Below are 47,238 nucleotides of genomic sequence, written 5' to 3' on the forward strand. Positions count from 1 at the left end.
CCGGTTCCGCATTCTGAACGTGATCGACGACTTCAGCCGCGAATGTTTGGCTGCCGTGGTCGACACATCGCTCTCAGGCGACCGTGTGGGTCGTGAACTGGACCGCATTGCTGAAATGCGCGGCTACCCCTGCATGGTGGTCAGCGATAACGGCACAGAACTAACTTCGAATGCGATCCTCAAGTGGCAGGAAGACCGTAAGGTTGACTGGCACTACATCGCACCGGGGAAACCCATGCAAAACGGGTTTGTGGAAAGCTTCAACGGGAGGATGCGGGATGAATGTCTGAACGAGCACCTGTTCAACAGTCTACGTCATGCCAGCCAGTTGATCGCGGCATGGCGCATCGACTTCAACCATAACCGCCCACACACAAGCCTCGCTGGCCTGACGCCAGCAGAATATGCTAACCGGTCAGAAGAGGACCAAAACCTGAACAGAGCTAACCTAAATTAGCGGACACTCAGGGGAGCAGGTCAAGCGGAAAGCAAAGCGCGGTATGCTTTAGTCGTTGGGATTGAAACGCCCGACATCGACATCGATCTGTTCACGCCTGTATCGATCCAAGCCGCCGCCCTGGTGGCAGCGGGCGTCAGCATTGAGGTCTAGTCCCCGCTGGCTAAGCGATGCGGACACCTTCCATACCGCCCGCCGTTGCCTGTCGCTGCCCGCTGATGCGTGCTGGTGCGGTTTTTCTGGTGCGGTGTTGATGTGGCGTTGATGTAAACCGCACAAGCGAAAGCCCGACTGATTAGGTCGGGCTTTAAGCGTTTGATATTGCGTTGTTTTATGGTTGCGGGAGCTCGATTTCAGAAATACTTACCTTTGTATATTACGTCAAAACCAGATCACTTTCACCAAATCAATGCTTAGCGATTGCCAGCCATCAAAGCTTTTACCGTCAAAGAGGGCGGAGAGCGGACCTTCGCCGCGGTGGCGAAGGCACCATGGGCGCTTCGCGGAAGCGGACATTCAGGCGAGAGCCAAGGCCAGAACCCGCTCGATCGACACCAGGGGCGGAGTCCGGAAGTTCGCTGCGGTCGCGAGGGCATCACGAGCCAACTGCGAGAGCGGACATTCACCCGCAGGCGAGGTCGGAACCTCAAAAGTGGAGGAAGGAATAGAAAGTAAGAAATCGCGGTGACTGCAAAGGGTTGACATTAGCCTGAGTTGTTTGTCCGCTCCGCTAAGTGATGGCCGGTCTACAGGACCAGGAAAGCCGTCTGTCCGAAATGGATTTTGAGTAAGCGGCGGCCGCGGCCCATTGATTTTTCAGTTGCGTTTGGTCGATCGCGTGAAGCTGAGGTCTGTTGGTAGCTCGTCAGGGACTACGAGACGAGGTCCCTATGCGCCGTTGGGCTGCTGCACGTAGGCCCAGGGCATCAGGATGTCGATGTCGCGGTCAAGGTGGCCGTTGGCCAATTTCGTGAACAGGTCGCGCAGATAGGCATAGGGTTCGACGCCGTTCATCTTGCAGGTGGCGATCAGGCTGGCAAAGCGCGCCCAGTTTCGTCCGCCCTCGTCGTGCCCCGCAAAAAGTGCGTTGCGACGGTTCATGGCCGGGCTGCGGATGGCGTTCTCGACGAGGTTGGAGTCGATATCGACGTGACCATCGTCCAGGAACAGGCGGAAGCCGTCCTGACGCTTCAGCATATAGGCCATGGCCTTGCCGAGATCGGACTTGCGCGAGACCCGCCCGGCCTGCGCCTGCAGCCAGGCGAAGAATTCATCGACCAATGGACGAGACAGTTCCTGACGGACGGCCCGGCGCTGATCAGGATCCGAGCCACGGATTTGGTCTTCAATCTTGTAGAGCGCGGCGATGCGCAACAGCGCCTCATCCACGATGGGCGATCCCTTCCTGGGCTTGGCTTTGATCAGTTTGCGCCGCCCATGCGCCCAGCAGAACGCCAAGCGCAAGGGATCGCCGCCCGTGCGTTTTGGCGTGGCCAGATGAGTATAAGCACCATAGGCATCAACTTGGATCGTGCCGTTGAAGCCGTGCAGTATTTCGGCGGCATATTCGCCTTTACGCCCGGGCCGATAGTGGAACACCACACCCGGTGGTGCGGTGCCACCCCATCCCCTGTCGTCTCGCAGCGCCGCCCAGAGGTAGCCCGTTTTGGTCTTGCCGCGACCCGGGTCCAGCACCGGGGCGGTGGTTTCGTCGACATAGAGCCGGGAATTTCCGACATCAGGCGCTTGCCCATGTGATCGACCACGGGCGCAATCAGCGCGCCGGTCCGACCCATCCAGTCAGCAAGAACCGAGCGGTCGATCGGCACGCCGTGACGGGCCATGACCATGGCCTGCCGGTTCAGCGGCATGTGCTCGGAATGCTTGGACACGGCAATCTGGGCCAGCAGCGCCTCGGTGGGCCAGCTGCCCTCCAGAAGATGCGCCGGGGCTTTGGCCTGCACCACACCCGCGCGCCCCTTGGGGCAGGCGTATTTAGGGCGGATCGTGACGATCACCTGATAGCGCGCCGGGATGTAATCCAGCCGGTCGACCCGATCCTCGCCGATCTTGACCATATCGCCACAGCCGCAAGGGCAAGCAATGCTGTCTGGCTCGATGACACGCTCGACGCGCGGCAGGTGTTCCGGCAAGGCGCGCGCCTTGCGCTTCTTGCGCGGCGCCTTCTTCTCGGGATCGGTCTCGCTGGCCGCGATCTTCTCCTCGACCGCGGCAATCTGTTCCTGGGTCTCGGCGATGGCGGCTTCCAGATCCTCCAGCGCCAGCTCGAGCTGCGCGGGGTCCAGCTTTTCCGATTTCGGTCCGAACTTCGCATGCCGGTATTGCCCGACCTGGCCTTCCAGCTTCTCGATCAGTGCCTTCAACTCGGTGATGAAGGCGTCCTTCTCGGCCACCACCGCCTGCTCATGCTGGCGCGCCGCACGCTCGACCGCCAGCTCGAACCGCGCGGCCTCGAACGCCTTCACAACCTCGGGCGGGAGGTCCGGAAACTGGCTGAGATCGAAGGGCTGTGACATGCGGATTCATAGCCGTTCCGGGCAGGAAAGGCCAATAAAACAACACCAAAACAGGTAAGTAAATCATCCTGCTGCAATGGGTGGGGCGACCCGTTGCGCAACGATCCGGCGCCAATCCAGACCTTCGAACAAAGCCTCGTGCTGGGCTCGCGATAGCCGCATTGTCCCGTCCTGAACTTTGGGCCAGGCAAAGCTGCCTTGTTCCAGGACTTTGTAGACCATCACGAGACCTGTTCCATCCCAGACCAAAATCTTCAGCCTGTCGCCACGTTTAGAGCGGAACACGATCGTCACCCCGGAATGCGGATCCAGCTTCAGCTCAGTCTGCACGATCAGCGCCAGCGCACGATGCCCGCAGCGGAAGTCCACCGGGCGCGTCGCGATCAGGATCGGCTGGCGCTGCCCCGCGACGATCACGGCGCACCCCGCAGCGCCTGCACCAGCGCAACCGCACGTTCCACCGCCACATCATCGGGAATGCGCAGTATCACATCGGACCCGATCTCGATCATCAACACCCCGGCGTCACCGGTCGCAGCCGCCTTCGAAGGAGATGAAACCGACTGACCCGCAGGCTCGGGCAGGATGGACAGCGGCACGAAGGCAGGCTCCGTCGCCTCCGCCTTCGGCAATCCATGAAGCGCGTCCATCAAGTGACCTGGCAGGGCCAGCCGACCTTGCCGTGCATGGCGACGCCAATCCGAAAGATGGTGCGGAAGAATGTCATAGCGCGCGGCTACATCCACCACCCGGATACCGGGCTGCAGGCTTTCGGCAACGATCCGCGCTTTCACATCATCCGGCCAATGCCGCTTGCCGCGCCGCCGAGGTTCAACAACCTCACACCGCCCCATGAACCCATCACCACCATCCGCCATGTGATACCTCCATCTGCTGACGCAGACCTTCTCGCAGGCGCGGCACGCGTCAGGAACACATCAAATCAATGGGCCGGAACCGCCGCATACGATTTTGACGGTCTTGGCGCGATAGTGGCGAAAGGTAAATGAGGCAGGATTTTAAGACCATGACCTACGACGGGAATCAGCTCAATATTGAACTCCTTTCTAAAGAATACGCGGAAGGCACAAAGCGAACAGTCTTCTTCGTGGGGGCAGGCGGCAGTGCGGAAGTCGGAATGCCGACGTGGGCTGCTCTTCGGGATGATTTGCTAAAAACAATTTCCGATGAGGTTGACTCAAGAATTGCGGATGAGGAAACGCTTGAAAGCTTTCGTGATCTTGAAGAACTTGCACAAGATAACAGTAAGTTTTGGAATTTCTTTTCTTTGGTTAGTAAGTTCTGGCCGGTTACTTATGCTGATTTTATGACTCGAAACTTTGATGATCGCGTTCCTAAAGTTGCAACTCCAAAGATTTATCAACGAATTTGGAAGATGTCGCGCTCTCGTCAGGTTTTTACTCTAAACGTAGACTCCTTGATCTCCAGAGCGTTTCGAGAGATACACGCGGATCCCAAGAATCATCAACTTCTTGAGTATGACGGGTTCAATGTTATGGATTCACTTTCATTCTTGGCTCGGGACAGTTTTTGCATCATAAACCTACATGGGACTTACCATCAGAAATCCAGATGGATCATGGATGGAGACCAACGATCCCGCCTAAACAGCGGTGAATACGGTGCGAAGTATGCCGCTTATCTGACGCGGCTTTTCTCCGAGTACAATGTAGTTTTTGTCGGGCTAAATCCAGCAGACATTGCCCTATCGCCGTTTTTATCTAAGGCAGTGGAGCTTGGTTTAGTCGGTCGACATTTTTGGATATGCCCCAACCCAGCACCTGATACGTCCCGCTGGGCGCAATCCAACGGAGTGAGGGTTGTCAGCTACTCGCCAGATAAGAACGAGGAGGGATCCGTCGTTCATTCACATGATATATGCAGTATTCTTGACCAGGTTGAAGCATATATTTCCAAAGACAAAAGAGTCTCATTGCCTCCCACATGTGCTTACGTCGACCCGACGGATTTAGGCGAACCATTGGATTTGGTTGCAAATCTATCAAGAGACAGAGCTAAGTTCACAGAAATGCTGTCTGGTGCAGTGACGTCCATCGGAGAGACGAATGGATACTCATCGAAAGAGATGGACACTTTCCTGAAAAGGTACAGTGTCCCGCTCCAAATGGCGTCTATGGTTGACGATCGGACAAGTGGATTTGATCGCGTTAGTCAATACAAGCTGATAAGTAATATCCAGTCAAGCGGCAGCTCATCCGTTTGGACTGCGCAAGATAATTCCGCAAGCAGCGACGACTACTGCGCGCTGAAGATCATGAGTAGCTCCGGGTTGAGCAATTTGACTGAACGACAGAGCTTCAGGCGCGGTGTTGAATCTCTATTTCTCTTAACGCAGGCTGGCGCGTCCGTTGCACCGAAGTATTTGAGTCACTCTGAGATTCCACTTAGCCTCGCTATGGAGCACGTTCCCGGTGGGACACTTAGGGAGTTTCGAGAGGCCAATACGAATGTCGCGGCCACGAACATGTTAGATCTATTTCTTAAAATCTGCTCGGCCGTATTGGCATGCCATCAATCAGCAGGACATGTACTCCACCGAGATGTGAAGCCAGGAAACATTTTGTTGGAAGGATGGTATCCCGGATACGAACTAAATGATGCGTTGCAGTCACGGACCAGATTGATAAATTTCGATCTTTCGTGGCACCGTTTCACATCCGGGAACACAAAGGCAATTAGCGCTGATGATATTGGATACTACGCTCCGGAGCAAAGATATTCCGCAAATTCCCTTCCTCCAAGAACAGCAGCTACTGACGTATACATGCTCGGAATGGTGCTGTACTTTTTAATTTCAGGAGAGAACCCGCCAGATGGCGGATCGCGAATTCAAGGATGGCATGGCCAAATTTCGCAGAAAGTTAAAACGAACATAAAGGATACTCTTGTTTCCAATAGGATGAGCAGGATGATCCAAGAGATGACGGAAGTTGACCCGGATCAAAGAGTTGACTTGAGTAGTGTGTGTGGCGAGCTTGAGGCAATCATAGCATGGATATCCGGGAAGGTTGACTCGATCGATGATGACTTGTTTGTTGAGAATTTGGCCGCAGCGTCTCAGCGAGATTATGTTTGGGAGCGGGCTGGTCTGTTCGCGATGGTTCAGACCCGGCAAAGCACACATTTTGAGGTTCGCTACCAGCATCGGGGGCGAAAAGCTGTATTCACATTTTATCGCCGAAAATCCGATTCGGATAATCGGGCGAATTTTGGCGATCGGATGAAGCAAAGGATCAGCGCAAGCGTGGATACCCTAAAGAATGGGGGGTGGGTTGCGCGAGCAGACGGGAACAAGGGGGTTCAAGCGGAAATTAAGGTTTCCCAGCTGCGCGATCAAAGCAACTTCGGCACAAATATATGGCCGCAGTTGTCCACGCAACTCTTGTCGGCGTTTGATTGAGGGTGTCTGCTCCGATTGCCTTCTGATGCTCATAAATGGTGAATCGGAGTTTTTCAAGACAATCTGACTCGCTCATCAGCTTGCGAGGCGCTTCCGTTTGGATTGGATCGCATAAGTAAAGTGTTGCGTCTCGAATGCCCTGCTACTTTGGCAGCAAGCTGAATGCAGTATCCCGATCTTTTTTAACAGGAGCAATTTACCCGTGAAGGATACGGGTTGCTGCCTGAACGGCCGCTTCGGTGTAACGCAACGCAGCATGGCCATCTGCCTTGAACGGCAGGTCCGGGCCGGTCGGTTCGCCCGACTCTGAGGGCAAAGCGGGCTTTCTCTGCGGCGACCATGAACGTCCCGAAGGCGCTGCCCGCGAACCTTCGTCGAAAGCCGCGCCAATGGCGGCTGGATAGCCCCTTTACAGCATGTCATGCACTTTTCTGCAGCTTGGCTTTGCCGTCGCAGCCTGGGAAGCGGACACAGCTAAGAAATGCTCCATAGCGGCCGCGCCGTTCTACAAGCCATCCTGCGTCGCAACTCGGACAAGTCGGCTGGGTCTCGCCGCAATCACCACAAACCCGATCTCCACTGACCCGAGAACGGACCGGGAGGCCGACACCACAGGCCGGACACGCGGGCATGCGACTGCCGCACACACGATCATAGATCTCGATATCCGGGATCGGCCGCAGCGTGACGTAGGGCTCCAGCCTCTAAAATGGGATACCGATGAGAAACCGCAGTAAGGAAAATGCTCCAATTGGGTTAACAGTTTCGCCAAAAAGTGTTTCGCCGACAGCTAATTCAAGCGCGACATTCTCGATACCGGCGTCGATTACCACGCCAGTTCCAAGCTCAGCGGCAATCTCTGATGTCACGGCAAAAACAACTTCCGGATCTTCTGCCATGGCTGCGGTTACATAACTCACCGAATCCGTCGCTTTCAGCTGTATCTCGGAGACACCGTCAAGACCGCCGAACACCATGATGTCTGTGACCGGGTGGTTCGTTGCATCAAACATGGCTGCCTCAATACCTTGAACTGCAAGAGCTTCAACATATTCTTGCTCGAACAGGATGCCTTTTATGTTGCTCATGTGGCCAACTGTCGAAGCCGGATCAACAGAAGCGAAATAGTCAATGATCTCGTCGTTCGATGCTGTTTCGAGGGAGTTATACCCTCGCCGCACCGCTTCGAATACATCGAGATCTACGATATTCAAGAAACGGCCCCATACCTTTGCAGAACTTTTGTGATGTCGCTAGGACTGGAAATCGAATATCGTGAAAGATCGAGCGGGGATTTGTCATTTGAATCTCTAAGACTCGGGTCGGCACCGTTTTCAAGAAGAAACTCAACAACAGCCGTATGTCTTCGCTCCGACGCCTGCATCAACGCACTGCGTTTCTTAGCAGCCAGCTGATCCACCGATGCATCTGCCTCTAGCAACGCTTTGCACAATTCCACCCGGCCACGATCCGCAGCTGCATGAATCGGTGCCCATTTTGGTCCTTTTACATTCACCGATGCACCACGTTCGATGAGGCGCATTGCGCATTCATCTTGGGCGACCATTATTGCGTTTAGAAGCGCTGGATTTCCTTCCTTGTCACGGATGTTGATGTCTGCGCCGGCATCAAGCATCAGATCTAGAATATCATCGTCACCCCTTCCGATCACCGAGATCAACAATGGCTGCGCGTCAGCAGTACCGACATTGACGTTCACGCCATCCGCGATCAGGAATCGAACAATATCAAGCGACCCGTGGTCGTAAGCCGACAACAAGGCTGCTTCTTTAAATTTCCGGCCGAAGCTTGCACCGTTCTCCGTTAAAAAGTCCACAATCGCAGTATGTTGTTTGAAAAACGCGCCAGTCACGGCGTTCCACCCGTCGTCTGAACAAATGTGAAGGTCTGCGCCCCTTTCGACCAGGTATTCTACGATATGCTTATAGCCCTTGATCGAAGCCCAAATTAGTGGTGTCCAACCCCGATGATCTCGCGCGGAGATTTCAGCACCATGTTGGAGCATTAGATCAGCAAGTTCGAAATGTTCGTTCTCAAGTGCAAGAACGAGTGCGCCCTTGCGGCAATCTGCACCAAGGTTCGGGTTCGCTCCCAAAGTGACAAGTCGGGTTGCAATACCCAGATATCCTAACTCGACAGCGACAGTGAGAGAAATTCCTGTTTGCGCATTAAGATCGAACTCCGGATTGGCGGCTATCTTCGAGGCCTCGTTCGCAAATCCCTTCTTCAAGGCTTCTATAAATTGATCGGCCAGGCTCTCGCCGCCGTCGCTGTGTTTACCGTCTTTCATAGTCGCTAGATCCTCCGCAAATTGTCGTTTCAAATATTTTGAAGTTTCTATAAGTGGCTGTTTTGGGTGCCACTGGAGCTGTTCTAATATTTTCAGTTTTCAGGCAACAAATCTGTTGCTAAACAGGAGTTCAATTGGTGCGAGTTTGGCAGGCAATGTTTCTCCATGACATGTTAGCCCTAAATAGGTAGCCGCCCTAGTGGTCCCAACGTAAAGGTATTTATCAAACAATTCAGGAAGTTGCTTGGCCAAGTCGTCAACGCCAACAAAAAACACGGCTTCAAACTCCAAGCCTTTGATGTGTTGAACATCGAAAACTCGGATATCGTTATTTTGCCCCGCGAATTGGCCCTCATGGCACGGAACGACATTCATGTTATGTATTTCAACTCGTTCACGCAGCATCTCGGCAAGAGGACCTACTTCTCGTTCGTTGTTGACCAGAATAGCAACAGAGGGAAGCGGTGCAGTAAGGCTTTCGATTTCCACCAGGCGTTCTGTCAGCCAATCTGCGATGGCAGACCGGTCACTTAGATTCGTGGCAAGCACTGGCTCAATACCGTCGCTATTGACGTCCTTTGGCAGGGTAACTTCCACCATTTGGCCGGAACACAGGCGCACGATTTCTGTCGCCAAGTGGCTGAGCTGCCGACTGTGGCGATAGGTAACCTCGATAGGTCGGACGTCAATACCGGGGACAGCCCAGTTTATATCATCATTCGACCGACTACCCCATTCCGTAATGCGTTGATTGAAATCGCCGCAAGCGAAGAATGACTGGATTGCCGGGTTCGAGAGCGCGGCCATGCTACGCAACTGCAGCGGCGAGAAATCCGTCGCTTCATCAACCATAATCTGATTGCGGACAAGCTCAAGATATTGCCGGACTGGCTGAAGAGAGGCGTCATCTTGAAGCCGCGCCGCCGTGGGCTGCGCTACTACCTCTGCCAAAACGCTGAGTGCGCTCGCAAGCATCAGATCCACTTCCAAAGGATGTGCATCCGTCGCAGATGCTGCGCCGACATCATACCAATGAGACTCGGCCAATCGTGTCCGACGGAAGCGCCTATATCTCGTGGGCAACCCATTAATGTAGCGTCGTATAGGACTGACAAATCTCCGCAAAGCAGTTTGAAGTTGGAGGCTGCCACCTAGCTCTCTCAGTTCGCCTCGTTCCATTGTTCGATCGCCAATCCAAGCAGCGATTTTTCCAGTGCGCCCACCTTTTGGCACCTGCCGCCCGGACGAGGCAGCGAGTGCCTGGCTCCGCATATTCGCGGTAAATGCTACCAGTGCTTTTGCGACCGGTGTCGGTGCAGTCGCGAGTTCCTCATCCTCATCTCCGTCTCCATCCTCAGAATCCTCCTCAGGAGCAATCGTGTCGAGGAACCGCGCAAAATCTTTAAGGAGCTCGCGATCATGATTTAGACGTAAAGTGATGTGTCGACGAATTCGATCATCGGTTTCCGACCGCAAAGTTGCCAGAGGCACTTGCACGTCGTTGGAAAAGCGGACCAGCTCAAGAAGAGCGCTAGCTGTGGTCGATCGGCGTAGCTTTTTTAATACTTTATCAGCGTCAACACCAAATCGCGAAATCTCTTTGCGCTCAGACTTTTTTAAAGTTTCAGCAGCGGTGTTTAAGCCGGACCAGAAATCTTCAACCTGCCATTCATCAAAATCCTCAAACCAAATAGCTTGCCCAGTAATTGTGTCAGAAAGTAATATTTGGGCAGCACGTTGTTGGACGAAGGCACCGCCTCCTCCGCTCGATTTCAGAATTCGGAAATGGTTGCGTGCAAGCTCCAGACGATATCGCTCCCAAGTAGATATCCTTTGGTCCGGGGCCGCTATACCCTCGCGGGCAAAGGCCTCTTTCAGATACTGCTTCAACAGTTCTGTCGGAGTAAACATCATCCAACTGTCCCTATGCGGGAGCATGGTTTCAGCTTCCGTGCCTGACACGATGCGTCTCTCATCGTCTTCGAGGTAGACTACATCCAACTTCTGACCGAGTCGGCGAATAAGTGTTGTGGTCTTACCAGTTCCTGGCGGGCCGATAATCAATAGTTGCGTCTGTAGAGGCAGACGAAAGATTTCGTCTTGGTAGCGGTCTAGGATAGGCTGATCCCGCAGGCCCATTTTTGTGATGACGGTGCGCTTTATACCTTCGATGATTTGATCGGCGTGCTGAGCTTCTGAAAGGATATGGTTAAGAATGTCCTCATCGATCAGGGTGCCGGTGCCAGCATTATCCAAAAGTTGACGCATCGATGGAATCGTGATCGTGCCATAGGAGTCTGTCGACAATACTGAGTCACGCGAATCCCAAGTTTCGTGCTCAAAAAACGGATAAAGAATCCCTTTTTCCTGCACCGTTACGGAAAGTTCGCCGTTTGGAAGGCGCAATTCAAAGTCATCGCCGACAGCAAGAGACGCCAAGCGACCAGCGGGGGAATTGCGACCAGCAAGACGGTAATTCGAGCTGCCAAAGCTTTCGGCTGTATTTCTGCAGATGTAATAGGTAACCGTTTCACCATCATCAAGTTGAACAACGACTCTTGCGATTGCAGGTTCTCGAGCGAATGAGATCAGGCTACGCATGCGCTCATCGTCGATGTTGTCGAGTGATCTTAATGCTCCACCCGAAGTGAATGTATTGATGCTTGCGAAAGCCTCCGCGCCCGATGATCGGTTTTCTTCAAGTCGCGTTCGAGCGGCTGCTGCCAATTCGGTCAATGTGCTTAGAGTATCGCTTGATATCCGAACTACATCATCTTTCTGGCTGGCATCGATCATTTATTTCTCTCTTTTCATTAAACTCTCAACGCCAAACGGTAAAATAGAGAAACCTGCAGCATTGACCAAATCTATTTACGTCATTTCAAAAGTATTGTTGGCGGGGTCTGTCACTTTCAGCAAGGCCGAATAGCGAGACAGGTTTCCATAAACACTAAGAACTGACATACGTCACATAAAACCCCTTGATCATCCTGTGGTCCTGCATCCTTTCGCCCAAAGAGAAGCCGTTTGTTTTGCGCGGGGTCGGTTGGAAGATGTCCAACCCGCGGTCAAGCACCATCTTCCAGCCAGTATCCGTGCTGATGTCACGAGCATGCATGGATCCCGTGCCATCAAAGGCCCAGGTAAAATCAACCCCGGTATCGGTGCAGGCTTCGGCAACCCCGTCGAGACATTCACGCTGTTCCTGAATGTTACCATCGTCCGGTGCAGTCATCAGATGCACTGCGACCTGATCTTCAGGTGCCTTGCGGCGGATTAGCATTTCGATGAACTCCATCACGTTCCGCGCTTGGTGGAATTTTCGGATATAGGGATCAGTGATCGTGATCCGGCGGGCGCCATCGGTCCATGGGCCAAATATCTTGTCGAAACTAATTCCTTTGCGGTTTTCATTAAAAACGACGTGTCCAGGCTTGGGTGAGACGGCTTTGGGCTGTGCGTCGGGTGCCGTTACCGTATCGCCTCCTAGGCCTGTTTCTGCTTGCTCTGTCGGCGCATCGGGGTCCTCGGGCAAGATGACCTCGGCCTCATCACCCGTTGGCCTTCGATGATAATATTGGGGATACTCTTCTTCCTCCAAGGTAGTAACTTTCCGCTTGGCACCATCCGCCCCAACATAATGAAAGTCTGCTTTTTCAAAGGTATTATCGATACGAAGTAACTGATCTTTCACCCGCTTGCGGCTTTCGATGGCCAAGCGAAGAAGCTCCTCGACCTCAGCTTCCGTTTCTCCGCCGTTGGGAAAAATCAGCTTCAAAAGCCCGGACATGGTCTTGTCGATCGCGGCACGGTCGCGGATATGGGTCTGGACCGGCACGGTAAAAAAGAGATTGGGCCTGTTTGAAAAGTCCTCGGCCCGCAAATGGCGTAGGATCTCGGCCAGGTAATCGACGATGAAACCATAGCCTGACGTGAACATTTGTCCCCGGATAATGTCGACTTCCCATCCTGGCAAATAAGCATGCAGGCGGTCGATGAAGGCGCTGTCGTGGAACTGGGGCGGCAAAGCTTCGAACAGGTCGCTGTTCTTGAGCATCCAAGGCACGTTGTGATCGGTATTGCCTACGAAGGCGAAACTGGCCTCGGCACCCATCGGGTTGACCCCGCGCGAAAATTGCTTGTTCGCCATATAGTTCTTCATGATGTCGACCAGCGCCTTGTTGGCAGTCTTCTCGCGTCCGGCAAACTCGTCAAAAGCCACAACATCCCAATATCCAACGAGACCGATCCGTCCATTCGAGTTGTTGACAAACAGCTTCGGCACCGTGATTTCCCCGCCCGAGATCAGCTGACCATGAGGTGAGAATTCCGAATAGATGTGCGACTTACCCGTCCCCTTGGGGCCCAGCTCGATGATGTTGTAGTTGCGCTCGACGAAGGGGATCAGGCGCATCAACTGCAACAGCTTGGAGCGGCGGCCAAAGGCTTCCGGATCGAAGCCGATGCTCTGCATCAGAAGATCGATCCATTCTTCGGTGGTGAATTGATCACGGGTCTGACGGTAAGCGTCATAGTCAACACGCGCAATCTGGATCGGCTTCAACGTATCAATGATCCATGGTGAGATCCGGTTATCCTCGGAAAACTCGTATTGCACATCCGCAATGCACCAGACGCCCGTGACCAGTAGCTTAGGATGCGCCTTGACTGTCGCGCTGTCGATTGCGACCCGCTTGATCCCAAGGCTTTCGAAAACCGCCTCATAGGCGTCAGTCTTTTCATTCAAAGCCACGCTGACCTGATCGATAACCTTGTAACGCCCTTTTTCCTTGATTGTAGACTGAACCAGCCCGGCCTCTGAACGGTGAACGTAATGCTTTCGCAGGATATCCTTCACCGTCTCGATACCGGTGGCGATAGACGCCTCATCATCGGTCGCACAATACTGGCCGAGGAGATACTCCAACACATATGTGGGCACGATGGCGTTGCCCTTGACGGCTTTCACCAGATCCTTGCGGACCACATAGCCTGCGAAATGTTCGTTGATTTTGTCATCTAATGTGGTCATCAGGGCCTCAAAAATCCAGTTCAGCGCCACTCGCGCGCTTTAATTGCAAGGGTTGGCTGGCGTGGTCATCATAGTGGCTGGTCTTGCCGATACGCGCACGCAATTTCAAAAATACCGTCTGGTTGTTATAGGTCTCGGCCTCGCGGGTGAGCAGGAAGCTGCGCGGCATTTCCCGCTCGCGGGAATTATCCGATGTGAAATCGAAGTCGAGGTCGACCTCATCGGAAATTGCGGTTCCATCTGCACTGTAAATTCCTGCCCGCAACGTGCGCGCTTGCAACTTTTCGGTGACGGGTTTGTCTTGCCAGAAGGTAATCTGGATTTGCCCAGTAGTGATCTGCGCCTTTTGCGGCGGGATGATCTGAACCGAGACCTGTGCGACATCTTCTTTGCGTTGCTTACCGACCCGCAGCACCGGAATGACGATCTCTTGCAGGCTCGCACCACCATGCACAAATCGGCTTCCCGATCCTTTAACCCGCAGGCGGTTGATCGAATTCGGGATTAGAATTTCCTGATCTCCGTCCAAGCCCAATTGTGTGGCGGTGAAGGCTTTCATACCCGAGCTTGCGCCAAGGCCACGCCCGATAACGAACCGCCGGTTGCGAGAGGTAATGCTCTCTCCAACAGGCTCGGCCAAAGAAAAATCGCTTTCGTCTAACGCGCGGTGTTGCCAGAGGAAACCGTGGTCGGCAGTAATCAGGATATTCGAGAAGTTGGCCGAGGTCAGCTTGCGCACCAGTTTCACGAGGTATTCAACGGTCGCCAGGGCCGCTGCAGGCACATTTTCTTCGGTGGTGATTTTATCGCCAACAGCGTCGATTTGGTTGTGATAGAGGTAAACGATTTCATGATCGCGGAACATGTCCTTGGCGTCGGTGCCGGCCATGTTCATCAACTCATCTGCCTTCATGGCCCTCGCCCGGTCACCGGCACGCCCTGTGCCTAGCACCTTTTCGCGCGCAGCGGCACCTTGGGTGCTTTCACCGTCAGCCAGCACGAGGTCGCTGTCTTCCTTGAATGCCAGCGATTTATGCGGCAACAGCGCAGCCATCCCCAACTGGGTATAGCTGGGTAACGACGAAATCATCGGCTTCAGATCTGCATCGAACCGGTTCTGTTTGCGGATTTCGCGCAACGTTTCTTCCGCCACCTCATAGCGTAGGGCGTCCGAAATGATGACGACAACCTTTTGATCTTTGCGCCGGTATTCGGCGGCCTGCTCCATGTAGAAACCAGCTTGGCGTGGGAAACCCGGGATATTCCAGTCCGTCAGCCGGTTCACCTGATCCTGCCACGCATCGTTCAGCGCCAGAACGAAATTCGTGGTGTAACGGTTCTCGACGGCCTCATAGAGCGCCGCCAACAATCCAGCCTGACCGCTTTTCTGCATATGGTAGATGAAATTTCGGTAAAGCTGGTCGATGCGGAACCAACTGGCGGCATAACGTTTTACTCCGTCCGACACGCTGGTCATCGTCAGGGTCGCCTCGGCCAGCGCCTGTTGAAACTCTGTGGCGAAACCGATGGCCTGATAGATGTCGGCGTAGCGATCATACCAGTGGCTTTGTTTGCGTGCGCGGACCCATTTCAGGACGTCACCCGCCGGAACCGTCTGTTTTGCCATTGCGTCCACGATCGACACGATGATCTGGCGGTCGATGGCCTCGAAGTGGTCGTGCGGCATCAGGGCGCGGAAATCGCGGGTGGTCAGGTCATCGGGGATGCTCAGCACATCCTGATATTCAGCCGACAGCACCTCGAAGGCCTCGCCGGACCGCCGTGCATTGGTCCAGCGTTTGAACATCAGGGCGGCGTGGGCGGTCAGACGCGCGGGGTCGCCCATGGCGCGGGTCCATGCGCTGTGAAACAGGGCGATGGCGAAATCTTGGAAGTCAGGCTCGGGGGCGGTGTAACCATAGTGTGCAGCGACTTCCTTCCAGAAAAATCTGTTCAGGCTCGCGCGTTCTAACAGGCGCAGGGTGTCGTCACGCCCTTCAGACAGCTCGCCCAGCATCGCCTCGATTACCGTGTCCAGATCGCCATCAGCCCCTGCGCAGACGGCCAGCATTTTGCGGCGGATGTCGTTTTCGCTTTGCGACGGGCGCTCGCCCTCCATCTCGCGCAGGGCGGCCAGACGTTTGGCGGAGCGGTAGAAATCGGGGTGATCGCGCACCGCCGCCTCATATTTCGCGGGGATGCCCAGCTCGGCGACCCAGATCGCGGCCTGATCGGCGCGAAAGACGGCGGTGGCCAGTTGCAGATCCAGCAGCCAATTGTCGGCCATGCTGGGCTCCGGCCCGTCATGGAACACCAGAAACCGCGTTTTCGGTTCCTGCCGCAGCATCCGGTATTTCAACCCGAACTGGTTATTCGCAATCTCGACCTTCACCACATCGCCCAGATCCAGCGCCTCAAACGCCTCGCGCATCTCGCGCAGCGTGTCATACCAGAACACGATGCGGTGGCCTTGGTCGTCGAACAGCCGCAGCAGGCCCGCGGTGATGCGGTCAGTCATTGGCAGCTTCCAAGCCCGCGATCTTTTTCACGGCGCCGGTGATTTTGGGATAGTTCGTCTTGACCCCGTCATCCAGATCAATGTCGATCTTGGCCTGTGCCAGCGGGAACATGACATCGCGTTCCCAGTTGGTCAGCTCTTCGATCTGCTTCATCACCACGCCGACATCCTTCATCGCCTTGGTGCGCTGGCCTTGGGTGGCGGTGGGGTCGTCGGCCAGCTTTTCCAGCGTGGCGCGTTCGGTTTCCAGCTTGGTGATGAACTCGCGCAGGTATTCGTTCAGGATCACCGACACCGTGTCAGGGCGGTAGCGGTGCATGTAGATCATCGCGCTGAACGTGCCTTTGGGGCTGGCGAACATCCAGTAGATCGGGCGCTTCTTGTAGCGCTTCACGTGGTCGGCGTAGAAATCCTTGGTGAAATACTTGCGGATGTCCTTGCCAAGCGCGTCCTCGATATACCGCAGGTTCTCGCGGAAATGCGCCTCGCCGAAGGTCACGCGCAGGAACAGGCGGAATCGGTCGGTGATGTCGTCGGGGAACCAGTCGGCGTCGAGCACGGGGATCACGTTGTCTTCGTCCGGCATGAATTGCGGCTCGGGGATACGGGCGAGGTAGTCGGCCAGCGTTTCGCCCTGATTGGCGAGGATCAGGCCGGGGGCGTCGAGGCTGTAGCGGCCGAACATGCAGCCCACGGCGTAGCTGAGGAACTCGGCCATGGTGTCGGCGCGCAGACGGGTCTCGTTGGCAGCGGCGTCGTTCTTGATGCCATAGCGATAGGCGGGGTTGCAGGTGAGGGTGATCTCGTTCAGCGGCACTTCGGGGGTCAGCTCGTCTTGCAGACCATAGGCGTCGATGAAGATGCGGTTGTTCTCTTCCTCCAGCCGCTGCATCTCGTCCGTCATGGACTGCCAGTGGTCGCGGAGAGTGGCGTAGCTGTCCTCCAGCGTCTCGCCGCGATGATCGGTCGAGAGCAGCGGAAGCGTGGTGAAATCCCAAGAGGTTTCGTAGGCGTCCCAGTCGGATTTGGATATCCCAACGATAGTGGCAGTGGTCGCTGACCTGCCACTGACCAGTGGCAGGTTAGAAACCTCTTGGGGCTGCAAGTTCATTGTCGGACTGAAAATTTGGATGAGATAGCCAGAGACTTTTGAATTTAGGAAGCCAAGTGACTCAAGTCGAACGTTTTCTGTATCTCCAGAGGACTTCGGAAATAGGCCCGCGCCAGCGGAATCGAAGGTGAAGCCTTCGGGATAGTATCGAAAGCTGGCGTAGGATGAATTGATCTTGGACCAGCCTATATGTGGGCGATAGTAGAATTCCTTACCATCATGCCGAAATCCAGCAAGCTTTTCCATTTCTCGTATCGAGGTCGGGTTATAGTTTAGGACGTAGAAGGTATTTCCATACCACTTCCTGAATTCGCCTCCCTTGTTGTGTGGTTGAAATTTTTCTTTGCTCCCATTTTTAATTGAAATATCGCCAATCTTAGCCTCAAACCAAAATTTTATAAACTCTTCATTTTTTCCAGTTGAGATACCAGCCTTGGCGTTGAAAATTGAGCTCGCGCGGCCATACTGTTTATAGGCTTGGCTAAGCCTATCTCCAACCCAGTATGCCAAAGGGTTTCCTGGAATGCTCTTTATGCTTGAGGCTGAAGATTTGTATCGCCATGAGCAATCTGGGTCTCTGATTGCCTCAAGTGTTTTCTTCGGCTGGTTCTCGACGCCCCTAAAACTTGAAAGTCTTATAAAGTCACCTAAAGCATACAAGCTCTTAGTGTTTTCCAGGGTGAATGCACATATAGGAACCGTCGCGCCATCAAAGCCAGAATATTCAAGCTGAACGAGGCTTCGAATGACCGTATTGTCAAGTAAAAATAGGCGAAACTTTTGGTAGGAGCTGATAAACATCCATACGAAGGGTGTCATAAATCCTAAGCTTGCAAAGGGCTTCGATAGTGAGAGCGATCGCACGATAAATGCCGAAAAAAGATCACCTTTAGAGTTTGGGAATTTACCCTTGAGTAATTCGTTGAGTGCGCCATTGGCATTGTTTGCAGACATATACGGCGGGTTGGCCACCACAACATGATACTTCGGCGACAGCGCCTCGGCCATGCGCAGCACGGCGACGACCCGCTCCTGCACCTCCTTCAGCAGCAGGTCGCCGCCGAAATCCCGCGCCTCGACCACCCGCAGCGTCTCGGCCGGATCGCGCAGTTTCGGGACAATCAGCGAGCCGAAGTTCTTGGCCTGCTCGAACTGCGCACACGTCTCGCGCAGCTCATCGGTGAACAGATCCTTGCCCACCACGGCGGCCACATCCTGCATCTCGGCCTCGGTAAAGGCCACGTTCTGCAACACGCAGATGTCGGGTTTCGCCTCCATCCGCAAAAACCGCCGCCGCCCCAGCTTGGCCGCCGCCTTCATCGCCAGCGCAAAAGCCGCCAGCGCGCCCGCGCGGTCGTCAATCTCCACCCCCGTTAGGTTGTGCGTCAGGATCAGCGCGGGGATCTCTGTCGCGTCATATCCCTCTTCCTCGTAGATGGCGTAGAGCAGGTCAAAGGCATAAGTCAGCATGTGCCCCGACCCGGCGGCGGGATCGCAGATGCGGATCTCTTCGGGGCGGGTGATGCGCAGGAAATCCGTCTCGGGCTCTTCCGGCGCGATGTAGTAGTCCATCCGCTCGGCCAGACGGCTTTGGGGCCGGTTCAGCAGCCAGAGCCGCCCCAGCGAGTTCTCCACCAGGTAGCGGACGATCCAGTGCGGGGTGAAGAGCTGCGTCGCGGCGGGGATGTTCTCGGCCGTGATCTTCTGGTTCTTCTTGAGGCCCGCGAAGACCTGATCCTTCTTCTCCGAGATGTAGAACTGGTAGAGCCAGCCGATGATCTCGACGTCCTGACAGGCGTCTTCGGTCATGACCTTGCGCAGTTCGGCGAGGATGGAGGTCTGCGACAGCAGATCCTCGGGCATCAGCAGTTCGGTGTAGTCGTCCAGCGCCTCGAACAACCACGGCATCACCTTGTGCCAGTCGTGGCAGGCGTGGATCAGCAGCAGGCGGTACGCCTCGGCCTGCGGATCATGGGCTTGCCGCGTGCCTTGCAGTAGTTCGGTGATTTGGGGTGTTGCCCCGTCAGGCAGGTTGCCCGCCATCGCCTCGGACAGGATTTCAGGCCGCGTGGCCCCGTCAGCGGGGGAGGTAACGCGCGGATTGGTCAACCCGCTGGCATCCATGAACCGCAGCGCAGTGAAGCGGTTGAACCAGATATAGGCGACCTGTTCGATGATCTGGACCTTGCTGGTGCCAGCGATGGCCGCTTCCAGCTTTTTGATCGCGGCAGGGTGTTCACGCCGCGCGGGGGCGGCAGCATCCAGCACCAGATCCAGCTTGGCCGAGACCTGATCAATCAGCAAGTTGCGTGCGCCTTGGGCGAACTTTTTGAGCGCGTTGGTATCCATCAGACAAGCACCTTCTTGCCCGCGCTGATTTCAGCCAGCAGGGTCTTTTTCATTTGATCAAGATAGCGATCCACGTCACCGGCATCCTCAAGATAGGATTTATCGAAACTGACGGGGATAGACTGCGCCTTGATATAGGTCACCGGTGGGGGCGAAGGCCGGACCGGCGCAGGCGACGCGGCTTCATCCATTTCCCCGCCACTCGCGGGGGCGGGCATCGGATACGGCTGTGCTGGCTCGGCATATGCAGCAACCTGATTCAGCGTATCCGCCAAAAGATTATTCCGCACACCGGTGCCCCGATCGCGCAACACCGCGATATGCGACTGGCTTTCAAGCCGTGCTTTATGCGCCTCAAGGCTTTGGCGGATTGTGTCTTGCTGGTCGGACGTCAAAGACTGGAATTCCGAGGTCCGGGTGACCTTTTGCGCAACAACATCGATTGCCGCGATGACATTGCTGCGTTCCGACAAGACGGCCTGTTCAATCCCCTCTTTCAACGCATAAAAATCAGCCTTGAGGTCTTGGATGGCCGTGCCCTTGTAACAGTTCGGATCAGTAAGCGCCGCGCGGAGTTTGTCTGCCGCCTGTGGATCGGCATAAGGCAGGTTCACCTCCTGCGCCGCGATAAAGCCGCGCACATCGTCATAGATCACGCGCTGCTGACCGCCCATAAAACTGCGAATCTTGTCGAGGATGTCTTGTTTGGCATCCAGCAAGGCGTCTTCCTGATCCAGCGGCCCGGTGATGAACCAAGTCGTCGATTGATCACGCATCGCCTTGATTTGCTGACGCAATGGCTCCAATGCCGCCATGAAGGGATATTGGGCGGATTGACGCGTGAGCGCATCGAGTTCTTCAGTCAGCTTGCGCACGGCTTGGGTCCATTCGGCGCCAAGTGTGCGGGCATCTGATCCTGAAGATGGAATGTCGAATAATTCCTGAAAAATCTCACGCGATTTGCGGATTTGCGGGGCGGTGAATTCAATCTGCGGCGACAGCAGGATATTGCCAGCCGCATGGCTGTTTCGCAGAGCTTGCAGCAGCGCCTCTCCCTCAACGGGAGAGCTGTCAATGCGGGCCTCGATCTTACCGCGGGCGACAAGGCTGGCCGTCAGGCACAACACGGCAACGGTTGGCCAGCCGTAAGGTTTGGCGCCGAACTTTTCGGTCAGGGCTTTTACCGACACTTTCACACCAATACGCATCTGGGCTTGAGCGTGGTTGAACACCTCCTGCTCAGCCTCGGTCAGACCGTCACCTTCACCGCCGAACAACCCGCCATCAACGCGGCCTGCCTTGGCAAGATCTGCTTCGGTATAGGTCACGCCGCGCAGCATCGGCAGGTTAGTGTAAACTTTGTCGACCAAAATCTGAAACGCTTTGACCATCCGTTCCTGCGGGTCATCACCGCCGATTTCCAACTCGCTGCCACGCACGAACAAGCGTGCCTGCCCCATGAGTGTTCGCAAACGCGACTCCAGCTCCTTACCACGGCGGCTGTTTTGCTCACCTTTCTCGGCAATTATCCGGTCGCGACCTGGCTGCTCTGACCCACTACGCGCCTGTTTCACGAATTTGATTGTCCGGATCCACAGGTAAAAGTCGCCAGTGAGCCGTGCGTCTCGGGTCAGAACAACCGAAAGTTCATCGCGGGTCATACTGTTCATCCGCACCGTTTCCGGCGTATCCGCCTCGTCGCTGAAGGGCGAGATGATATTGATGGCCAATTCATATTCTCGGTTCAGGTTGTGACCATCCAGCTTGCGGGTGAAGGGATAATCAAACCCGGTTCCGCCATGCCGGATCTTGGAATGGCGCAGGACCGTTGCAAAAGCCAACTCATCCAAATGTTTCTCAATCTCGGATGGATCGACTGGTATGTTCTTGATTTCAGCCTCGACGTCCTTCTCTTCGTTAGTGAGGAATTCATAGACTTCGCCATTGCGCTGAACCAGCGTTTGGCGCTCCAGAAGCGAAAGAGCGGCCTCGATCTTGCGGCGCTGTTCAGTCTGGTCGGTATCAAACCGCGACAATAGCAGTATCGAGATGTTCCGGACGGTCGGTTTGAATTCCTTGACATATTTCACAAGGAACAAGGATTTCAGCACCCGGACGGCAAACTCATCGCCAAGATTGCGTTCTGCCATCTGGATGGATTGCTGGGCCGTGGATTTTAGCGCGGTGCGTATACCCTCAAACATCAGATCAAAGGTTGCCAGCCCGCCGACGGGGGCGTCGGCCAGCTTTTTCGCGACCTCCTGAAACACGCCCAGCATCGAACGCTCGCCGACAGAGCTATGTTTGCCCTCGAATGCGTTGTGCTGCGAAAGCCCCATAATCGAGCGCTGAAACAGATCATATTGGTAATTCGGAAAGGGGTAGCTATAGACAAACTGCTCCTTGCTGGAAAAATTCTTGAAGCGGTATGAGCCATCGCCGAAATCAAACAAGGTGCGCAGATTATTCTCTTCACGGTCATGCAAGTTGCCCAGCGTGATCTGGCCCGCATCTGTTTTGGCCAACAGGCGCTTTTGGATAACCTCGGCCACATCTTGAGAATTCAGCGGCATTCGATGCGCAAACCGCGCTTGGATTTTGGAAAAATCGTTCTCTTGCTGCGCCGTCATATCCCCGATGACCGATCCCATGTCCTGCTGCGCAGTCACGATAATCCAGGCTTGGCCCTTGCATTTAGTATTCAGGCTTTCCGCGATGGTTTGCATGTTCGTCATCAGTTTGACGTTGTCGGCGATATACTGGCCCACCTCATCAACAAAGAAATTCAAACGGAATTTCGGCCCCTGCGTATCAATCCAGTCTTTGACCTTCGTCGCAAAGTCTTCGATCGAGATTTTCGTATCCTTGCGATACTGCCCAAGAATATCCTGCGCCGCGTCACCAGTCGCCTCGGCAAAAGCCGCAGATATGTGCTTGCCTTCCATCAAGGCCTGTTCGCGGCCCCGCTCCCATACTTTGCCAGCGGAGGTCTCGAAGGCTGTCTTAAACGCATCAAATTTTCCACGGCTATCAAGATCACGTTCAAATTGCGCAATATGCGGCAGCTTTCCGTAATACCCGCACATGTCATCAAAAACCTTCTGGAATACCGACAAAAGTGCATCGACATCCGTCTTTGAAATAACGTCAGCCTTTTGATCGATATTGAACAAAATGGATTTTGAAGGAATTGCCACCGCTTTACGCAGCGCGCCGGAAAGCATCGGATTGTCCCCAAGTTTGCCTTCAAAGATATCGAACGGACTTTTCCCCTCCACTGGCTCATTCTCAAGCAGAAGCGCGAGCATCTTTAACAGGTGGGATTTACCAGACCCAAAAAAACCGGAAATCCAGACGCCATTAGCTGTCTCATAGTTGTTGTAGGCCTCAAGGAATTGCTCAAGCCGGGCGCCGATTTCATTGGTAATGACGTATTCATCCAACTCTGTCAGCAGGCTGGCCATGTCGTCAGCCTTGATAACCCCATCAATCGAGCGATCAACCGGCTTGGCAAAAATTTCACGTAATTGAGTGGCCATCGGTCAAACCTCGTAGTTCATGATGTTAAAGGCGCGGTAATATTTGTCGTCGTGCAAAAGGCCAAACAGGTCCAGAGAGGCCCCTGTCGCCAGTGCATGGGTGTAATTGCCAGGAAAGAACAGGACGGTCGGTTTGTCCTTTGCCGTGCTTTGCAGATTATTCAGCACGTTATGCGATCGTAAAAATGGATAGACTTCACCCACACCCGACAGAAAGATCACGTCATGGGCGGTCGCGGCGATCCGGTCACCAATCTTTGGTATGAGGTGATCTTGAGGGTCAAGCACCCCTTGTAGCATTTCCTTCAGCTCGGATTTGTCGGTGTCGGGTTCGACCTCAATCAACTGCTCGAGGACGTCACGTTCCGCTAGTATTTCCAGCGCCAGATCATACAGATCAACATCCAACACCTGGACGCCCTCATGCCCGAGGCGGGCGATCAGATCCTTGCGATCATCGACCATCGCAAGGCCATCCTCTGCGCCGAAAGGGCAGATAAAAAACGGAACTTCGTTGCCAAGCCCTTCCTTGGCCAGAAACCTTTCACTGGAAACCACTTTGAAAAGATGTTCAGCGCGGGCACGTCGGTCCAGTTGCTGTGTCATGCCATCTCTCCAAACGGCTTCGCCCCAGGAAAAACCAGAAGGTCCTGTGGATCCACCTCAGAGATCAGTGTTCTCAACCCCGGCGATAGCCATATTGCCTGGATATTGTCATTTCCATTCAAAATGCCCGCCTCCCGCATGATCCGAAACATAACCTGGCGCAGCTTCGCGCAGGTAGATGGCGATAATTGGGTAAGAGGTTCATTCCATTCGGCCTTTTCCGCGAGAAACCGATCGAAGGTCTCATGTCCCAATTCCAACCGCCAGGATTGATAGCGGTCTTGAATCACTTCGACGGCGAATTCCCTGATAAACCGATAGGTCCGGCAAACGGCGAGCCACAGAATGGCCTGTTGTTCTTGACGGTCCGACCTTTCCAAAAGAAATGCGCGCTCATCATCTGATAGACGCGTTATGCGGCCATAGATCTCCCGGAGAGACCGCGTTTGCGAGGCAAGCTTGGGAAGCGCCGTGATATTCTCTGCTAGTAAACGTTCCCGGGCATCATCCCAACTTTCGCCAGACCTATAATGTTCAGCCAGCACGATGCTCTCATTCACAAACAGGCCTCCGGTGGAAAAAGACATACGGTATTTACCGGCCTTGATCGCGCTCATCGCGACACCTCGATGGCCTGCACGTGCTCGACAGCAGAGGCTATACTGCCACCGGTGATCGAACCTGCATTAGGGCTAAGACCCTGATAAATGTGGCCTTGCTCACAAGCCCCCATCACGCCGCACCTGCAGGTTTTGAACTGCCCTCGTCGATTTCAAATTCCAACCGTCGTAATGCGGCTTCGACTTCAGACGCATTTACCGCGACTATATGCTGGGTCCTTGGATCTTGCCGTGCGGCATCACCAAGCAGTCCAAGCCGCTTGAGGACATAAAACAGCATCGCGTAGCGCACATTCAAAACGACACGGCCGTCAACCATGCCGTAATCCTTGGCGACAACGGCTTGTTGGGACGCCGCGAGGTCGGGATGCGGGGCGACCTCAAGTTCAAAGAACTCCTGCCAAAGTGCGTCCTTATCACCGTGGGTTTCGGGCAACCCCATCTCGCGGACGCCGAGGATGCGTGGCAACAAGAAGTCCTTAAAGCGTTCATTCAAATGACAAAAGGCGCGAACATGCCAGCGAAAGCCGTCAAAGCCAAACGCATGCGGCGTTATTCGGCGCCAGATCGGATCAGGTCGGGTTTTGCTCATCGACTGATAGTGGACCTCCATTGACTTGCCCTCACGCACCGCGTCCAGCACGGCCCGTAGCACGCCGAGATCAACCTCGCGCCGCGGTGTCAGTGCGATGTCTGCCATTGGCGGCTTCGCGATCCAAGAATCCACCGGATCAGCCACCCCTTCCGCGAGGGATCTCAGGCGAGACAGATAACTATCAGGGTCAGGGTTCAGGAACTTGGGCGAAAACTTCGGACCCGCAACATAGCGTTTCGCGCTTTTATCATAAATCGCGTTCTTCGGCGCGCGCTCTTGATAAAGTGTAAGATCCTTGGACGCTTGCGGAACAGAAACGCCAAACATATCAATAATGTCAGCGCGGTTCACGCCACCCTCCCAGAACAGCCGGAATTCGATGAATTCAAGCCTCTGCTCCACGCCCCATTTCAATGTCGCAGTGCGATCCGCGCTCATCTTCGCCTCACTCCAAACAGGTATATAAACTATATGGACATTCGTTAGCCATCCGTATATTAAGTATCCCGTTACCAATTCAGTGTCAATCGCAACCTAAAAAATGAATATTGTCCGGGAGAATACCGATGCGCATATTGCACACCGCCGATTGGCATCTCGGGCAAATGCTGAATGGCTGGTCGCGTGAGCATGAGCATCGCGCCTTCTTTGATGCCCTGCTGGGTGTGCTCATCAGCGAAGCGGTGGATGTTTTGCTGGTTGCGGGGGATGTGTTTGACGGCATCAACCCGTCGGGCGACACGCAGCGGTTGCTCTATTCCACCCTCGCCCGCTTTGTGAAGGCGCGGCCCGGTCTGCAAATCATTCTGATCGCTGGCAATCACGATCCGGCGCAGCGTCTGGAAGCGCCCGAGGCGGTGCTGCGAGAGCTTGGCGTTCATGTTGTCGGCACCTTGCACCGCAATGCAAAGGGCGTGGATATGGACCGGCATCTGGTCCCACTGCGTGACAAGCAAGGCACGCTTAAGGCGCATCTGTTGGCGGTGCCGTTCTTGCGCCAGGCCGATTTGCCGGGGCTGACGCTGAGTGCCGAAAACGGGGTGGAACCCGCGATCATTGCGGCGGCGCGGCGGTTGCATGCTGATATGACGGATGCCGCACTTGCCCGCGCCGGTGGCCTGCCTGTGATGGCAATGGGGCATCTGACCTGCACCGGCGCGCTGGAAAGCGAAGGGGCAGAGCGGCGTATCATGATCGGGGGAGAACATGCGGTGCCGCCTGACATCTTCCCCGAATCCTTGGCCTATGTGGCACTTGGCCACTTGCATCGCCCGCAATCGCTGGACGGAGGGCGGGTGCGCTATTCCGGCTCGCCGTTTCCCCTCTCGGCCACAGAAATCCCTTACGATCATGGCGTCACGCTGCTGGACCTGGATGAGGGTCTGATCCCCCACCACATCACCCTGCCTCGCCCGATCGCGATTTTGCGCTTCCCTGAGGCGGGCGCCGCCCCCTTGCAGGAGGTTGACGCTGCGTTGGCCGCGCTGAACCTCGACCCAGAGGTGCCATGTGATGCGCAGCCCTTTGTCTACATCACATTGACCGCCGACCGCCCTGCGACATTGCTGTTGGCCGAAGCCGAGGCGCTGATCGAGCGCAACCCCGTGCGCCTTGCCGGACTGTCCATTGCGCGAACGGAATTGGCCACCCCCACAGCTCCGCCCCCGTCCCTCGCAGAAACCTCCCCCGAGGAGTTGTTCCTGATTGCCTTCCGCCAAGCCCATGCGCTTGAGCCTGACAGCCGCCACATCGCAGCCTTTCGCGACGCGTTTTCTGAGGTCTGATCCCATGCGTATCCTCTCCATTTCCGGCCAAAACATCGCCAGTCTGGCCGATACCTTCGTGATTGATTTCACCGCCCCGCCCCTGCACGGCGCAGGGCTTTTTGCCATCACGGGGGAGACGGGCGCAGGCAAATCCTCCATTCTCGATGCCATGTGTCTGGCGCTTTATGGCGACGCGCCGCGTCTTGCAGGTGGTGCCGCCGCCGATGAGGTGCCCGACCCTTCGGGTGAGGCGATCAAAGCCAAGGATTCCCGCGCCATTCTGCGCCGGGGCGCTGTGCAAGGCTGGGCCGAGGTGCGCTTTACCGCGCTGGATGGTCAGGATTACATCGCCCGCTGGCAGGCCCGCCGCGCCCGCGACAAAGTGGATGGCCGTTTGCAAAGCGTCGCCCGCTCCATCGCCCGTACGAGCGATGGTCAGATCCTTGCCGGTCAGACCAGCGCGGTGTCAGAGCAGGTGCAGCTTTTAACCGGCCTCTCATATGATGAGTTTCGCCGCACCGTTCTGCTGGCGCAGGGGGATTTTGACGCCTTTTTACGGGCCGATACCAATGACCGGGCGGGGCTTTTGGAAAAGGTCACAGGCTCTGGCCTTTACCGCGCCATCTCCACCCGCGTTTATGAACGCACCGAGACCGCGCGCAATGCCCATAGCACACTGATGCTGCGGCAAGCCGAGCACCAGCTTTTGTCGGAGGAGGCGCGGACTCTGCTGGAGACCGAACAGGTCGCATTGATGGCGGCCAATGTCACGGCACTGTCTGAGCGCAAAACCCTCACGGCAAGCCTTGACCAGCACCGGCAATTCGATGCTGCCACGCTGAAACTGGTCGAGGCCGAAGCGCAGGGCAAGATTGCCGCGCAGGCGGTGCTTGATGCGGCCAAAGACCAAACCCGCCTTTTGCAGATTGATCGCGCAGAACCGCTCCGGCTGCCGTGGCAGACCAAAGAGGATGCGGGTTTGCGGTTGGCCGAGGCGTTGGCCGCCGTGAAAGAGACCGAACAAAAGGCACAGGAAGCCGCCGCAGCCGCCAAAGCATTACAGGACGCAGCCGCCGCTCAATCCGCCGCCTATGACGCCAAAGAGGTCGAATTCAAGGCGCTTGGCCGCATCTGGGATGAAGCCGCAGACCTCGACGCCCAGATCAAAACCGCCGAGGTTGAGGCCAAAAACGCCGCCTCTGAGGCGCAGGCCAAGGCGCAAGCGGCCACGAAATTGCAGGCAGCCCTTACTGCGCTGCACAAGACCGAAGCCGATACAAGGGCGGCACAAGCCGCCGCCGAAAACACCCTGTCGGCCCTCAACGCAGCCATTCCCTTGGCGGATCGTTGGGAGCAGGTCAGCCAAAACCTCACCGAATATACGGATGCCAATGCGGCACAGCAAAAGGCACAGGGGCTCGTGACCGGCTATGCCGCGCAACTGGAAACGGCGACCGAACGTCTGACCACGATAGAGGAGACCGATACGGCTGCCCGCGCGTCGGAAGCAAGTTTGACCGCCGAACTGGCACGAATTGACCAAGAGATCACCGATTTGGAAACAAATCATCCGCCAGAGAAAGCCGAGTCCCTATCGTCACTGGCACAAACTCTGGCGACCCTGACCCGCGTGCAAGAGGCCCACAGCGAAGCGGAATCTGCGCTTACCACGGCCACCGCTGCGGAAAGTGACGCAAAAGCGGACGCCCGCAAGGCAATCACCCAAGGTGCCGATGCCGAAACCGCTTGGCGCAGTGCCGAAGCGCAGGTTGCCACCCTTGTAGCACCCGTGGAACAGGCCGATCTGGCCCTGTCCGACCCCGCGCGCGACCTGCGTCTGCGGTTAGAACCTGACACGCCTTGCCCGGTCTGCGGTGCCAAAGATCATCCCATCCATGCCGATGACGCGTTGCTGGCCCTCGCCAAAACCTTGCGTGAAAACCTCAGCGCTGCAAGGACCGCCGCCAATACCGCGCGCAACCACCAAACCACAGCACTCGGCCAACTCGCCGCCGCACAAGCCCGCGAGAAACAGGCGCAGGTTGAGATTGCAGCGGCAACGCAGCGCATCTCCAAGGCTCTCGCGGGTTGGTCGGAAGGTCTGACCACCGCGCGCGCCAATCCCCATTGCCCGGCTCTGCCGGCGCATCCTACGGATCGCGAAGGGGTGCTTCTAGCGGCGATTGCATCCCTGAACTCCCAGAAACAGGCAGCGCTGACAGCGGCACGAAATCTGGCGGAACATCGTAGAGCACAAACCACGGCAAACACGCAGCGCGAAACCTTGCGCAAAACCATGGCCGCCCGCAGCACAGAACGCAGCAAATTGACCGATGCGGCGGCAAATTTACGACAGGCGCAGGCGCTTGCCCAACATGGCCTTTCTGGTGAAACGCTCCGCATCGAAAAGCTGACGATCGCTTTGCAGCCCACACTTGCGGCGGTGCAAGAACCGCTCTCGGCCCTGAACGACATCCCTGCCCTGCACGCCCGCCTTGCGGCACTGGTGGATCGTGTAACGCAGGCACGGGCTGCCCAAAAGGCGGCCAACGACCAGCTCAGCACCCTTGGCCCACAGATCGCGACGGCGGCCAGCAAAGCCGGACATGCGGCAGATCAGGCAAAACACGCGGCGGAGGCCGAGGCCACGCGGCAAACCGTTTTGGCAGACCTGCGCAACGTCCGCGCACCGCTTTTGGATGGTGAGGACACGGCAACCCACCGCACCCGGTTCAACCTTGCCCGCAAAACCGCGCTCGAGGCCAAAGAGGCCGCTCAGTCCGCGTTTGGCGACAGCATGCAAATATCCGCAAGCGCCAAGGCCCATTATGAGACGGCGCAGGTTGTTGAAGGCAGGGCCAATGCTGCTTTGAAAACGGCCGCAGCAAGTCTGACGCACGCCCTGACCGAGTCCAGTTTGGATGCTGAAACCCTTGCAACACTCTTCACCGTTTCACGCGATGAGGTTGAAAGCCTCCGCCAACACCTACGCCGCCTCGATGACGCGGTCACAGCCACTCGCTCCGCCACGGCTTCTCGCAACGCCGATCTGGAAAAACTCCAGCAGGCAGGGCTACCCGAAACACCTGCCGCAGAATTGATCGTTGCGCTGGACGCCGTTGAGACTGCCATCACCGCCCGGCAAGAACGTCTCGGCACCATCACCGGCGATCTCCGGCGAGACGATATCACCCGCAAAAATCTCGCAGGGCTGGAAGCAGAAACCGCAACGGCGAAGGCGGAGTTGGAGGTTTGGCAAGCGGTCAATGATGCCATCGGTTCCAGAAGCGGTGACCGTTTTGCGCGGGTCGCGCAGTCGATCACCCTGGATGTTCTGGTCGACCGCGCCAATCACCACCTTGCCGACCTGAACCCCCGCTATCTTCTGCGCCGCGCCGCCGATCTTGCGCTTCAGGTTGAGGATCGCGATATGGCTGGCGAGGCGCGCGCAACCCGCAGCCTGTCTGGCGGCGAAAGGTTCCTCGTTTCGCTTGCCCTCGCATTGGCACTTTCGCGCATGGGCAACCAGGGCGGGCTTGCCGCCACCTTGTTCATCGACGAAGGCTTCGGGTCTTTGGACGCGTCCAGCCTTGATCTTGCGATCGACGCGCTGGAAACCTTGCAATCACAGGGCCGTCAAGTAGGTGTCATCAGCCATGTCGAGGCGATGAAGGACCGCATTCCGACCCGCATCGTCGTGCGCAAACAGGGCGGCGGGAAAAGCGTGATCGCTATATCGGGGACGGGTGGGTTTGGTGGCGCCATAGGCTGATTTCTCAAGTCACAGCGTTGGGTGCGTCGAGTTGACAAATTGCTGTGAGATCAACTTTTACCAGATCGATATTGGCGGCATTTAGATCGCCTCCAAGATGGTAAACCTCCGCTCTTAGCTTGCTGGTTAAACATCGCCCGCAATGGCAGCCGCCCAAACGACATGCCGGACGCCCACTATTTCCCGTTGCGTTTTGGAGCTGTTTGGCCTGCCAACTTGCCACCACCCAATCAGCCTAGCAATTTCGGCAAACAGTCGGTCAATGCCGCATCTTACGGAATTGAATCCATGGCGTCGACGCAGGCATGATAAGTGAATCAATGCGTTGCTGTTACGGATGGCCGATCTTGGTGTCGGTCAGTGTCTTCGGGAGATTTGAAAGGGGCGTGCCCGTTGACCGGGTCCAGCGTGGTCGCTGGTCGCAGTCTGCAATATCGGGCTTTGGCCAATATTGCGGACGAGAAGGGGTCAAGGGGGTTTCCCCCTTGCGAGCTGTGAAGTTGTGGGGACCGCAACTTCGCTAGTGAGTAGTGACTTCAGACACGCCTCAAATTTTGTCGGCGGGATTTTCTTTGATCCGTCGTAGATTCGGAAAGTAACAATTTCTGATCCATGAGGCCACCATGTCCGTCCACGCCCGCTTTGACAATGCCACTCCCGCCATAACGCCCGTCGAAATGCCCCCTGTCGTCCTGCGTTTTGCTCCTCTCAAGCCAAAGCAGCTCTCACGGTTCAACATGCACGATCGGCGCTCGGGTGGGGATCTGAACCATGTTGATCTGTCGCTCAAAACCCTCAACCAGATCGAACATGGCGATGATAACTGGATCCCAAAACTGAAGCGCCGGATCACTCTTATGGCCGACCGCAACCTGAAAAACGAGGTCCGGGCTCTGAAAACAAAAGGCCGTGTTGCTGAAGCCAAGCGCAGGCAGAACGAGGGGCCGAAGTCTCCATGGCACGCCAATACAGATGCTCCGCTGCGAGAGGGTATCCTGACGGTCAACAAGGCATGGTTTGGCGGAACTGGTGCAGATGAATGGACTCAGACAAGGGTCGATGATTTCCGCAAATATGCGATGGCGTTTCTGAAGACGTATTTCCCGGGGGGCCAACTGATCTATGCTGCTTCGCACAGCGATGAAGAGGCGTTCCACATTCACTTTGTCACGGCGACTTGGGACACGAAGACAAGTGGCAATCGCGGGCAACAGATCCAGCTTCGCGCTGCGGCGAATCCGATTTTGAAGAGTTATGAATACGCTCAGGATCTGGCCGGGGCCCATTTCGAGAAGATTGGCATCACGCGCGGTGAACGGCGGGCTGAGGCGCGGCGGAAAGCAAAAGCCGCGGGTCTGCCTGCCCCCGAGAAACGGCACCATATCTCGCCGTCAGAATACCGTGAGGCCGAGCGGCGCAAGGGCCGCGCTGAGGCAGCAGTCACCATTGATACGGTCGTCGAAGATTGCAGAACCGCGTTAAAGAAAACCCGTCAGCGCGCATCACGAACTGAACGGGCGGCCAGGCGCAAAACGCTTAAGGCTGAATTGAGGCTCAACAGCGTTCAGTCCGAAATCGTGGGTGCAAAGACGATGCTGAAGAAAATACATGTCGAATGCAGCAAAGCGGAAGCTGCACGGAACTCGGCATCAGAGACGGCTGGCCTGATCCTTGAGGATGCCCGAGATACTGGAACAAAGACCCTCCGGAAGTCCAGAAAACGTGCCGTCAAAGAGGCTTCAGCCCGCAATGCTGAGCTTGCAAGACAAGCTAAGGCTGCGTCGGAGAAACGCGCAATTGATGAGCGGGCCGCCGAGATTGCGCGGCAAGCGGAGGCTACGGCGCTGGTTCAAGAACTGCGTGCGCGAACATGTGCAAGCGAACTCGCGGCTAAGGCTACGGCTGCGAGCGATATGCTCATACAGGCTAGGAGTGATCGAGATGTTGTTTTGGGTGAACTCGAACAGGCAAATACCAAACGCGATGCTGCACTTCTGTCCGCTGATGCCGCGATGGCCGCTGAAACGGCAGCACTCAAGAATCGCAATCTGCTGCTGGCCGAGGCTGGCGAAGCGGAAGATGCCAAGAATAAGGCTGAAGTCGATGCACGGGAGGCAGAGACTCAAACATCGGCAATGCGAACTTGCGCTGATGCCTTTGATACGGGACTCAAATACCTGGCTCAGGATGTGATCAGATACAACCCGCCGTCGAAAATAAAATCAGAAGGATTAGCTTTTTCAAAAGTAGCCCCCGCGAATAAGCAGGACCGGCAGGCAATCATTTCGCGCATACAGCCGGTCTTTCCATTGCTCATGAAGATCGCTCGTCTCATCCGCACAGCCGTTGACACCATTCTCGCGCGCGAGCGATGCGCGATCGCGCATGACATCAAGGCTTTGGACGAAATCCGCCAAAACATGGGAATCGGTTCCAACGATGCCCTTGATGATCTGCGGGCGCGTTACAAAGAAGACGAGAATGATCCAGGACGACCAGATAGGTAGCATGTTGCCCTTGGGCACTGGCAATGCCGATGGCGTAAAAATCGACCTTTAGCGTTTTGGCGCGTCAGTTGTCATCAGCCATTCATAAAGCGCCCGCCGGATCATCTCTGGCCGGGTTGGAAGATCGGGTTCAAGACGCCGTCGATCATCAATCGCCTCGATCATATTGCGTGGAAGTCGAAGCGTCAGCGCTTCAGTATCTTTTTTAGGAGGTGCCATTGTAATTCTTTCGCATTTTGATGTTGACATCATAATGGCAGCATGGCATATTGATCGGACGAAAGCAAGGGCGGCAACCCTCGCTCCCATCCTAACCAATCAGATCCTTAGGAGATCATCATGGCTAAATATACCCCTATCACGCCTTTTTCGGCGCATAAAGAGCATCGTGCGACTCCCGCATCGCATGCTTTCCCAACCCTCATTTTTTCTGCCTTGGACTTCGTTATCGCCGAGCGCGATCTTGAAGATGTTGGTCATAGTCAGGACCCGGCTTACGGCGTCTGGCTGCGCGATGCCGAACTGGCTCATGAGCGCCTGACAAATGCCTTGCGCAACTTTCTTGCCTTGCCTCAGATGATTCCGGAGGATCTGCCGCTGTTTCGCACCGTGCAGCTCATGGACGCCATGCTTGGCTGCGAAGAGCTTGGTGGCACACGGCGTTTGCATAACTCCATGCAATTCGCTTTCTTCCGCCAGTTTCAGATCGCAGGTATCTGCCCGACAGCGATGCATCGCAACGCGATGTTGATCCAGGCACGCCATGTGATCACAGCACTGGTAGCTCTGCCGCTGTTCGACTCTGCACCCGATGTGATCGACGACGATCCTGATCCGGATTTTGTGCCGATGGCGCCCGCCTGATCAACAGATTTTCTCATACTGCCTAATCTGTCGTCAATTCCATTTTGACGACTCACGCAGACCTGCGCCTGCAGCCCTTTGGCTGCGGGCCCCCCCCAGATATTCGAACACCATTTTTCCCCGAACCGGAGGACTTACTATGAATACGCCAATCAATATCCCCAATACGATGACCATTAATTCTTTTCCGTTTCCCATTCACACGGGCGGTTTGCAGCCCCATTGGATCGAGACCGCCAAGCTCAAGGGCTTCGACATTGTCGCCCGGATTATCGACCGGATGCATTTCGCGGCGCGCTGCCACACGTGCGGCGCGCTGAACAAGATCAGGCTTTTTACGCTGATGAACAATCAGCCGCTTTGCTCACATTGCATCGAAACTACCTGGAAGGCCGACGCCGAGGCGGCTGGTTTCACTTTTCTGCATCGTGATTCTGCTGACCGGCATTATGCCATCTACCGCTCCCCGTGCGGTCACGACCTGCGCCGCCAGCTTGAGTTGATCAAGCGCATCGCTTCGGGGGCAACCGGACTGCGCTGCGACACATGCCATGCAGAAACCGAAGTGGCCGAGGCCGAAAGCCGTGGCTGGACCCTGATCGGGCCTGATCGCCAGAATAACCCGAACTACCGCCGATACGAACACGTCGAATGCGGTCACGAGCAGCGCGTTGCGCGCGCCAATATGCAAAGCGGGCGGTTCTCCTGTGGCGGCTGCGGGGAGCTCTGGTCTGCCGCACCAAGCTGGCTTTATGCGATGGTTTTCACCCTCGCGACAGGCCGCGAGGTCGTCAAACTGGGATTCTCACGCGATCCCGAAAGCCGGTTGAATTACCAGCTTCTGCGCGATCAGGACATGCCGTGTGAACTCCTGACGAAAGTGGCGATCTCCTCCGGACACAAGGCGCTCCAGATCGAGAAGCGGCTGCATGCTCTGCTGCGCAACGATCATCCCGGCTGCGAAGTGGACCCGGCCAGCTTCCGTGACCAGATCCGTGTCAAATCAGAGATTTATGATGGCCGCTTGACCCCGATCATTCTGGGGCACCTGGCGGGGATTGAGGCAGATCTGAAACAGGCTGCCTGAAGCACACGCAGTCTTCGAAACACATCCAATGTCCGGGCAATCCGCCCGGACCCAATCACACACCCATTATCAGGGAGGGCTGCGCTATGCCTCATTCCAATTTCAAAACGCCCGCTTGGACCACCTTGGCCAACACCATGATCGCGCGTCTGCGCCGCCATCACGGAATGCCGCCCGATCATGACGCCGAGGGCCCAAACAGCGAGCTTGAACTGCTGTTTGCAAAGCTCGAATCCGATGACGACGTAATCCCGCTGGGAACGGTCCCGCGTTCGCCATCGCGCTATATTCCGGCCCGCCAGGTTCTGATTGCCATTCGCCTCGCCGCAACCTTTGGGTCCTCCAAAGTCGTCGAACGGTCCCTGCGCTGCGGGGCGCTTACCGTGGTGCGGGATATCACCATCGCGGACCTCTCGACCATAACGGATGTCCTCAAAATCTGCTTTGGCGAGGCAAGATGGCAGATTATTGCGCCCGATGTCACCGACGGCGGGTTGGCGAAGTCTGCCCAGAGCCGCATGAATACGCTCATCACCGAGAGCTTCGATCTGATCGAACCGGTGCTGATCCTTCGGGCTGATGGCGTGTCCTTGCCCAAGCACCTTCAGGCGATGGCACCGACCATGCACCCTCTGGCGTCTATCTCGGGGGATGTCGTAACGACCCTTCTGCAATCGGGCCATCTGTCAAATCAAATCACATCTACTAACCGTTTGCGGGCCGCCCTGCCGAATGACGAAGTCCTTGCCGATATCGATACTGTCACGGCCTGTGCCGCATTGCGCGCACCGAGCCTGCAGGATGCCCTGATCAAGCTGGGTGCGGTGACAGCGCGCACTGCGCAATCTTCCTGCCCACGCCTCGAGGATATTACGGGGGACAGTCCTGCGCTTGCTGCGGCGCGCAGGATCGTCGATGACCTCGTGCTTTGGAAAAAGGGCAAAGCCGGTTGGGACGAGATCAGCCGTTCCATCCTGTTCTACGGCCCCCCAGGCACGGGCAAAACCTATTTGGCGCGGGCCATGGGCAACAGCGCGGGTGTCAGCGTCGTCACGGCCAGCTTCGGGGAATGGCAGTCCGCCGGCCACCTCGGCGATCTCCTGCGCGAGATGCGAGCCAGTTTTGCCGAAGCCCGCCGAAAAGCACCCAGCCTCCTGATTATCGACGAGATCGACGCGGTCGGATCGCGTAATAATGTGGATCAGCACAGCTCTTACCGCCTACAAGTGATCAACGCTTTTCTCGCCGAGCTGGACGCTATTTCACGCGAAGAGGGCGTCATTCTCGTTGGCACCACCAACCATCCCTCACAAATGGACCCTGCGGTGCTACGTGCAGGCCGGATCGACATGAAGGTGGCCGTGCCGTTGCCAGACACTGAGGCACTCCTTGCCATTCTGCGGCATCATCTGCGCGAGGATATACGCGACGAAGATCTGTGCGCCCTTGCACGTCATGCCGTTGGGAAAAGCGCGGCGGATCTGGATGCGGCTATCCGTGCGGCCAGATCTGACGCCCGCCATCGCCGCAAATTGGTCGATATCGCCATGCTGCAGGATCAACTCAATATTGATCCCGCGTCAGAGAACATCGACCGCCTGTGGCGGATTGCGGTCCACGAGGCAGGCCATGCGGTGATGTCTGCGGCGCTGCAGCTGGGGTCCATCACCAGCATGCAGATTTCGGACGGAGGCGGCAGAGTTTACCGAGAAGCGGCATTGCATGAAAATCTGTTGTCAGATTTCGAAGACGAAATAGCGTATTCGCTCGGCGGACGCGCAGCGGAGCGGCTGATCCTGGGCGAAATCTCTGCGGGCGCAGGCGGTCCGGACACATCAGACTTAGCCATAGCAACTGGCTACGCGATCAACATCGAGACCACCCTCGGCCTCGGCGTCGAAGGCCCCGTTTGGCACGCCGATCCGGAAAGCGTTCACCTGTCGACGCCCGGTATCCGTGACCGCGTGCGCCAGCGCATCGAGCGCGCCGAGAAACAGGCTGACAAGATGCTGATCTTGCATCGCGATACATTGGAAGCCCTCGCCCGCGACCTTTTGCAAAAGCGTTCCATGCGCGCGTCGCAGATCGAGCTTTGGCTGCGCGATATCTATGCGGCCACGGATAGGAAGAGCATCCACGCCCTGCCCCCCGGCTCTGCGCCGACCGTCGACGCGCCCGCGCATGCTCAGAGAGAACTGCCAAACTCTGCCTAACCCGGAGAGAAGGTGATTATCCAATAAAAAACAAGAACGCCCGATTAAAACAAAATGCTGCGCAAAATACCAAACGAAAGGATCTTCATCATGGAGTCTGCTTTTCCCAATAAAATTATGGATGCCCTTATAGCCCTTGCGTTCGACATCCCTCCTATCGCCCATCCGCCAGTCGATCCCATCACCGAAGATGCCATCCGGATGGGCCATAAGATGTGGCCCGTGGTCGATATTAACACGACACCCCATCGGGTGATCGGCGTCACCACATCTGGCTGGACGATGATTGATGGGATCGGCTGGCGGCGGCTTCATGGTGACGTCGTCCAGATCGCAGAAGCATGCAACGTCATGCAATCGCGGCTCATCGCGGATCGCGCCGCATATATGGCGAGTTTGGAACTCTATCTGAAACGGTCAGATAAGGGCATTGTGGGCGGCTTAACGAAGATCGACGTGGGTGATGGACGATGCGCCATCCGCAAGGACGACATAACGGCACCGGCTGTCAAAGAGGCGTTCCTCGATGCGGTCCGATGTCAGGATATTAGTGTCGCGGTCGATCCAGTTAGACCCAGCACATTCGCAGCGGTTGGCTCCGATCACATCGATGCCAACGTCTGGTGGCAATTTGCGTGGGAGTGGAAGACGTCGATACAAACGTAAATGTCGGTTCAATCCCGTGACCTTATCAAACTGGCACATCGCCTCTTGATCGGCCAGTTTCACAGGATCGGTCTTACATCGTTCACCAACCGCACTGATACCAGGTTAAGGGCGTGGCAGGATGTTTTCCTCAAATGTGCCGCGTGGTCAGTGAACTGATCAGGGTTTTTTCGGTTCTTCGGTTTTGAAGTTTTTTGCTTTTTCCATTTTTTCGTGTCCTTAAGTTTTTGATTTTTGATTTCAGAAAAGATCAGATGATTCGGTTTTTGTGTTTTTGAAAGTAAGGAAAATATGGATTTTTGTGTTTATGCAATTTTCTGAATTTTCTATGTTTTTTCTTTTGCATCGACACTGCGGCAAAAGAATTTGCATTGATTTTCACATCTCACTTTTTTCAGTTTTTGACGTCTAAATCACAGATATTTTTGAGTTTTGCTAAACGAGGAGACCTCCGATGCAGTATACAGATGAGCAGGCTGCCGAGCACATCTTCGGCATAAATCACAGCATAACGCCCCGCCCGAGCAAGCCTCGGGGCGGGCAGGAGAACTCGGCCAATGGCACGGGACCGGAAGAGACATGCGCGCGCCAGGGAGGTGCCATCAGCGGCACCGCCTGCGGCCGCGATGTCTTCAAACGTCCCTATTGCCCCGGCCCGAGGAGCATCACAATATCAAGATCAGATTCTGGCTTTGGTCCGCGCACTGGCACGCGATGCGGCGCAGGTTGATCACGAAACCGATTTGCTTGGTAAAAATAAGAACGACGCATCCAGGAAATAGTTCGGCATATTGGAGAAGAAGAATGACAACATCACCTGTTCGCGTGGCAATCTACGCCCGCTTCTCTTCGGATCTTCAGAACGCCGCGTCGATTGATGACCAGATCCGGCTCTGCCGCACTCGTGCGGCGCGTGAGGATTGGGAGATCGTCGGCACATACGAGGACCACGCCACATCAGGCGCAAGCATGTTGCGCCCCGGTATTCAGCGGCTGCAGAGCGATGCGTCCGCCCGCCGGTTCGATATAGTGTTGTCCGAAGCGCTTGATCGCCTGTCCCGCAATCAGGCCGACATCGCGCATCTTTACCAGACCTTGGCCTTTGTGGGTGTGGGGATCGAAACGGTGTCAGAGGGCACCGTCAACGAGATGCACATCGGTCTGAAAGGCACGATGAACGCGCTGTTCCTCAAGGATTTGGCCACCAAAACTCGTCGGGGCCTCAGCGGTCGTATCCAGAAGGGTAAATCTGCGGGTGGCAAGGCCTATGGCTATGATGTCGTGCGCAGTCTGCGGGAGGATGGTGAGCTGAACAGGGGTGATCTCGCGATCAATCCGGATCAGGCCCCTGTCGTGGTGCGGATCTTTCAGGCCTATTTGGACGGTATGTCGCCAGGCAAGATTGCGGACATGCTCAATCGCGAGGCCATACCTGGACCGCGCGGCCCGTCATGGGACAAATCCACCATCCATGGCAACCCGAAGCGCGGCACCGGAATCCTGAACAACGAGCTCTACGTTGGCCGTCGTGTCTGGAACCGGCAGGGGTTTGTCAAAGATCCGCAGAACGGCAAACGGCAGGCCCGACCAAAATCTGAAGCTGAACTGGAGACGAAGGATGTTCCGGAATTGCGCATCGTGCCGCAAGACCTTTGGGACGCCGTCAAAGCCCGCCAGCAAAGCCGCAAGATCAAGCACACTCAAACCGAAGCCTGGGAGCGCCGCAAGCCCCGGTTCCTGTTCAGCGGGCTGATCAAATGCGGCTGCTGCGGTGGGGGCTTCTCCACCGTCTCCTTGGACCGCTTCGGCTGCAGCAGCTCTCGTAACAAAGGCACGTCGGTTTGCACCAACCGGACCACAATCGCGCGCCAGGACATGGAAGGTCAGATTCTGACCGCCCTCACCGACCACCTGATGGACCCCGCGTTGGTGAAGGCCTTTGCGGAGGAATACATCGCCGAGCGCAACCGCCTTGCGGCGACCAGAACTGACGACACGGCGATCAAACAGAAAGAATTGGCCAAGGTGATCAAGGATCAGGATGTGCTCGTCAACGCCATCCTTGCGGGAACGCCTGCAGACCGGATCAAGGACCGGATGGGCCAGCTTGAGGCGCGCCAGAAGCAGCTGGAGACTGAGCTGTCCGCTGCTCCTCCCTCGAATGCAACCCTGCGCATCCACCCGAAGATGGCAGACACCTATCACACGCGCATCAAGGCCCTGATCGAGCGTTTGGCCGAGCCGGACAGTGACAGCGAGGCAAAGGAAGAGATTCGCAGCTTGATCGAAAAGATCGTGGTGACGCCCGTGCCGACCGGCGGCAAACGCATGGCGCCGCAATTGCAGGTTCACGGCGCATTGGCAGGTATTCTATCGATGAGTCTCGCGATGAAGGAGATGCCCCAACAGCAAAAAACCTCCTGCGAACAGGAGGTTATGCAAAGTATAGTATTTATGGTTGCGGGAGTAGGATTTGAACCTACGACCTTCAGGTTATGAGCCTGACGAGCTACCGGGCTGCTCCATCCCGCGCCATTTTTGCCTCACGTTGGCGCTTGTGTCATGTGAGGGTACATCGAAGAGAGATACGTGAACTTCGGGGGTTTTACTAGGTTTGGCGACGACCTACTCTCCCACGTCTTGAGACGCAGTACCATGGGCGCAACGGCACTTAACTGCCGGGTTCGGGATGGGACCGGGTGTTTTGCTCGCGCTATGATCACCAAACCGAGAAAAACCCTCGGAGTTCCAAGTCAAGAATACTGTTTAGTTGGTGTGTATGACTGATGTTTTCGAAGGTTTATCCGCAGTTTTCTGCGAAGTCTGACTTCTACTGGATCAAATCAAGCCTATCGAGCAATTAGTACCAGTCAACTGAACGCCTTACAGCGCTTACATCTCTGGCCTATCGACGTGGTGGTCTACCACGGCTCTCAGGGATACCTTGTTTTGAGGGGGGCTTCCCGCTTAGATGCCTTCAGCGGTTATCCTGTCCGTTCATAGCTACCCTGCACTGCTGCTGGCGCAACAACAGGTCCACCAGTGGAACGTTCACCCCGGTCCTCTCGTACTAGGGGCAACTCCTCTCAAGTATCCTACACCCACGGCAGATAGGGACCGAACTGTCTCACGACGTTCTAAACCCAGCTCACGTACCTCTTTAAACGGCGAACAGCCGTACCCTTGGGACCTGCTCCAGCCCCAGGATGAGATGAGCCGACATCGAGGTGCCAAACACTGCCGTCGATATGGACTCTTGGGCAGTATCAGCCTGTTATCCCCGGCGTACCTTTTATCCGTTGAGCGATGGCCCTCCCACTTGGGACCACCGGATCACTATGACCGACTTTCGTCTCTGCTCGACTTGTCAGTCTCGCAGTCAGGCTGGCTTTTGCCATTGCACTCAACGACCGATTTCCGACCGGTCTGAGCCAACCTTCGCGCGCCTCCGTTACGATTTAGGAGGCGACCGCCCCAGTCAAACTACCCGCCACGCAGGGTCCCGGATCCGGATAACGGACCGCGGTTAGACATCAAGAGTGCGAAGAGTGGTATCTCAAGGATGACTCCACCGAAACTGGCGTTCCGGCTTCAAAGTCTACCACCTATCCTGCACATCACAATCCTGATGCCAGTGCGAAGCTGTAGTAAAGGTGCACGGGGTCTTTCCGTCTAACCGCGGGAAACCTGCATCTTGACAGGTAATTCAATTTCGCTGAGTCCACATTTGAGACAGCGGGGAAGTCGTTACGCCATTCGTGCAGGTCGGAACTTACCCGACAAGGAATTTCGCTACCTTAGGACCGTTATAGTTACGGCCGCCGTTTACCTGGGCTTCAATTCAGAGCTCTCACCCCTCCTTTTAACCTTCAGGCACCGGGCAGGCGTCAGACCCTATACGTCGTCTTGCGACTTCGCAGAGCCCTGTGTTTTTAGTAAACAGTCGCCACCCCCTGGTTTGTGCCCCCGGCATCTACTTGCGTAAACACCGGGCCTCCTTCTCGCGAACTTACGGAGGTATTTTGCCGAGTTCCTTAAATGTGGTTCTCTCAAGCGCCTTGGTATTCTCTACCAGTCCACCTGTGTTGGTTTAGGGTACGATCTAGCGATGGAGCTATTTCCAGGGACTGATTAACGGCCCACCCAATCCGATAAGGGGGGACAATCTTCACAATCCGTCACTTCCATCTGGCCCAGGAATATTAACCTGGTTCCCATCGACTACGCCTTTCGGCCTCGCCTTAGGGGTCGGCTTACCCTGCTCAGATTAGCTTTAAGCAGGAACCCTTGGACTTTCGGCGACAGTGTCTCTCACACTGTTTGTCGCTACTCATGTCATCATTCTCACTAGTGATCTCTCCACGGGATCGCTCACGCGCCCGCTTCATCGAAAGCTTCGTGTCTCCGTAGCAACCGAAGTCGCTAAAGAGACATGAAACTATGTCACACTACGCTCTGCTACCACGGTCACATAAGTGACCATCCTAAGCTTCGGCTCATGGCTTGAGCCCCGTTACATCTTCGCCGCAGGACAACTTGTTTAGACCAGTGAGCTGTTACGCTATCTTTAAAGGATGGCTGCTTCTAAGCCAACCTCCTGGTTGTTTTGGTCGTCCCACCTGCTTTCCCACTTAGCCATGAATTAGGGGCCTTAGCTGTAGGTCAGGGTTGTTTCCCTCTCGACTACGGACGTTAGCATCCGCAGTCTGTCTGCCATCTAGTACTCCTCGGTATTCGGAGTTTGGTTAGGATCAGTAAGCCGGTGAGGCCCCATTACCCATCCAGTGCTCTACCCCCGAGGGTATTCGGATGACGCTCTACCTAAATAGATTTCGCAGAGAACCAGCTATCTCCGAGTTTGATTGGCCTTTCACCCCTAGGCACAACTCATCCCGACCTTTTTCAACAGGTGTGGGTTCGGCCCTCCAGTTAGTGTTACCTAACCTTCAGCCTGGTCATGCCTAGATCACTCGGTTTCGGGTCTGATCCATCTAACTCATCCGCCCTATTAAGACTCGCTTTCGCTGCGCCTACACCTAACGGCTTAAGCTTGCTAGATAGACCAAGTCGATGACCCATTATACAAAAGGTACGCCGTCACAAGACTGGACACTGATAACAATCATCTGGTTGGAATGGAGACGCGGAAGTGAACGGTTTCGATACCGGGGTTGTCGCTGTAGATCCCGGCATTTGACCTATGGTCAGCGCCCAAACCTATGCGAACACCTTCGCGGTTTTGATAACCGAGTTCGATCCCGGAACGCCACTCGATGGGACCGCCCAGATCCTCCTCGCCGCCCCTGGCATATAGCCCCGGCATCGAATGGAATTGAGCGAACCACCGGTTGTTCGGCGTCGTATATGTCGTCGTGTTGCCGATGCCGACCCACAGCCCACCTTCGTCGGTGATTGATGCACCGTAGGTAAACTGAAACGGGCCTCGCGCCGTGCCTGTCTGCTTTCGGATGTAGATTTCTTCACCCACACTGCTCTCTTGAAACACAAGATCGCCAACAGACAGACCAAGGTAAGGGGTCACCTCATTCTTGGCAAAGCAGCCATCGTTCGGGCAGTAGTTCACCCCCATATTGATCAACCCCAATACGAGGCCGACAACGGCGAATGTTCCATCTGTGACGACGGCCAGATCTGACATATTCATTTCCTCATGTCTAAATGTTGCACCCTTTTTGGTGCAGATTGTTATTAGAGTCCAGTCAAGCTCCGACTGATTGTAGGCGTTCGGTTTCAGGTACTGTTTCACTCCCCTCGTCGGGGTGCTTTTCACCTTTCCCTCACGGTACTGGTTCACTATCGGTCAGTAAGGAGTACTTAGCCTTCGAAGGTGGTCCTCCGATCTTCAGACAGGATTTCACGTGTCCCGCCCTACTTAATACGTCCAATCATGCTTCATATACGGGGCTATCACCCTCTATGGCTGTGCTTCCCAACACATTCTATTCGCACTCATGGCTCGGCTGGTCCCCGTTCGCTCGCCGCTACTAGGGGAGTATCATATTGATTTCCTTTCCTCCGGGTACTTAGATGTTTCAGTTCCCCGGGTTTGCTCTTATAAACCTATGTATTCAGTCTATAAGTACCTGTTTCAGCCCGTTATAGGCTGCCGTCCGTCAATCTTGCGATTGCCGGTAAGCAATTATAACAAACTGTCAGGTGGGTTGCCCCATTCGGAAATTCATGGATCAAAGCTTATTCTCAGCTCCCCATGACTTATCGCAGAGTATCACGTCCTTCATCGCCTCTTACTGCCAAGGCATTCACCAAACGCCCTTTTCGCGCTTGATTTGATCCAGAAGAAGACAGACCTGGGCCTGTCACGGCGCCCCCAGCTGGTAACTAAAGGGTTGCCTCTATTCTGGAACAAAAGTCATACTTTTCCCGCCTGGCCGACATGCGACCAGACAATGAGCGGTCTTGCGACCACTCAGGATACAGAACCGTGCAGAACTGTATCCGGGTTAGTGTACTTGACTTGGACAACACCGTCTTTTTCGGCTGGCAGACGCATGGGCGGTCGAGGAAGCAACCACGTCATACGCTCGCCATTGGATCGAAATCCTCCGGCACCGAACCGAGGTGGATCGCTAACGCGCGACCACCAACAGTGTTGTTCGTCACTTTGAGATTGCTCTCAAAGTAACTGTATCTCTCTTTACGATGTAAAAGTGATTGAAGATCCGAGGATTTTCAACCTGTCCGATTGGACGGTTAAGAACTGCGGACAGTGCTTAACGGTACAATCGAAGTGTTGTCTTACGCCTGCGTCGATTGCTGCGAAATCGACTTCCGGCTTGGTCCACCAATTCGCGTTGCGAATTGGCTATGGTGGAGCCTAGCGGGATCGAACCGCTGACCTCCTGAATGCAAATCAGGCGCTCTCCCAGCTGAGCTAAGGCCCCCTAGTGTGGCTTCGCCGCAGGCGAAACGCACGAGCGCGGAAAGCGAATTGCGAAGCAAATCGCGGCGCGTATAGTTGCTGTCTTGTGCTCTCGTCGATTGCTGCGCAATCGACTGCCGCACCCATCATTTTCGCTACGCGAAGAATGATGTTGGTGGGTCGAGGAGGACTTGAACCTCCGACCTCACGCTTATCAGGCGTGCGCTCTAACCACCTGAGCTACCGACCCAAACAGGCCGGTAGGCCTGAAAACTTGACTGAAGAGATATGAGGACGGCTCGGCCCAATATCAGATCCATGTGGACCTGATTGATGTGGTCGGCTTTGTTTGCCGACCTGCTAAGTTTTCCATGATCAAGAGCAAGCTCGAGATAGCTAGGAAAATCCTTAGAAAGGAGGTGATCCAGCCGCAGGTTCCCCTACGGCTACCTTGTTACGACTTCACCCCAGTCGCTGAGCTCACCGTGGTCCGCTGCCTCCTGTAAACAGGTTGGCGCACGGCCTTCGGGTGGACCCAACTCCCATGGTGTGACGGGCGGTGTGTACAAGGCCCGGGAACGTATTCACCGCGTCATGCTGTTACGCGATTACTAGCGATTCCGACTTCATGGGGTCGAGTTGCAGACCCCAATCCGAACTGAGATAGCTTTTGGGGATTAACCCATTGTCACTACCATTGTAGCACGTGTGTAGCCCAACCCGTAAGGGCCATGAGGACTTGACGTCATCCACACCTTCCTCCCGCTTATCACGGGCAGTTTCCATAGAGTGCCCAGCTTGACCTGCTGGCAACTAGGGATGTGGGTTGCGCTCGTTGCCGGACTTAACCGAACATCTCACGACACGAGCTGACGACAGCCATGCAGCACCTGTATGATATCCAGCCGAACTGACGAAACCATCTCTGGTAACTACGATATCTATGTCAAGGGTTGGTAAGGTTCTGCGCGTTGCTTCGAATTAAACCACATGCTCCACCGCTTGTGCGGGCCCCCGTCAATTCCTTTGAGTTTTAATCTTGCGACCGTACTCCCCAGGCGGAATGCTTAATCCGTTAGGTGTGTCACCGAACAGTATACTGCCCGACGACTGGCATTCATCGTTTACGGTGTGGACTACCAGGGTATCTAATCCTGTTTGCTCCCCACACTTTCGTACCTCAGCGTCAGTATCGAGCCAGTGAGCCGCCTTCGCCACTGATGTTCCTCCGAATATCTACGAATTTCACCTCTACACTCGGAATTCCACTCACCTCTCTCGAACTCTAGACCAACAGTTTTGGAGGCAGTTCCGGGGTTGAGCCCCGGGATTTCACCCCCAACTTGCTGATCCGCCTACGCACGCTTTACGCCCAGTAATTCCGAACAACGCTAGTCCCCTCCGTATTACCGCGGCTGCTGGCACGGAGTTAGCCGGGACTTCTTTACTGGGTACAGTCATTATCTTCCCCAGCGAAAGAGCTTTACGATCCTAAGACCTTCATCACTCACGCGGCATGGCTAGATCAGGCTTTCGCCCATTGTCTAAGATTCCCCACTGCTGCCTCCCGTAGGAGTCTGGGCCGTGTCTCAGTCCCAGTGTTGCTGATCATCCTCTAAAACCAGCTATAGATCGTAGACTTGGTAGGCCATTACCCCACCAACTATCTAATCTAACGCGGGCCGATCCTTTACCGATAAATCTTTCCCCCGAAGGGCGTATAAGGTATTACCCACCGTTTCCAGTGACTATTCCTTAGAAAAGGGTACGTTCCCACGCGTTACTAACCCGTCCGCCGCTCACCCCGAAGGGCGCGCTCGACTTGCATGTGTTAAGCCTGCCGCCAGCGTTCGTTCTGAGCCAGGATCAAACTCTCAAGTTGAAAAGCTGTTACCAGCTTATCCTTGACGTTCGAACCTCTGCACATATTTGCTCCAACCGGCAAAGGTTGAAGCAGACTGTCTGTCGTGCTTTCAGTTTCATCAGAAACCGAAAACCCTCCAAACAGTGAAGCTGACACTGCATCATCGGGTTGCCCCTAGCAGCGCGACATATGTACAGTTGTAAGTTCATCGAATGAACCAAACCGCCCACATATCTCTTCAGATACTATCAGTTTCAAAGAGCGTCGGAGCCAAAAGCCCCAGAAGACAAATCTAACAGACTACGCTTAAACTACCAAGCGCCGTCCGCTCCACCTATCTCCGAATGTCCCCGCCGTCAAGCCCGCTGGAGCGTCGCTCCGTTGTTCCGTCTGGCGTCCCAGTGGTGCATCTCAGCGCCGCCGGTGAAGGGGGTTCTAGCCCCAACCCCAAATACCCGCAACCCATTTCTGCAAAGAAATG

24 protein-coding genes, 3 tRNA genes, 3 rRNA genes and 1 pseudogene are annotated in these 47,238 nt (G+C 55.6%); 10 read left to right on the forward strand and 21 right to left on the reverse strand.

Features of this window, described 5'->3' with window-relative positions; all coding sequences use genetic code 11:
- A partial coding sequence (locus DQ230_RS14335) for an integrase core domain-containing protein (protein ID WP_162497451.1) occupies positions 1-457 on the forward strand: 457 nt, incomplete at its 5' end.
- An 888-nt stretch (positions 458-1,345) separates the two neighbouring features.
- Here the strand turns inward: DQ230_RS14335 and tnpC are convergent.
- From tnpC to tnpA, 3 genes and pseudogenes are all read right to left on the reverse strand, one after another.
- Positions 1,346-2,994, reverse strand: a pseudogene (gene tnpC, locus DQ230_RS14340) (IS66 family transposase).
- Positions 2,995-3,057: 63 nt separating this feature from the next.
- Positions 3,058-3,411 carry an IS66 family insertion sequence element accessory protein TnpB gene (gene tnpB / locus DQ230_RS14345; RefSeq protein ID WP_108693780.1) on the reverse strand — a complete coding sequence of 118 codons (354 nt, stop codon included), beginning with the start codon at positions 3,409-3,411 and terminating at the stop codon, positions 3,058-3,060.
- Positions 3,408-3,872: an IS66-like element accessory protein TnpA gene (gene tnpA, locus DQ230_RS17530; RefSeq protein ID WP_113913301.1), complete on the reverse strand. Its 465-nt coding sequence runs from the start codon at positions 3,870-3,872 to the stop codon at positions 3,408-3,410. Before tnpA ends, tnpB begins: the two co-directional genes overlap by 4 nt.
- A 149-nt stretch (positions 3,873-4,021) precedes the next feature.
- Between tnpA and DQ230_RS14355 the strand changes: the two genes are divergently transcribed.
- Positions 4,022-6,436, forward strand: a complete 2,415-nt coding sequence (locus DQ230_RS14355; RefSeq protein WP_162497452.1) for a protein kinase domain-containing protein — start codon at positions 4,022-4,024, stop codon at positions 6,434-6,436.
- Positions 6,437-6,855: 419 nt separating this feature from the next.
- On the opposite strand, the gene DQ230_RS14360 is transcribed toward DQ230_RS14355, so the two are convergent.
- The 11 genes from DQ230_RS14360 to DQ230_RS14410 form a co-directional block, all read right to left on the reverse strand.
- Positions 6,856-7,068: a topoisomerase DNA-binding C4 zinc finger domain-containing protein gene (locus tag DQ230_RS14360; protein ID WP_238987545.1), complete on the reverse strand. Its 213-nt coding sequence runs from the start codon at positions 7,066-7,068 to the stop codon at positions 6,856-6,858.
- A 72-nt stretch (positions 7,069-7,140) separates the two neighbouring features.
- On the reverse strand, positions 7,141-7,650 hold the full coding sequence (locus DQ230_RS14365) for a hypothetical protein (protein WP_203228081.1): 510 nt from the start codon (positions 7,648-7,650) through the stop codon (positions 7,141-7,143).
- Entirely contained in the window at positions 7,647-8,747 is a 1,101-nt protein-coding gene (locus tag DQ230_RS14370) for an ankyrin repeat domain-containing protein (protein ID WP_113913303.1), read from the reverse strand. Before DQ230_RS14370 ends, DQ230_RS14365 begins: the two co-directional genes overlap by 4 nt.
- A gap of 99 nt (positions 8,748-8,846) precedes the next feature.
- Positions 8,847-11,543: an ATP-binding domain-containing protein gene (locus DQ230_RS14375; RefSeq protein WP_113913304.1), complete on the reverse strand. Its 2,697-nt coding sequence runs from the start codon at positions 11,541-11,543 to the stop codon at positions 8,847-8,849.
- A gap of 154 nt (positions 11,544-11,697) precedes the next feature.
- On the reverse strand, positions 11,698-13,809 hold the full coding sequence (gene brxL / locus DQ230_RS14380; protein WP_238987546.1) for a BREX system Lon protease-like protein BrxL: 2,112 nt from the start codon (positions 13,807-13,809) through the stop codon (positions 11,698-11,700).
- Positions 13,787-16,297, reverse strand: coding sequence for a BREX-1 system phosphatase PglZ type A (gene pglZ, locus DQ230_RS14385; protein WP_113913305.1), 2,511 nt, complete (start codon positions 16,295-16,297; stop codon positions 13,787-13,789). The genes brxL and pglZ overlap by 23 nt, the downstream gene beginning before the upstream one ends.
- The gene (gene pglX, locus DQ230_RS14390; RefSeq protein ID WP_113913306.1) at positions 16,290-19,757 is read right to left on the reverse strand and encodes a BREX-1 system adenine-specific DNA-methyltransferase PglX; all 3,468 of its coding nucleotides are present in this window, start codon (positions 19,755-19,757) and stop codon (positions 16,290-16,292) included. The genes pglZ and pglX overlap by 8 nt, the downstream gene beginning before the upstream one ends.
- Positions 19,757-23,296: a BREX system P-loop protein BrxC gene (brxC, locus tag DQ230_RS14395; protein WP_113913307.1), complete on the reverse strand. Its 3,540-nt coding sequence runs from the start codon at positions 23,294-23,296 to the stop codon at positions 19,757-19,759. Before brxC ends, pglX begins: the two co-directional genes overlap by 1 nt.
- 3 nt (positions 23,297-23,299) lie before the next feature.
- The gene (locus DQ230_RS14400; protein WP_113913308.1) at positions 23,300-23,902 is read right to left on the reverse strand and encodes a DUF1788 domain-containing protein; all 603 of its coding nucleotides are present in this window, start codon (positions 23,900-23,902) and stop codon (positions 23,300-23,302) included.
- Positions 23,899-24,519 (reverse strand): DUF1819 family protein, encoded by a 621-nt coding sequence (locus DQ230_RS14405; RefSeq protein ID WP_113913309.1) that lies wholly within the window; start codon positions 24,517-24,519, stop codon positions 23,899-23,901. Before DQ230_RS14405 ends, DQ230_RS14400 begins: the two co-directional genes overlap by 4 nt.
- 115 nt (positions 24,520-24,634) lie before the next feature.
- On the reverse strand, positions 24,635-25,555 hold the full coding sequence (locus DQ230_RS14410; protein ID WP_113913310.1) for a helix-turn-helix transcriptional regulator: 921 nt from the start codon (positions 25,553-25,555) through the stop codon (positions 24,635-24,637).
- 128 nt (positions 25,556-25,683) lie between these two features.
- On the opposite strand from DQ230_RS14410, the gene DQ230_RS14415 reads away from it, so the two are divergent.
- The 3 genes from DQ230_RS14415 to DQ230_RS14425 all read left to right on the forward strand — a co-directional run bounded on the left by DQ230_RS14415 (position 25,684) and on the right by DQ230_RS14425 (position 33,162).
- Entirely contained in the window at positions 25,684-26,901 is a 1,218-nt protein-coding gene (locus DQ230_RS14415) for an exonuclease SbcCD subunit D (RefSeq protein WP_113913311.1), read from the forward strand.
- 4 nt (positions 26,902-26,905) lie between these two features.
- The gene (locus DQ230_RS14420) at positions 26,906-30,655 is read left to right on the forward strand and encodes an AAA family ATPase (protein WP_162497453.1); all 3,750 of its coding nucleotides are present in this window, start codon (positions 26,906-26,908) and stop codon (positions 30,653-30,655) included.
- 623 nt (positions 30,656-31,278) lie between these two features.
- A complete protein-coding gene (locus DQ230_RS14425) occupies positions 31,279-33,162 on the forward strand; it encodes a hypothetical protein (protein WP_113913313.1) in 1,884 nt (627 codons plus the stop codon).
- Positions 33,163-33,210: 48 nt separating this feature from the next.
- Here DQ230_RS14425 and DQ230_RS14430 read toward each other — a convergent pair whose 3' ends face one another.
- The gene (locus tag DQ230_RS14430) at positions 33,211-33,381 is read right to left on the reverse strand and encodes a ribbon-helix-helix protein, CopG family (protein ID WP_113913314.1); all 171 of its coding nucleotides are present in this window, start codon (positions 33,379-33,381) and stop codon (positions 33,211-33,213) included.
- Between the two features lie 120 nt (positions 33,382-33,501).
- Between DQ230_RS14430 and DQ230_RS14435 the strand changes: the two genes are divergently transcribed.
- From DQ230_RS14435 to DQ230_RS14455, 5 genes are all read left to right on the forward strand, one after another.
- Positions 33,502-34,026 carry a hypothetical protein gene (locus DQ230_RS14435; protein ID WP_162497454.1) on the forward strand — a complete coding sequence of 175 codons (525 nt, stop codon included), beginning with the start codon at positions 33,502-33,504 and terminating at the stop codon, positions 34,024-34,026.
- Positions 34,027-34,165: 139 nt separating this feature from the next.
- Positions 34,166-35,113 (forward strand): GIY-YIG nuclease family protein, encoded by a 948-nt coding sequence (locus DQ230_RS14440; protein ID WP_238987547.1) that lies wholly within the window; start codon positions 34,166-34,168, stop codon positions 35,111-35,113.
- Positions 35,114-35,199: 86 nt separating this feature from the next.
- The gene (locus tag DQ230_RS14445; protein WP_113913316.1) at positions 35,200-37,326 is read left to right on the forward strand and encodes an AAA family ATPase; all 2,127 of its coding nucleotides are present in this window, start codon (positions 35,200-35,202) and stop codon (positions 37,324-37,326) included.
- Positions 37,327-37,416: 90 nt separating this feature from the next.
- Positions 37,417-37,992 (forward strand): hypothetical protein, encoded by a 576-nt coding sequence (locus tag DQ230_RS14450; protein ID WP_113913317.1) that lies wholly within the window; start codon positions 37,417-37,419, stop codon positions 37,990-37,992.
- Positions 37,993-38,796: 804 nt separating this feature from the next.
- A complete protein-coding gene (locus tag DQ230_RS14455) occupies positions 38,797-40,491 on the forward strand; it encodes a recombinase family protein (RefSeq protein WP_113913321.1) in 1,695 nt (564 codons plus the stop codon).
- Here DQ230_RS14455 and DQ230_RS14460 read toward each other — a convergent pair.
- From DQ230_RS14460 to DQ230_RS14485, 6 genes are all read right to left on the reverse strand, one after another.
- Positions 40,448-40,524, reverse strand: a tRNA-Met gene (locus DQ230_RS14460). The genes DQ230_RS14455 and DQ230_RS14460 overlap by 44 nt on opposite strands.
- Before the next feature lie 80 nt (positions 40,525-40,604).
- Positions 40,605-40,719: ribosomal RNA gene (gene rrf / locus DQ230_RS14465) — 5S ribosomal RNA — on the reverse strand.
- 112 nt (positions 40,720-40,831) lie between these two features.
- A 23S ribosomal RNA gene (locus DQ230_RS14470) occupies positions 40,832-44,301 on the reverse strand.
- Positions 44,302-44,839: 538 nt separating this feature from the next.
- Positions 44,840-44,915: transfer RNA gene (locus DQ230_RS14475), tRNA-Ala, on the reverse strand.
- A gap of 151 nt (positions 44,916-45,066) precedes the next feature.
- Positions 45,067-45,143 (reverse strand) — tRNA-Ile (locus DQ230_RS14480).
- A 162-nt stretch (positions 45,144-45,305) separates the two neighbouring features.
- Positions 45,306-46,775, reverse strand: a 16S ribosomal RNA gene (locus tag DQ230_RS14485).
- Together the 16S, 23S and 5S rRNA genes with 3 tRNA genes alongside form the textbook arrangement of a ribosomal RNA operon.
- Positions 46,776-47,238: the final 463 nt, after the last annotated feature.

It is taken from the genome of Roseovarius dicentrarchi, assembly GCF_003316635.1.
GTDB classification, from domain to species: Bacteria; Pseudomonadota; Alphaproteobacteria; order Rhodobacterales; family Rhodobacteraceae; genus Roseovarius; species Roseovarius dicentrarchi.

Bases quoted from the DNA above. Each gene is read 5' to 3' on its own strand.
- tnpA (WP_113913301.1), bottom strand. From the start codon at position 3,872: ATGGCGGATGGTGGTGATGGGTTCATGGGGCGGTGTGAGGTTGTTGAA.
- DQ230_RS14410 (WP_113913310.1), bottom strand. From the start codon at position 25,555: ATGAGCGCGGATCGCACTGCGACATTGAAATGGGGCGTGGAGCAGAGG.
- DQ230_RS14415 (WP_113913311.1), top strand. From the start codon at position 25,684: ATGCGCATATTGCACACCGCCGATTGGCATCTCGGGCAAATGCTGAAT.
- DQ230_RS14445 (WP_113913316.1), top strand. From the start codon at position 35,200: ATGCCTCATTCCAATTTCAAAACGCCCGCTTGGACCACCTTGGCCAAC.
- pglX (WP_113913306.1), bottom strand. From the start codon at position 19,757: ATGGATACCAACGCGCTCAAAAAGTTCGCCCAAGGCGCACGCAACTTG.
- DQ230_RS14425 (WP_113913313.1), top strand. From the start codon at position 31,279: ATGTCCGTCCACGCCCGCTTTGACAATGCCACTCCCGCCATAACGCCC.
- DQ230_RS14440 (WP_238987547.1), top strand. From the start codon at position 34,166: ATGAATACGCCAATCAATATCCCCAATACGATGACCATTAATTCTTTT.
- brxC (WP_113913307.1), bottom strand. From the start codon at position 23,296: ATGGCCACTCAATTACGTGAAATTTTTGCCAAGCCGGTTGATCGCTCG.
- DQ230_RS14450 (WP_113913317.1), top strand. From the start codon at position 37,417: ATGGAGTCTGCTTTTCCCAATAAAATTATGGATGCCCTTATAGCCCTT.
- DQ230_RS14375 (WP_113913304.1), bottom strand. From the start codon at position 11,543: ATGATCGATGCCAGCCAGAAAGATGATGTAGTTCGGATATCAAGCGAT.
- DQ230_RS14355 (WP_162497452.1), top strand. From the start codon at position 4,022: ATGACCTACGACGGGAATCAGCTCAATATTGAACTCCTTTCTAAAGAA.
- DQ230_RS14360 (WP_238987545.1), bottom strand. From the start codon at position 7,068: ATGCCCGCGTGTCCGGCCTGTGGTGTCGGCCTCCCGGTCCGTTCTCGG.
- DQ230_RS14420 (WP_162497453.1), top strand. From the start codon at position 26,906: ATGCGTATCCTCTCCATTTCCGGCCAAAACATCGCCAGTCTGGCCGAT.
- DQ230_RS14435 (WP_162497454.1), top strand. From the start codon at position 33,502: ATGGCTAAATATACCCCTATCACGCCTTTTTCGGCGCATAAAGAGCAT.
- DQ230_RS14455 (WP_113913321.1), top strand. From the start codon at position 38,797: ATGACAACATCACCTGTTCGCGTGGCAATCTACGCCCGCTTCTCTTCG.
- DQ230_RS14405 (WP_113913309.1), bottom strand. From the start codon at position 24,519: ATGAGCGCGATCAAGGCCGGTAAATACCGTATGTCTTTTTCCACCGGA.
- DQ230_RS14400 (WP_113913308.1), bottom strand. From the start codon at position 23,902: ATGACACAGCAACTGGACCGACGTGCCCGCGCTGAACATCTTTTCAAA.
- DQ230_RS14370 (WP_113913303.1), bottom strand. From the start codon at position 8,747: ATGAAAGACGGTAAACACAGCGACGGCGGCGAGAGCCTGGCCGATCAA.
- DQ230_RS14430 (WP_113913314.1), bottom strand. From the start codon at position 33,381: ATGGCACCTCCTAAAAAAGATACTGAAGCGCTGACGCTTCGACTTCCA.
- pglZ (WP_113913305.1), bottom strand. From the start codon at position 16,297: ATGACTGACCGCATCACCGCGGGCCTGCTGCGGCTGTTCGACGACCAA.